Origin of the sequence: Sporosarcina quadrami (genome assembly GCF_014836615.1) — a bacterium.
Taxonomy (GTDB): Bacteria; Bacillota; Bacilli; order Bacillales_A; family Planococcaceae; genus Sporosarcina; species Sporosarcina quadrami.
The window spans coordinates 1-57,671 of record NZ_JACSQN010000006.1 but is presented as its reverse complement, the minus strand read 5'-3'; the positions used below and the strand labels follow the sequence as shown (position 1 = coordinate 57,671).

Annotated in this window: 40 protein-coding genes; 32 read left to right on the top strand and 8 right to left on the bottom strand. The window is 40.3% G+C overall.

All coding sequences use genetic code 11. The features are described 5' to 3' along the window. Nucleotides 1-72: 72 nt before the first annotated feature. From H9649_RS08050 to rbsK, 7 genes are all read left to right on the top strand, one after another. Entirely contained in the window at nucleotides 73-975 is a 903-nt protein-coding gene (locus H9649_RS08050; protein ID WP_191694229.1) for an ABC transporter permease, read from the top strand. Between the two features lie 16 nt (nucleotides 976-991). After that, nucleotides 992-1,870, top strand: coding sequence for a carbohydrate ABC transporter permease (locus H9649_RS08045; RefSeq protein WP_191694228.1), 879 nt, complete (start codon nucleotides 992-994; stop codon nucleotides 1,868-1,870). Between the two features lie 37 nt (nucleotides 1,871-1,907). Continuing rightward, entirely contained in the window at nucleotides 1,908-3,380 is a 1,473-nt protein-coding gene (locus H9649_RS08040; RefSeq protein WP_191694227.1) for an extracellular solute-binding protein, read from the top strand. Between the two features lie 12 nt (nucleotides 3,381-3,392). Continuing rightward, the gene (locus tag H9649_RS08035; RefSeq protein WP_191694226.1) at nucleotides 3,393-4,544 is read left to right on the top strand and encodes an ADP-ribosylglycohydrolase family protein; all 1,152 of its coding nucleotides are present in this window, start codon (nucleotides 3,393-3,395) and stop codon (nucleotides 4,542-4,544) included. 19 nt (nucleotides 4,545-4,563) lie between these two features. Next, the gene (locus H9649_RS08030) at nucleotides 4,564-6,663 is read left to right on the top strand and encodes an ADP-ribosylglycohydrolase family protein (RefSeq protein WP_191694225.1); all 2,100 of its coding nucleotides are present in this window, start codon (nucleotides 4,564-4,566) and stop codon (nucleotides 6,661-6,663) included. A gap of 103 nt (nucleotides 6,664-6,766) precedes the next feature. Next, a complete protein-coding gene (locus tag H9649_RS08025) occupies nucleotides 6,767-7,522 on the top strand; it encodes a Cof-type HAD-IIB family hydrolase (protein ID WP_191694224.1) in 756 nt (251 codons plus the stop codon). Nucleotides 7,523-7,737: 215 nt separating this feature from the next. Then, nucleotides 7,738-8,616, top strand: coding sequence for a ribokinase (gene rbsK, locus H9649_RS08020; RefSeq protein WP_191694223.1), 879 nt, complete (start codon nucleotides 7,738-7,740; stop codon nucleotides 8,614-8,616). A 328-nt stretch (nucleotides 8,617-8,944) separates the two neighbouring features. Here rbsK and H9649_RS08015 read toward each other — a convergent pair whose 3' ends face one another. From H9649_RS08015 to H9649_RS08005, 3 genes are all read right to left on the bottom strand, one after another. After that, nucleotides 8,945-9,769 carry a hypothetical protein gene (locus H9649_RS08015; RefSeq protein ID WP_191694222.1) on the bottom strand — a complete coding sequence of 275 codons (825 nt, stop codon included), beginning with the start codon at nucleotides 9,767-9,769 and terminating at the stop codon, nucleotides 8,945-8,947. A gap of 278 nt (nucleotides 9,770-10,047) precedes the next feature. Next, nucleotides 10,048-10,467 carry a hypothetical protein gene (locus H9649_RS08010; protein ID WP_191694221.1) on the bottom strand — a complete coding sequence of 140 codons (420 nt, stop codon included), beginning with the start codon at nucleotides 10,465-10,467 and terminating at the stop codon, nucleotides 10,048-10,050. Nucleotides 10,468-10,514: 47 nt separating this feature from the next. Further along, entirely contained in the window at nucleotides 10,515-12,257 is a 1,743-nt protein-coding gene (locus H9649_RS08005) for an ABC transporter ATP-binding protein (RefSeq protein ID WP_191694220.1), read from the bottom strand. A gap of 162 nt (nucleotides 12,258-12,419) precedes the next feature. Between H9649_RS08005 and H9649_RS08000 the strand changes: the two genes are divergently transcribed. From H9649_RS08000 to H9649_RS07960, 9 genes are all read left to right on the top strand, one after another. Next, nucleotides 12,420-13,820, top strand: a complete 1,401-nt coding sequence (locus tag H9649_RS08000; protein WP_191694378.1) for an ABC transporter permease — start codon at nucleotides 12,420-12,422, stop codon at nucleotides 13,818-13,820. Nucleotides 13,821-13,833: 13 nt separating this feature from the next. Continuing rightward, nucleotides 13,834-15,336 (top strand): ABC transporter permease, encoded by a 1,503-nt coding sequence (locus H9649_RS07995; RefSeq protein WP_191694219.1) that lies wholly within the window; start codon nucleotides 13,834-13,836, stop codon nucleotides 15,334-15,336. Between the two features lie 25 nt (nucleotides 15,337-15,361). After that, entirely contained in the window at nucleotides 15,362-17,179 is a 1,818-nt protein-coding gene (locus tag H9649_RS07990) for an ABC transporter substrate-binding protein (RefSeq protein WP_191694218.1), read from the top strand. A gap of 283 nt (nucleotides 17,180-17,462) precedes the next feature. Then, complete coding sequence (locus H9649_RS07985; protein ID WP_191694217.1) at nucleotides 17,463-18,653, top strand: M20 family metallopeptidase; 1,191 nt, start codon at nucleotides 17,463-17,465, stop codon at nucleotides 18,651-18,653. Nucleotides 18,654-18,667: 14 nt separating this feature from the next. After that, the gene (locus tag H9649_RS07980) at nucleotides 18,668-20,221 is read left to right on the top strand and encodes an ABC transporter substrate-binding protein (RefSeq protein WP_191694216.1); all 1,554 of its coding nucleotides are present in this window, start codon (nucleotides 18,668-18,670) and stop codon (nucleotides 20,219-20,221) included. A 69-nt stretch (nucleotides 20,222-20,290) separates the two neighbouring features. Further along, nucleotides 20,291-21,208, top strand: coding sequence for an ABC transporter permease (locus tag H9649_RS07975; protein WP_191694215.1), 918 nt, complete (start codon nucleotides 20,291-20,293; stop codon nucleotides 21,206-21,208). Nucleotides 21,209-21,224: 16 nt separating this feature from the next. After that, a complete protein-coding gene (locus tag H9649_RS07970; protein ID WP_191694214.1) occupies nucleotides 21,225-22,160 on the top strand; it encodes an ABC transporter permease in 936 nt (311 codons plus the stop codon). Between the two features lie 17 nt (nucleotides 22,161-22,177). After that, complete coding sequence (locus tag H9649_RS07965) at nucleotides 22,178-23,158, top strand: ABC transporter ATP-binding protein (RefSeq protein WP_191694213.1); 981 nt, start codon at nucleotides 22,178-22,180, stop codon at nucleotides 23,156-23,158. Nucleotides 23,159-23,164: 6 nt separating this feature from the next. After that, on the top strand, nucleotides 23,165-24,172 hold the full coding sequence (locus tag H9649_RS07960; RefSeq protein WP_191694212.1) for an ABC transporter ATP-binding protein: 1,008 nt from the start codon (nucleotides 23,165-23,167) through the stop codon (nucleotides 24,170-24,172). Here H9649_RS07960 and H9649_RS07955 read toward each other — a convergent pair. Beyond that, a complete protein-coding gene (locus H9649_RS07955) occupies nucleotides 24,163-25,059 on the bottom strand; it encodes a LysR family transcriptional regulator (protein WP_191694211.1) in 897 nt (298 codons plus the stop codon). The genes H9649_RS07960 and H9649_RS07955 overlap by 10 nt on opposite strands. Before the next feature lie 393 nt (nucleotides 25,060-25,452). Between H9649_RS07955 and H9649_RS07950 the strand changes: the two genes are divergently transcribed. Then, nucleotides 25,453-28,920: a right-handed parallel beta-helix repeat-containing protein gene (locus tag H9649_RS07950; protein ID WP_191694210.1), complete on the top strand. Its 3,468-nt coding sequence runs from the start codon at nucleotides 25,453-25,455 to the stop codon at nucleotides 28,918-28,920. A 182-nt stretch (nucleotides 28,921-29,102) separates the two neighbouring features. Continuing rightward, complete coding sequence (locus tag H9649_RS17835) at nucleotides 29,103-30,956, top strand: tetratricopeptide repeat protein (protein ID WP_225229751.1); 1,854 nt, start codon at nucleotides 29,103-29,105, stop codon at nucleotides 30,954-30,956. A gap of 175 nt (nucleotides 30,957-31,131) precedes the next feature. Here H9649_RS17835 and H9649_RS07940 read toward each other — a convergent pair whose 3' ends face one another. Further along, nucleotides 31,132-32,019, bottom strand: coding sequence for a hypothetical protein (locus tag H9649_RS07940; protein WP_225229750.1), 888 nt, complete (start codon nucleotides 32,017-32,019; stop codon nucleotides 31,132-31,134). A 223-nt stretch (nucleotides 32,020-32,242) separates the two neighbouring features. Then, a complete protein-coding gene (locus tag H9649_RS07935; protein ID WP_318241664.1) occupies nucleotides 32,243-37,852 on the bottom strand; it encodes an S-layer homology domain-containing protein in 5,610 nt (1,869 codons plus the stop codon). A 514-nt stretch (nucleotides 37,853-38,366) separates the two neighbouring features. Here H9649_RS07935 and H9649_RS07930 point away from each other — a divergent pair. Genes H9649_RS07930 through H9649_RS07915 form a run of 4 tightly spaced genes read left to right on the top strand, consistent with a single transcriptional unit; the run spans nucleotide 38,367 to nucleotide 42,036 of the window. Beyond that, nucleotides 38,367-39,716, top strand: coding sequence for an MFS transporter (locus tag H9649_RS07930; protein WP_191694209.1), 1,350 nt, complete (start codon nucleotides 38,367-38,369; stop codon nucleotides 39,714-39,716). Between the two features lie 14 nt (nucleotides 39,717-39,730). Further along, nucleotides 39,731-40,498, top strand: coding sequence for a sugar phosphate isomerase/epimerase family protein (locus H9649_RS07925; protein ID WP_191694208.1), 768 nt, complete (start codon nucleotides 39,731-39,733; stop codon nucleotides 40,496-40,498). A gap of 43 nt (nucleotides 40,499-40,541) precedes the next feature. Next, nucleotides 40,542-41,243, top strand: a complete 702-nt coding sequence (locus H9649_RS07920) for an MgtC/SapB family protein (protein WP_191694207.1) — start codon at nucleotides 40,542-40,544, stop codon at nucleotides 41,241-41,243. 16 nt (nucleotides 41,244-41,259) lie between these two features. After that, a complete protein-coding gene (locus H9649_RS07915) occupies nucleotides 41,260-42,036 on the top strand; it encodes an HAD-IIA family hydrolase (RefSeq protein ID WP_191694206.1) in 777 nt (258 codons plus the stop codon). Here the strand turns inward: H9649_RS07915 and H9649_RS07910 are convergent. Continuing rightward, the gene (locus H9649_RS07910; protein ID WP_191694205.1) at nucleotides 42,031-42,594 is read right to left on the bottom strand and encodes a glycerol-3-phosphate responsive antiterminator; all 564 of its coding nucleotides are present in this window, start codon (nucleotides 42,592-42,594) and stop codon (nucleotides 42,031-42,033) included. The two genes, H9649_RS07915 and H9649_RS07910, sit on opposite strands and share 6 nt — an antisense overlap. 162 nt (nucleotides 42,595-42,756) lie before the next feature. Here H9649_RS07910 and H9649_RS07905 point away from each other — a divergent pair, with 162 nt between their 5' ends. The 8 genes from H9649_RS07905 to H9649_RS07870 all read left to right on the top strand — a co-directional run bounded on the left by H9649_RS07905 (nucleotide 42,757) and on the right by H9649_RS07870 (nucleotide 53,361). After that, on the top strand, nucleotides 42,757-44,433 hold the full coding sequence (locus tag H9649_RS07905) for a glycerol-3-phosphate dehydrogenase/oxidase (RefSeq protein ID WP_191694204.1): 1,677 nt from the start codon (nucleotides 42,757-42,759) through the stop codon (nucleotides 44,431-44,433). Nucleotides 44,434-44,893: 460 nt separating this feature from the next. Continuing rightward, nucleotides 44,894-45,817 carry a glycoside hydrolase family 16 protein gene (locus H9649_RS07900; protein WP_191694203.1) on the top strand — a complete coding sequence of 308 codons (924 nt, stop codon included), beginning with the start codon at nucleotides 44,894-44,896 and terminating at the stop codon, nucleotides 45,815-45,817. 17 nt (nucleotides 45,818-45,834) lie between these two features. After that, a complete protein-coding gene (locus H9649_RS07895; protein WP_191694202.1) occupies nucleotides 45,835-47,211 on the top strand; it encodes a glycosyltransferase in 1,377 nt (458 codons plus the stop codon). A 1-nt stretch (nucleotide 47,212) separates the two neighbouring features. Then, nucleotides 47,213-48,145, top strand: a complete 933-nt coding sequence (locus H9649_RS07890; RefSeq protein ID WP_191694201.1) for a polysaccharide deacetylase family protein — start codon at nucleotides 47,213-47,215, stop codon at nucleotides 48,143-48,145. A gap of 238 nt (nucleotides 48,146-48,383) precedes the next feature. Further along, nucleotides 48,384-49,742 (top strand): MATE family efflux transporter, encoded by a 1,359-nt coding sequence (locus H9649_RS07885; RefSeq protein WP_191694200.1) that lies wholly within the window; start codon nucleotides 48,384-48,386, stop codon nucleotides 49,740-49,742. A gap of 250 nt (nucleotides 49,743-49,992) precedes the next feature. Beyond that, nucleotides 49,993-50,529 carry a hypothetical protein gene (locus H9649_RS07880; protein ID WP_191694199.1) on the top strand — a complete coding sequence of 179 codons (537 nt, stop codon included), beginning with the start codon at nucleotides 49,993-49,995 and terminating at the stop codon, nucleotides 50,527-50,529. 340 nt (nucleotides 50,530-50,869) lie between these two features. After that, complete coding sequence (locus H9649_RS07875) at nucleotides 50,870-52,279, top strand: alanine/glycine:cation symporter family protein (protein WP_191694198.1); 1,410 nt, start codon at nucleotides 50,870-50,872, stop codon at nucleotides 52,277-52,279. 20 nt (nucleotides 52,280-52,299) lie between these two features. After that, nucleotides 52,300-53,361 carry an alanine/ornithine racemase family PLP-dependent enzyme gene (locus tag H9649_RS07870; RefSeq protein WP_191694197.1) on the top strand — a complete coding sequence of 354 codons (1,062 nt, stop codon included), beginning with the start codon at nucleotides 52,300-52,302 and terminating at the stop codon, nucleotides 53,359-53,361. A 154-nt stretch (nucleotides 53,362-53,515) separates the two neighbouring features. Here H9649_RS07870 and H9649_RS07865 read toward each other — a convergent pair whose 3' ends face one another. Further along, entirely contained in the window at nucleotides 53,516-54,259 is a 744-nt protein-coding gene (locus H9649_RS07865; protein WP_191694196.1) for an SH3 domain-containing protein, read from the bottom strand. Between the two features lie 332 nt (nucleotides 54,260-54,591). On the opposite strand from H9649_RS07865, the gene H9649_RS07860 reads away from it, so the two are divergent. Beyond that, entirely contained in the window at nucleotides 54,592-56,004 is a 1,413-nt protein-coding gene (locus tag H9649_RS07860; protein WP_191694195.1) for an FAD-binding oxidoreductase, read from the top strand. Then, complete coding sequence (locus H9649_RS07855; protein ID WP_191694194.1) at nucleotides 55,997-57,310, top strand: (Fe-S)-binding protein; 1,314 nt, start codon at nucleotides 55,997-55,999, stop codon at nucleotides 57,308-57,310. The genes H9649_RS07860 and H9649_RS07855 overlap by 8 nt, the downstream gene beginning before the upstream one ends. The last annotated feature ends 361 nt before the right edge of the window (nucleotides 57,311-57,671 follow it).

The window sequence follows — 57,671 nt, the reverse complement described above, 5'->3', positions numbered from 1 at the left end:
TAGAATAAAAAAGTAAACAAATAGGGTTTCTTAGATTAATAAGATATCCAAGGATTGAAAGTAGGATGATCAATGAAGATAAAGAAATTAATAAAAAGAATCCGTGAAGATTGGGTTTTGTATCTGATGCTTTTACCCGGAATTACATATTTCATAGTATTTCACATAGTCCCTATTTTAGGTATGAAACTAGCTTTTCAAGATTATCGCATAATTGGCGACAATGAATGGGTTGGCTTAAAACATTTTAAAGTCTTAATGGATTCATCCGCTTTTTATGACGTGTTAAAAAACACAATCATTATAAGCACTATGAAAATAATTTTCATTTTCCCTATACCTATTATTCTTTCACTATTAATTAGCGAAGTCAGATCAGGTCGTTTTAGAAAATATGTGCAAGCTGTATCCTATTTACCTCATTTCTTATCATGGGTTGTAATTGCGGGTGTTTGGATTAGTTTTTTACATCCAGCGGATGGTGGTTTTAATGTGATCAGAAACTTCTTCCAGCTACCATCAATTGATTTCATGACGAGTAAAGAACATATTCGATGGGTCTTGGTTTTCTCAGAGATGTGGCGTAGTGCCGGTTGGGATTCAATATTATATATAGCAGCCATTATGAAAATCAGCCCTTCTTTGTATGAGGCAGCGAAAATAGACGGGGCATCTAGCTTTCAACAAATGAGATACATTACACTTCCCGCATTACTCAGTACTGTCATAACGATATTTATCTTAAACTTAGGTTTCTTTATGAATGCAGGTTTTGATCAGGTGTTTAATATGAGCAATGATTCCGTTAACAGTGTTATTGATATTTTAGATACGTACGTATACAGAATAGGGATTCTAAACGGTCAATATGCTTACGCTACAGCCGCGAGCTTATTCAAAGGAGTAGTAGGTATTGTATTGATTTTAGGGACACATTATTTATCAAAAAAATATACTGGAAAAGGTGTCTGGTAGTCTTGGAGGAATTTAGATGAAAAAAATACCTTGGTCTAAGATCATAATCTATGGCTTATTACTTTTTCTGGCAGTCTCAGTATTAATCCCACTACTTAATTTACTGGCAATGTCTTTATCGGATCCTAAACGTGTTGGTGAATTATCAGGTTTGGGTATTTTACCAAAAGGCTTCTCACTCATTAACTATGAAATATTATTGTCTCATCCATTGATTTTGAAAAGTATCGGGAACTCTCTATTCATTACGATAGTGGGAACAACTCTCAATTTAATGTTAACCACTATGACAGCGTATGTATTGGCAAAAACGGAGTTTGTAGGTAAGAAAGTTGTTATCTTCTTTCTAATTGTCATTATGGTCGTCGATCCGTCTATGATAACTGAATATCTATTAGTAAAAAACCTAGGTTTATTAGACTCCTATACATCACTAATTTTATATCGGGCAATAAGTGTTTATTACTTATTTATATTAATGCGGTTTTTCAATGAAGTCCCTGACAGCATTATAGAAGCAGCGAGAATAGATGGGGCTGGTCATTTCAAAATATTCACAAAGATAATGCTTCCATTATCGAAACCTGCAATTGCAACTTTTGCTTTGTTTTATGGTATTTACCACTGGAACGAATACTTTAGAGCGACGATTTATTTAACAGATCCAAACAAATGGCCGCTTCAAGTCGTTCTAAGACAATTTGTAATCAATCAGGACAATACCACTTTACTTAGCGGATTAAGTTCGGAGTCTTATGACGTGGTAGCAAGTCTGGATCTCCCCTCACTTCAAGCGGGAACGATTATTATCTCAATCATTCCTTTGTTATTAGTGTATCCATTAATTCTTAAGCATTTCACAAAGGGGGCCTTAGAAGGAGGAGTTAAAGATTAAGAGAAAAATAAGAAAGACAAAAAAGGGAGGAACAAAGATGAAGAAAGTACTTTTAACGTTTGTGATGATATTAATGGTTGGAGTGTTAGCAGCTTGTAGTGATGGAGAAAAGAATCCAAAAGAAGCAACAACTAAAGAAGGAGAAGCCGCTGGTGATTCAGGAGCACAAACAATTAAAGTCGTTTTTAAAGACGATGGGCCATCAAACCCAGTAGCCGTATCCTATTATGAAAAATTATCAGAAGGTTTAAAAAAAGATTTGGATTTAGATGTGAAATTTGATCTTGTTGAGGTTGCTCAAGGCGACTATGCAGAAAAGTTGAATTTGCTTCTGTATAGCGGTGAAATTCCCGATTTAATATATTTCCAAGGGGCCGATAAACAAATAGCTGATCAAGGACTTTTAGAAGATCTGACTCCTTATATTGAAGATTCAAAGTATATTAAGTCTATTATGAATCCGTATAACGAAGCTAGGTTAAGAAATTATCCTTATTTGTTATGGATTAAACCACTTGATAATAGGGTTCCTGTAGTGAGAAAAGACTGGTTCGATCAAGCGAGTAGTTCAGCTACATTAATGGAGAATCCTACAGTGGACAATTATAAAGCGTTTTTCAAAGAAATAGTGCAAATAGGAGACACTAAAAATGCAGTAACTGTGGCGGGAGATATCAGAGAGCTGGATTATACATTTGATATGGCTTTTGGGATCAATAAAACATGGTTGGATTCTGAAAAAGGTTTTGAACACTATAAAGTTTCATCTCAAACAAAGGACAAATTAGAATTTTACCGTCAACTATATGAAGAGGGATTATTAGATCCACAATACTTAACAAAAAAACATGATACTAAACAAGAGGTTTTTTATAATGGAGAAACGGCAGTTATCCCTGGAACAAATGGCAAGGTCATTGATATTTATAACGATAGAATGAGAGTCTTAAATGGAGAGGAATCACAGTTGCAAGTTTTGCCTCCAGCAAAGGGAGAGTATCAAGGATTTGGCGCAACAGATATTTCGAAAGAGTCTAGAGGTCTTGCCATTTCTTCACAGTCTAAAAATAAGGATTTAGTTTTCCAAGTGCTTGATTATTTAGCAAGTCCAGAAGGTCAAAAGTTGGATAGACTTGGATTTGAAGGCGAGCACTACAATGTAGTCGATGGAAAAGTTGAACTAACAGAAAAGTATTATGGAGATTGGTATGCACGTTATTGGGAACCTAATAATGTAGAGTTTGAAGTAGCAGAAAGCACACCACTTTTAGGAGACGCGGCAGAAAAATCACTTCTAAGCGTTGCCGATTACTATAGTGAAGATAATTCTTTTGTCTTACCGGAAGAATATGTGGCTCAGTGGGATGCAATGGAGAACCTATACAAAGAGTATTCAGCGGATATTATTACAGGAAAGAAGCCATTAGAAGCATTTGATGATTACGTAAAAAAATGGTACGCAGCAGGTGGGGAATCACTGACTAAGTATGCAAATGATAATTTAAAGTAAGGTGGGAACTTCATGATTGATTTTCAAGATCGCGTCAAAGGGGTATTAATCTCGACAGCACTAGGTGATGCCTTGGGAGCTCCAGTAGAAAAACTAAGTTATGAGGAAATAAAAAAACAATATGGCAGGGTGAATTCTCTTCATACGAAATGGTATAAGGAAGACTTAAGTATAGATGAAAGCCTGGGCAAAAGAAGAGGGAATGGAATTGTTACCGATGATACTTTGATGACTTTGGCATTATGTAATGTGTATGAAATTGAGAAGAGACACTTAGATGCTTACGATATGGCAAATGAGTTTGCTAAAGAAATTGCATTTAGAAAAGTATATATACCTGAATTTGATAGGGATACTATATTAATAGAACGATTATTTTATCCAGAGAAACATATATTTTTAAGAAACGTGTTAGCGAATTGTGATCCAAGAGAAGGTGGATACGGCAATATGATAAACTGTGGGGCGGCTATGTATATCGCCCCTATAGGAATAGTGAATGCAGGGAATCCGAAAGGTGCATATGATGAAGCAATATCTTTTGCGATGGCTCATCAGGCTAGTTATGGATTAGAAGCAGCTGGAGTTCTAGCTGCTTGTGTGTCCAAAGCTTTTGAAGAAAATATTACAATAGCAGATATAGTTGAAACTGCAATCCATTACGCCAAAGATGGAACTAAAATTGCTATACAGGAAATAACAGACTTGGCTCAAAAGTTTAAAGATGAAAATGCAACGCTAGATGATGTGGTCGATGGTTTTCATGAATGTCTGGAAAAATTCTCTCCAATGAAAAATGATGTGCATAGGAAAATAGAAAAGCTAGGAATACCCACCAATCATTATACGCCTAGTAGGGTTTGGTCTATTGAAGAACTCCCCATAGCGTTAGGTTTTATAGTGTATAACGATGGAGAATATTATAAATCAATATATGATGGTATTAATTCAGGACGCGATACTGATTCAATTGGCGTTATGATAGGAGTTATTTTAGGGGCAATGAATGGGACTTCTGTTATTGACGTTGAAGATATTAATACTTTAGAGGGGATAAATAAATTAGATTTTAATCAACTTGCAAATTCTTTTAGTTCAGTTGCAAAACAAATAATAGCTAGGGATATTGCTGTTTTTGAAGAAATGAAGAAAATACTTGAGTAGTTTGAATGGAGGTTATCTAGTGATACCCAGCAATTATTTAGAGAAAGTTTATGCTGGATTTCTTGGCATGAATGCTGGTATTAGATTAGGAGCACCAGTTGAACCGACAGAATGGACTCCTGAAATTATTAAGGACGTTTACGGTGATATTAAAGGTTATTTAAAAGAGTACAGAACATTTTCTGCTGATGACGATGCAAATGGTCCGGTGTTTTTTATTAGGTCGTTAATTGATGAAAAAAGAAAAGATCGGTTTACAGCAAATGATGTAGCAAATGCTTGGTTAAATTATTCTCGTGAGGGAATTGGAATGTTTTGGTGGGGTGGGGAAGGGATTAGCACAGAACATACAGCTTATTTGAATTTAGAAAAAGGAATCCCCGCTCCGCTATCTGGCTCCGCTGAAACGAATGGTCTGATAATGTCTGAACAGATTGGAGGGCAAATTTTTATCGATACTTGGGGAATGTTATTTCCAAACAACCCAGGTAAAGCGGCAGATTATGCTGAAATAGCTGCAAGTGTTTCGCATGATAAGAATGGATTGTATGGAGCAAGATTTATGGCTGCGTGTATAGCTAGCGCTTTTTCAGCTGCAAATATAGATTCTGTAATTGAAGAAGGATTAAAAACCATACCGACTGATTCAACCTACGCGACCATTGTTAAAAAAGTACAGGAGTTCCATGAAAGACATCCAGATGATTTCTGGAAATGTAGGAATTACTTAGAGGAAGAATGGGGATATGATAAATATACCGGAGTATGTCATATCATTCCAAACGCTGGTGTATGCGTATTAGCTCTCCTTTATGGTGACGGCAATTTAGCTCGTACAATTGAAATTGCAACAATGTGTGGCTGGGATACAGATTGTAATGCAGGAAATGTAGGTTCTATAGTTGGTGTTCTTGCAGGTATAAATGAAATACCTGAAAACTATCGACAACCTATCAATGATTTTATTGCAACATCAAGTGTTTCTGGTTATTTGAATATTTTAGACATACCTACCTTCGTGAAGTCTTTAGCATTATTAGCCTATGAATTGGCGGAAGAAGTAGCGCCTACATCATTAGTGGATAGTTATAAGGAAGAAGAAGTTTATTTTGATTTTAATCTGCCAGGGTCCACACATGGATTTAAGACTGATTTTCCATTTAAGACCTTTCTAAAACATAATCAGAGACAAGGTTACACCAATTCTGGTGTACTGGAAATATTTCTCGATCGAATGATTGAGGGTGAAAGAAGTCGAGTATTTTATAAAACATTTTATAGAAGAGAAGACTTTAATGATGAAAAGTATAAACCTACGTTTGCTCCTAAGGCATACAGTGGGCAAAAGGTGTCAATGAAAATATTGACGGAACGATTGCGCGGTAACGAATTTTATCTTACACCATATGTACGTAGTACATACAATAAAGAATTAATTGAATTGAACAAGATAGTCCTCTTAGATAATGAGTGGCAAACCATTGAATTTACTATACCTGAGACGGATGGAACATTTGTAGATGAAGTGGGTATTATAATTGAAAGTCCTTCGACGCTAACAAATAGAGCATTTGGTAAAATTTATTTAGACGAATTTCATATATACGGTTCATCTAACTATTCAATCGATTTTTCCAAACAATCAATCGAATTTTTAAGTGTTACTCCTTTTGCTCATCACCGGGGGAATTGGCAATTGAAAGACGATGCTATGATTGTAGAAAGCGAAACGGATTGTTCATCATTTACCGGACATTATTACACGCGTGACGGTAGTATTAACGCTACAATCACTCCACTCTCAGGATGTCATCATGCAATAATTTTCCGTGCTGAGGGTATCAAAAGATATTATCAGGTCGGATTTTACGGAAATGGTAATGTAGCTCTTCATCTACAGGATTTTGGACTGTCGTTATTGACGAGTAACAATTTTGATTGGGTCTATGGGAGAGACTACAATTTTGAAGTACTAGTCAGAGGGAACAATATACGATTTTTAATAGACGGTAAAGAAATTATTAACTTCAATGATTCTAGATATACACATGGTATGTTTGGTTTTTCCATGGCTGAAAGAGGTTCATGCTCAATTAAAGATATTAAGGTGAAAACCTGAAGTCTTATTACTGATTAGCTTTTGTGTAATTGAATTCAAAGATATAAGGATTATTGTAGGACTATAAAAAGTCGTAAGCATCCTGTGATAGGAGTTTGATAATATGGCGAATTACCGCTTGTTAGCTTTAGACCTGGACGGAACGCTATTGACGAAGAATGGTCAAATTACTAATAAATCTAAATTAGCTATATCTCGTGCAGTAGAAGCTGGTGTTGTTGTCATTCTTGCAACCGGACGTGGATTACATCAAGAAATTGATGTATTTTGTAAAGACTTGGGGCTTTGTACACCAATGGTATTAGCTAATGGAGGAGAAATTTGGACAGAGCCTGGGACTGTTTTGGAAAGGCATTATATAACCAAAGAAGATATCCGAATGTTGCACGGCATTTCTATGGAAGCCAAAGCTAATTTTGGAGGTTACAGTGCAGGTCATTCAATAGAAGAGAAGGACTTTTGGACGAAAGAAATGTTTGACTATGATTGGATGACTTTCAGTATACGTCATGAAAATCCACATACTCTTAATCAATTGAAAAAGAAAGTGGAACAATCAACGACATTGGAAGTGATCAATTCAACTTCCAGGAGTATAGATTTTTCATTAAAGGGAATTTCCAAAGAATCCGGAGTGAAAAAGATTTGTGAGCATTTAAGTATAGACATGGATTCTGTTATGGCTATAGGTGACAACCTTAATGATCTCTTTCTTATTCAATCTGCTGGATTAGGAATAGCGATGGGAAATGCCAATAATATGTTAAAAGAAGTGGCAGATGTAATAACATCATCGAATGAGGAAGAAGGAGTTTCAAAGGCAATTAACCGTTATTTATTTGGCGATGAACAAGAATAATTAATATCGATTTACACTTTATAGTCTGAAATTTAGACATAACCTTCTTAAGTATAGAATGTTGAGAATTTCAATATATAGCGGTTACTTTTTCAAAACCTAACATCTAAGAAGAAAACATTTTACATTTAGTACCTATTATGCTTGTAGTTAAACAATAACTCCAAAAACGCCATGTCGATGACATCTACGAATGTTTTGAAAGGTTGAGTGGAATGGTTAAAATAACGGTAATTGGAAGTTCGTCAATTGATTTAGTTGTTAAGGCGCATAAGAGGCCATCTCAAGGTGAAACAATTCTTGGAGAGTCATTTAAGACAGTGCCAGGAGGTAAAGGGGCTAACCAGGCGGTTGCAGCTGCTAGACTAGGTGCAGAAGTGTATATGGTTGGATGTGTCGGAGATGATGCATTTGGAGAAAGTATACTTGAAAATTTCAAAAAAAATGATGTGAATACCTCTTACATGGAAATGATAAAGAATATAGAAAGTGGAACGGCCCATATTACGCTTGCTGACGGGGATAACAGCATTATTGTGATAAAAGGTGCCAATGATTATGTTACACCAAATTCTATTAAAAAGGCGTTAGATATAATACAAGAATCAGATATTGTCCTTATTCAGCAGGAAATACCTCCAGAAACAGTTAAGTATGTATGTGAAGTGTGTTGTCAATTTGGTGTTCCACTCATATTAAATCCTGCTCCTGCTCGGAAAATCTGTAAGGAAATCATTGAAAAAGCAAGCTACATCACGCCTAATGAGTTAGAAACTTCAATTCTCTTTGAGGAAATAGATTTGCATGCTGTTTTACTTGCGTATCCAAATAAGCTGTTCATTACAGAAGGAGAAAAAGGAGTTCGTTTCCATGATGGGGAGAGGGAAATTGTCGTACCTACATTTAATGTGACAGCTATTGATACGACCGGTGCAGGTGACACTTTTAATGCTGCATTTGCAGTAGCATTAGCTGAAAATAAGACGTATGAGGAAAGCGTGCGCTTTGCCAATCGGGCTGCTTCACTATCGGTAACAAAGTTTGGTGCACAAGGAGGTATGCCGACAAGGAGAGAAGTGGAGGATAGTATGTAGCTAACGAAGTTCGTTTTACGTGCCAGTCACTCATTGAATTCTGAATTTTTCTAGTGCCAGACATATTATTTATAGATAAATTAGCCGAACTGCTTAAGTTAGATGCAGTTCGGCTATTTTTATGAGGTTTTATTGGAAGTTATGGACTTTTACGGTGAGTTATGAGGTTTTATCGAGAGTTATGGACTTTTAAAAGAAATTATGGACTTTTGCGTGGGGATGCGGGATTATCATGTGGTTTTGGTGTGATTGTGACGCGATTAACTAAAAAAGAATTGAAAAAGACAGCCGTATGGGACTGTCTTTTTTGGTGTGTGATATCTCGCCGTCAAAATGTGCTGTAAGAAGCGATGAATACGTTGCTGCCTTTGCCGTTGGAACGTTTGTTATAGATAGGTTCTTCGGATTCATTGTATCGATCGGCGATGATTCTTATTGTGTAGTTTCCTTTCGGTAATGAGTCGGTGTTTTTGAATTTCTGGACGATCTTTTCAAATTGGGCGTTTGTCAGTTCGCCGTCGTATTGCAAGTATAACCAGATGACGGGTTTTTGGGGGTCTTCGGTTGGCTGCTCAAATTGTTGTAGCCATTGGTTCGCTTGTTTTTCTGATGGGTTCGCTAATTTGTCTTCGCCGTATAGTTGTAGTAATTCATGAAGCTTGTCTTTCTTATAGTCCACTCCGTTAAAGCCGATTTTCTCTTCTCCTTCTTCCCATGAAAGTCCTGGTTCTTTGGAGCTCACTGCTTCGATGGTCGGGATGATTGATTGATGGGCGGCTTGCTTCAGACGCTCGATGAGGACGGTGCCGATTGGCAAGATGCCGTATTTGTCATCTAGACCTAAACGATCAACGCCAATCAATTTTCGAGGGGTGGCGGTTACGTCGACGTTGACATATGCCCGTCCGGCGTAGGTTGGTTCATGCGACGTTTTGTAGTCTACGACGATGACACTTGGGTCGGTTTGCTTTCCGATATGTTCATAGTCGATTTGGTGTATGGAGACGGTCAATCCTTCTTGTTCCATCGCGTCCATGACCAGTTCCTTGACAGCCGCTTTCGTTGACGCTTGTTCGATGAATTCTTTCGCTTCTTTGTTTGCGCATCCTGCGAGGAGAAGGATGGTTATACATATACTTAGTATTTTTTTCATTTGTTCCTCCTGAGTGCCGGTATCTTAAAATAGGTACCTGTGCATGGTTGAATTCAGACAATACACTACAAATGAATAAACATGAAAATGTAGAGTTGATGAACCGTGTTTTATGAATATTATACGCATAAACATTCAAAATGTCTGAATTAACATGAATGTTTCTTGCACAGGTACCAAAACGGGGCGAGGGTACCAACACGGGTTGTACTTGATATTATATCGTACAACAAAAGCAGCCTCCTATAATAGGAAGCTGCCTGTGGTTGTCGTATAGTTTACATGAGTTTGACGCTGATTTCTTTTGATGGCGATTGTTCAATCGTCCAATTTCTTGATAATAATTGATTCAGCACGTGTAACTGGTGTTCTTCCATTTCTAAATGCTCGATGCCTTTGTCTGTTAACGTATAATCCCTGTCAGCGATTTTATCGAATTTTAATTCCAACAGACCTTTAAGGCCACCCATTGTAACGAATTTCACTTCATATCCGTCTGTCAAAATGGATGTGAAAGCCGACTTGTCCTGCTCGTATAATGTAAGCAAGTCATTGTAATCATAATTCGCGTTGATGTTTTTCAACGCGTCGAGATTTTTTTGTTCCAGATCCATTATCAGTTGCTCATTTGACATCCCTTTACTTCGAAGTGTTTCAATTACATAAGCATCCATTAATGTGATTTTGTTCGTTTCCATTCTTTCTCCTCCGAATCGTTCAAGTTCTATGTATTTTATAGAAGCGTTTATAAGTTCACCGGCATTGCTACCCAATGACCTTTTGTCACTTCGACAAACTCTGATTGTTGCAATTGGTATTTATCGACTTCCGTCTGTTCGTCCATCATGACCCGTTTTTTCTTTGCTTCCACTTTCGGATCCGGGATAGGAATTGCAGCTAATAATGATTTTGTATAGGGATGTAGTGGGTTTGTGTACAGTTCTTCGCTTTCTGCAAGTTCGACAATTTTGCCGGCATACATAACTGCTACCCGGTCACTAATATGTTTTACCATCGATAAATCATGTGCGATGAATAAATAGGTCAAGCCGAGGCGGTGTTGCAGGTCCTCAAGCAAATCAACAATTTGCGACTGGATCGAAACGTCGAGTGCAGATAACGGTTCATCACAAACGATGAATTTCGGTTCCACTGCAAGCGCACGTGCAATCCCGATTCGTTGACGTTGACCACCTGAAAACTCGTGCGGATACCGCATTGCATGAGAAGGGAGGAGACCGACCATTTCCAACAGTTCTTCAACTCTCTGTTTCCGATGTGCTTTACTTGTGCTAAGTCCATGCACGTCCAATGCCTGTCCGATAATATCCATCACTTTAAAACGAGGGTTCAGTGATGAATAGGGATCTTGGAAAATGAGCTGCATGTGGCGTCTCATTGTTTTCATTTCACTTTTGGATAATCGGTTGATCGCCATTCCTTGATACAGTACATCACCATCCGTAGGTTCGTTCAAACGTAAAATCGCTCTACCTGTCGTCGATTTGCCTGACCCTGATTCCCCTACAAGTCCAAGTGTTTCACCGGGTTGAATGTGGAAGCTGATATTATCGACGGCTTTCAACGTCTTCCCTTTGCCTAAATCGAAATGTTGTTGAAGTGATTTGACTTCAATGAGCGGCTTGTTATCGACCGTCTCCGGAATGACAAGCGACGGACGCTTCGGTTTCTTTTTTTCATTCAATTTAGGAAGTGAGTTTAATAGTTTTAATGTGTACGGATGCTTTGGATTAGCGAAGATCTCTTCCGTTGTTCCTGTTTCCACTATTTCCCCGTTTTTCATCACGACTACGCGATCGCACATTCCAGCAACGACACCTAAGTCATGCGTGATCAAAATGATCGACGTTTCAAAACGCTGTTGCATATCTTTCATCAAATTCAAAATCTGAGCTTGTATTGTTACGTCCAACGCAGTAGTCGGCTCATCCGCTATTAACAATGTTGGGCGGCAAGCGAGCGCAATCGCAATCATCACACGTTGGAGCATACCTCCAGAAAATTCATGAGGAAATTGATTGTAACGTGTTTCGACGTCGCGTATACCTACAAGCTTCAATATTTCTAGAACTTGTATTTTTGCATCTTTTTTTGATAACTTTTGGTGTTTAATGAGACTTTCGGCAATCTGTTTACCGATTCGTATTGTTGGATTAAGGGATGTCATAGGATCTTGGAAGATCATACTTATATCTCGACCACGTATACTTTCCATTTCTTTTTCTGTTTTAGAAGCTAAATCCTCACCTAAAAACGTGATTTCACCATTCTTCATGTGGGAAGGCGGGGAAGGTAAAATCCGCATAATGCTTCGGGCGGTTACGCTTTTTCCGCTTCCAGATTCGCCTACAATACCTAACGTTTCACCTTTTCTCACTTCAAAACTGACGCCACGAACTGCATCGAATTCTTCGTCTCTAGATTGAAAAGAGACTTGAAGATCCTTCACTGTTAAAATTTTTTCCAATTTCCCCCACCGCCGATTAATTAAATTTAAATAGCATTTTTCAAAAAATACTACTTGTCACTAACTTCAGATTATACTATGATGTGTATTATTAATCAATGAGAAAGAAGGTGCCATGCTGGTTTGAACACATCTACCGAACGTGGGAATGAATTGTTATGCATGATTAGAGATTCCTATGAAAAAATGCATCAACGGAATTCCTATAATTGGATAATGATATTATTGGGATTTCCTGTGCACTTGTTCCTGTTTATCTATTTTGTATGGAAAAAACGTGATCGTACGTATGCATCTTTAATCGAGGAAGTTAAAGAGTCTCTGATTGCGGAAGGGTACAAGGAGAAGTTGATGCTTGAATTCAAGGATCAGTTAATCCGGAAGTATGCATTCTTTGGTCAACAAGTTAGTGAAGCTGACTTGACAAAGCAAGCAGAAACATTAACGGAGGAACGCTTTCATAAAACCGTGGAAGCAAGGGCGAATGAGGCACTATTGCAAAAAGGGAAAACGAAATTGACGTATTCGAATTTCTTTAGTTCGTTGATTACAAAACCGCTTTTCTTCTTCGTCACATTAATACCAGGATTGCTAATGTACTTTTTCATCATTTTGTATAGTAATCCATTTGTGAAATATGTTTTTGAAAGACTACTTATAACGGTGTTTGTTGTCATCGGAGTTGTTATTTTAGTATTCTCCATTTTATACATATCGCCATTTGAACCCGCTGCCAACATTATAGGGGAAACAGCAACAGCTGAACAGATTGCAGCATTCAATCATTTACATGGTTTAGATTTGCCGTATCTCTCGCAATTGTGGAATGCCATAACAGGGATTTTGACATTCGATTTAGGAGCATCTTATGCGGGGAATGAGGATGTTATCGCAAGTATTATGAAGAAGTTCCCAATCACTTTGACGATTGCATTGCTATCTCTTGTCATGGCTGTAGTCATCGCTGTTCCAATTGGAATCATCTCTTCAACGAGACCAAATTCATTTTTTGATTATACATTCATGTTTATTGCGCTGCTTGGACTATCAGTTCCAAACTTCTGGCAAGGTTTAATCTTCATATTGAATTTCTCTATTAAATTGCAATGGCTTCCTGCTACGTATAGTCCGCAAAACTGGCTATCCGTTATTATGCCAGTAATTGTTTTAGGAACAGCACTTACCGCATCCGTCAGTAGAATGACTCGTTCATCAATGCTTGAAGTCATTAATGAGGATTACATTATTACCGCAAAAGCCAAAGGACTGAACAAACGCCAAGTATTGTGGAAGCACGCAGTCGGAAACGCTATGATTCCTATCGTCACCGTTATTGGTTTACTTTTCGGAGGAATGCTTGGTGGAGCTGCGGTAACGGAGAAGGTATTCAATATTAGCGGCATTGGTAGCTATATAGTAGACAAACAGTTCATCCCTGATATTCCAAGTATTCTTGGAGGGGTTGTCTATATAGCGATTACCATTTCACTCATCAATGTCATTATTGATATTTTATACGCTTATCTTGACCCGAGAATCCGTTCGAAGATTAAACAATACTAAAGTAGGTGTAATGATGAAGACGCAGAAGGATATTGAAAAAAAGAAAGTTTTGAAACTATCGCCTGAGTACACACAATCGAGCTTTACTTGGATAACGTCTTTAACACTTACAATGATTTTCTTGTTGAATTGTTATGACTTTACTACCCAAGCAATTAAACCCTTTGTATTTAGTGCGTTTCTAGCATACGCAGTATTTACACTAATACAGGTAATCATTACGTTAATGATTCGAAGGGATTTATTAACGACAGGGGCTGTTCGGAAATCGACAAGGAGATTGGGATTTGTCCAGCTGCTGAGCATTTTCACAGGGAATGTCTTTGTCGTTTCATTCGCCTTCAGCTTAATGAAAGAGCGGAAGACGCCTGAGTATACGTTTGCGGTCTATATGGTGCTGACACAGTTTTTCATCATCTCCATATCCGCTCTGAACTTGTTCAAGCCGTATGTGTCCGATACTTTTTTAATCGCTATGATAATCTTAGTTACGATTATGGTCTTCCAAATCGTTGCGACAATATTGGTGGCAAAGTACGTTACCCATAACCGTACGGAACGATGGATGACGTGGATTGCAATTCCACTTCTTCTAACAGCGGTAACAGGGAACTTCTTTGCACTACTTCTTGGATACGGGTTGTTAATGAAAGGACGCAGTACGGATCAATCGAGGATCGATAAATGGGACACGATGTGGGGGAAAATCACGCGAAATACCACATCGATTCTCGGATTGTTCTTTATCATTTTCATGTTTTCCATTTCGGTGTGCAGTATTTTTACTTTCGACTATAGTCTGGCTATCGAAAACAATTATGGTGCACTTCTTCTCGAACCAAGCATTATGTATCCAATGGGAACAGATGACTTCGGTAGAGATTTATTTTCAAGAATTGTATTTGGAGCTAGAATCTCTCTGATCGTCGGATTCGTCTCGACAATCGTTCCTGCTATTATCGGCGGAGCACTTGGCGCTTTCGCTGGTTATTATGGACACCGCACGGATAATATCGTCATGCGCTTACTTGATGTACTGTATGCAGTACCTGGAATTTTGTTAGCGATCGCAATCATTGCAGCATTTGGTGCGAATATTACAAACCTGATTATCGCGTTAAGTGTTGGATCAATTCCAACCTACGCCCGAACAATGAGAGCGAACGTGTTAATGGTTTCAAATTATCAATTCGTTGACTCTGCACGCGCCCTTGGATCTAGTGATTTCTCCATAATTTTTAGACAGGTTATACCTAACTCACTTGCTCCGATGATTGTGAAAGCAACTTTGACAATCGGTAGTGCCGTTATCGCAACAAGCAGTTTAAGTTATCTCGGTCTTGGTGTAGAACCTCATATTCCGGAATGGGGAAATATATTAAAGCTCGGCAGTACGTATCTTGAAACAAATTCTTATTTAGCCATTTACCCCGGACTTGCGATTATTGCACTCGTGCTATCATTCAACTTTTTAGGTGACGGGTTACGCGATGCAATGGATCCAAAACTAGACTAAAAAAATTAAACGTTGGAGGGATTTTATGTTGAAGAAAATTTTCTTGCCTGTTTTACTTGTATTTGTTCTTGTAATTTCAGGTTGTGTAAAGACAAAATCAGAAGTTGAAGAAGGCACGAAGCCAGGTAATGATGGCAAGGGCGATCAATCGAAAGTGACGATTGAACTTCTCGGAATGAGCACTAATGAGTCCGACTTGAACATCGTACGTGATCAGCTAGTTAAAAACGGCTTTGATGTAAAGTTGAATATGCAGCCGGATTACGGTAGTTTCAAATCACAGCAAGACGCAGGCAATTATGATATTGCGATGACAGGATGGACAACTGTTACAGGGAACCCTGATTATGCAGTTCGTTCATTGTTTAAAACGGGTGGGGATTACAGTGTCATTTCTGATCCAGAACTCGACAAACTGATTGATCAAGCAGGTACTGAAACACCAGAAGAATACGAAGCTACATACAAGGCGTTTGAAGAACATTTAGTGTTTAATAAAGCGTATATCGTACCTTTGTATAGTTCTTATAAAACACAAGCGGTCAATAAAGATGTATTAAATCTCGATTCAGTTCGTTTATCTAAATCCCGCTCCCTTCCATGGGAATATATCGAGTTCAATTATACGTCTAAAAATGCGACAGATCCTTTAGTATTGTCACAATCAGCATCAACGTTAACGTCTCTTGACCCGATCAAAGGGAATGACGGATCCATTAATATTATCAATACAAATATGAACGTTCGTCTAGTGAATCTGACAGATGATGACCAAATCACTTCTGAAGGCTCCTTATCACTTAATCACAGTATCGCTGAAGGTAATTCAGAGTATTACTTCCTACTTCGCGACGATATTAATTTTGCAAAAGTAGAAGGCAAAAACGCTGTCGATTCAGGTGAGCGTGTAGGGTCAGACGATGTCATCTTCACACTCAACCGTGCTAAAGACAAAGACTCTGTTCCTGATCACCGCACATACACGCTTCACGAACATATTAAAAATGCAGAAGTCGTAACAGATCTGGCTTCACTTGAAACAATTAAACAATCCGGCAGTGATGCGACAGTAAAAGAGATGCTTGAGGAAGGCTTGGATACTAAAATCAGTGCACTTGTGGATGATAAAACAGATGCAAATAATAAAGAAGGTAAATACCAAGTAATCAAAGTAACGACAACAGAACCGTTCCCGCAAGTACTGAACTACTTGGCTCACCAATCTGCGGGTATCGTTTCCAAGAAACAAGTGGAAAGTATCAACACGTTTGACGTAGCTTCATTTGACGTTAACAAAGACATTCCGTATGGCGATCAAAACACAGTAACGGAAGGAAGTCAGTACAATAACACGCTTTACGCAAGCGGTCCGTACATTCTAACTTCTAAAAATGATTACGAAGCTGCCTTCAAGAAGAATCCTGGATATATGAAGGGTACTGAAAACGAACCTAAAATTTCAAACGTAACGATGCGTTTCATTAAAGATCCAGATAGCACACTTGCAGCACTAAGAAACAACGAAATCCACATGTTCTATGCTGTGCCTGAAACAAAATACGACATTATTGAAAACGACAGCAAATTGTCTCTTCAAAGTATGGAAAGTAATGCTGTGAGTTACTTGAGTTTCAACCCAGAAAATCGAGAAGTGTCAGAAAGCGAAGACTTAAGAAAAGCGATTCTCTATACAATCAACCAAGACGATTTCATCAGCTTCTACAAAGGCAATAAGCTCAAAGCTTTCTCAACCGTCAGTACATTAGTGAAAACTGGAAATGAACTGAATGCTGACTTGGCTAAAGCGAAAGAGTACTTGGCCAAATACAAAGAAACTAAATAAGCGTATTGAGTAGGGGGCCCGCGTGATGGGCCTCCTCTTTTTGTGGGTGACAGTCACTCATTGAATTCGGAATGTTTGAGTTGTTTGGGATTTGTTTGAGTGACTGGCACGCGTTGAATTCATGCGTAAGAATGCAGTGTTATCAAGCGCTATAAAATTTTTTTATTGGCTGTTTAAAAATCTTGTATTTCAAATACGATAAAAACTGCTGTAGGATTTATTTACAGAGTATTCGCTCCTCTATTGAAAGCGATTACAGCAAAGAAAGGCAGGAGAGCGATAAATGATTAGCAAGGAAGATTTATTTTATAAGATTGGCTCACTTGAACAAGAGTTAATAGAGTTAGGTGCATTTTTACATGCTAATCCTGAACTGGGGAATGAAGAGTTTCAAGCAGTGGATCGTATAACAACAATCTTACAGAATAACGGTTTTTTAGTTGAAAAGGGACTGGCTAGTTTAGAAACAGCCTTCCGTGCAACATACACAGTCGGAACAGGAGGACCTGTAATAGGCTTGTTATGCGAATATGATGCATTACAGGATTTAGGACATGGATGCGGTCATAATTTACAGTCTCCATCTGTACTTGGAGCGGCAATTGCTTTGTCACAACTTGAAGATTTACCGGCATGTACAATTGAAGTGTTGGGAACGCCAGCTGAAGAAACGACAAGTGGGAAAATTCCAATGGCGCAGCAAGGATACTTCGATCACTTGGATATTGCATTAATGATGCATGGTGGGGACCGGACGACTGTAGATGGACGCTCACTTGCCGTCGATAATTTCGAATTTGTATTTGAAGGCAAGGCTTCACACGCGGCGGTAGCTCCTGAAAAAGGAATCAGCGCTTTAGATGGTGTGTTAATGACTTTTAACGGTATGGAATACTTACGCGAGCATGTGCGTTCAGACGTTCGCATCCATGGTATTATTACAGACGGTGGAATAGCAGCGAATATAGTGCCGGAGCGGGCCGCTGCCAAGTTCTCGATTCGCGCTATCAATCGACCATACTTGGATACGGTTGTCGAACGAGCCTTGAACGTTGCAAGAGGTGCCGCACTAGCGACAGGGACGAAGGTTCATATCAATCCTATAAAATCGTTAGAGAGTAAATTGAACGTTCAAGCTTTGAATGATTTACTGTTAAACAACGCTGAATTGGTGAAGGCGAAAAATATTACACCACCTCGTGAGCAAACGGGTTCGACAGATTTTAGTATCGTTACACATCGGGTCCCGGGAGCCTGTATACGTGTGGCATTTGTTCCTCAAGGCACACCAAATCATACGAAAGAATGGGTAAAAGCTTCAAACAGTAAAGAAGGTAATGAAGCAATTATGACAGCTGCTAAGACGATGGGGGCTACTTGCATAGATGTACTTTCATCTCCAGAGTTATTGAAAGAGATAAAGGCGCAATTTAGTGCAGAAAAAGAAGTTCAAAATAACTTGGTTCTACAATAAAAGGGGGAAGAAATATGTCTAAGAAGATTTTCTATTTGATGATTGCAGCCTTAATGGTAGTCTTGTCGGCATGTACGACAACAAGCAGTCCTTCAGGTGAAGGCACTACGTCATCAACAGGCACTGAAGATAATAATGTATTAACAGTTTCACTAGGACCCGATATGCTTACATGGGATATCCATAATCATACGACTACTGCTACAGAGGCGATACACGTCAATGTGTTTGATTATTTGCTTATGCGGGATACGGACGGAGAAATCCAACCACATCTAGCGAAAGAATGGAAACAAATCGATGATACAACTTATGAATTCAAATTAACTGAAGGTGTAAAGTTCCATAACGGGGACGACTTAACAGCAGAAGATGTGAAATTTACTTTAGAGCGAGTTGCAACTGATGAAACATTAAAAAGCCACGGTGATTTCGATACGATTAAAGAAGTGAAGGTTATCGATCCGTTAACATTCCAAATCATTACACATGAGCCGGATCCGATGCTCATAAGCCGTATTTCAAGACAAGCATCTGGTATTCTTCCAAAGAAATATATTGAAGAAAAAGGGATGGATGAATTTCTGAAGTCACCGATCGGTTCGGGTCCTTATAAATTCAAAGAATGGAAAAAGGATAGCCAAATTACATTAGTGAAGAATGATGACTATTTCGGCAAGAAAGGGGAATGGGCTGAAGTTTTATTTAGAGCGATTCCTGAAGATTCTACACGTGTAGCTGAGCTGCTAACGGATAATGTCAATATCATTGCCAATGTTCCTCCGAGTGATTGGAAACGGATCAATGACTCTGACAATAGTGAAATTGCAAACGGACCGTCTAACCGTACGTATATGCTTTTCCTTCGTACACAAGAAGGTTGGCCGACGTCTGACGTGAAAGTGCGTCAAGCAATTGACTATGCGATTGACGACAAAGCGTTGGTTGAGAGTTTACTTGATGGCGGAGGGACACCGACTTTGACAAGAGTTAACCCTGGTAACGTCGGTTTTGAAGAGAGCTTGTACGATACGTACAATTATGATGTAGATAAGGCTAAAAAGTTGTTGGAAGAAGCGGGTTATAAAGATGGATTGAAAATTGAGTTAGCTGGTCCGACAGGCAGATATATTAAAGACCGTGAAGTCATGCAATTGATTGCGGGAATGCTTGAAGAAGCAGGTATCCATACAGAAATGAATTTATTGCAATGGAGTAGCTTTACAGAGTTGAGAGATCAGGAGAAGTTCAAAGAAGGTTATTTAATCGCTCTTGGATCATCATTCTTTGATGCGGGTCAAGCATTGGATTACTACGGAACAGAACGTTCTGCTACCATTAACGGCTACAGTAATAAGGAAATAGATAAGTTATTGCAAGAAGCGAATACATCACTGGATCCAGCTGTAAGAACAGCAAAGTACCAAGAAATTCAGAAAATCGCAAGTGTTGAAACACCAATTGTTCCATTATTCCAAGTTGACCAGTTCTTTGGTGTCAGTGATGGGATTCAATATACTCCACGGTTAGATGAATTGATTTACATTCCGGATGTTAACAAAAAATAAGTGTGAAGGAATTGGCAGCGGTTTGCTTACGATGCAAACCCTGCCGACCTTCCGTTAGGGGGAATCACAATGTGGAGATACTTTACTAGCAGGTTATTGCAAATTCCGATTGTACTTCTTATCATTTCCCTTATGATCTTCGTACTAGTTTATGTAGCGGGAGACCCAGTGGCAATGATGTTGCCAGCAGAAGCAACACAGAAAGAAATACAAACGTTACGTATCGCCTTAGGATTTGATCAACCATTTTACATACAATTTTGGAACTACATAACGGACTTAGTGCGAGGAGATTTCGGTGAGTCTTATAAGTATGGAGTTTCTGCAATAGGTTTAGTGTTAGAAAGACTACCTGCAACACTTGAATTGGCTACAGCTTCTATGATTATGGCTATCATAATTGCAGTGCCATTAGGGATCATTTCAGCTCTAAAGCCGAATGGTATTATTGATTTGTTTGCGACAGGCTTATCTGCACTTGGAAAAGCGATTCCGAATTTCTGGTTAGGAATTATGCTCATTTTAGTTTTTGCAGTTAACTTGAAAATGATGCCGGTTTCAGGAACAGGCAGTTGGAAACATATTATTTTGCCTGCGATAACATTAGGAACTGCCGTTTCAGCGGAGATTACTAGACTAGTTCGATCGAATATGTTGGAAATACTTCAGCAAGACTTTATTCGGACAGCAAGAAGTAAAGGGCAGAAGAAAAGTGTCATTATTTTCCGCCATGCGTTTAGAAATTCATTAGTACCTGTCATTACAATTACAATTTTGCAAATGGCAAGTTTAGTAGGTGGTTCATTAATTACAGAAATGATCTTCTCGTGGCCGGGTCTTGGTCAATTAATCATACAAGCTGTATATGATAAGGATTTGCCAATTATTCAAGCAGCTGTATTTGTAACTGCCGTCATGATTCTATTGTTGAATCTGGCTACTGATGTCCTCTATCGTTTCTTAGATCCGCGTATCAAATATAGCTAAGAAAGGATTTGACAGTATGAAATCAATCAGCGGTACTGAAGTCGCTAAGCTTCCTATTGATAAGAATGATAGAAGTATAAAAACGAAGAACAGATTCAAGATTTTTCTTACAAAGCTATCAAGAAGTAAAACAGGGTCTATCGGGTTATTAATTGTTTTAACGTTATTTGTCATGGCTATATTTGCACCTTGGATTGCGCCGTTCAATCCAGGGAAAATAGATACGACGCAAATGTTAGTACCTCCATTTTGGTCCGATGGCGGCAGTATGGCACATATATTAGGAACAGACAATTTAGGTAGAGATATTCTTAGTCGTATTATTTATGGGTCACGTATATCATTAGTTGTCGGAATATTATCTGTTCTCGTGGCGGGTGCAATTGGCGTCGTCTTCGGGCTGATTTCAGGCTACTACGGGGGAATGGTTGATAATATTATTATGCGTCTTGTCGATGCATTTTTATCTGTACCGACGATTCTCTTCTGTATCGTATTTCTGACTGTGCTAGATCCAGGAATCCCGACATTGGTCATTGTAATCGGTGTAACAAGCTGGGTGCTTTACGCAAGGATGATCCGAAGTGAAACACTTAGCTTGAGGGAACGGGAGTATGTGAAAGCGGCAAGAACAATGGGTGTATCGAATTTCCAAATTATTAAACGACATATACTTCCAAACGTCACCTCTTCCATTATTGTTATTTCTACCTTGAGCGTAGCAAGTACGATTATCACTGAGTCTTCCTTAAGTTTTTTAGGGTTAGGCATTCAACCGCCTATCGTCTCGTGGGGAATCATGTTAAGTGAAGGTAAGGAATATGTAGCAACAAGCTGGTGGTTAGCTACATTTCCCGGAGTGGCTATAACAGTTACGGTTTTAGGGATCATTTTCTTCGGAGAATGGTTACGTGATTTGCTCGATCCGCGATCACAAGGTACCAATTCGTAAAGAGAGGAGGCTTCTGCATGTCAACGTTATTAGAAGTTAATGATTTGAAAACGTATTTTTATACAACTAACGGAATTGTACCTTCAGTAGATGGGGTTTCATTCTCCCTCGAATCAGGGCAAACGACAGCGTTAGTAGGAGAGTCCGGCTGTGGAAAAAGTGTTACGTCATTTTCCATTATGCAACTGGTAAACGCACCAGGGAAAATTGTTGGTGGAGAAATCCTTTACAAAGGTGAGGATCTAACTAAGTTAAGTGATCGGGAGATGCGAAAAATTAGAGGCAATGAAATATCCATGATTTTTCAGGAGCCTCTTACGTCTTTAAATCCTATATTAAAGGTTGGGGAGCAATTAGACGAGATTCTCTTATTGCATCAAACAAAATCAAAAAAGGAAGCAAAAAATAGTAGCATCGACATGTTAAAAAAAGTCGGCATACCACGCGCGGAACATGTATACAATATGCACCCGCATGAACTGAGTGGAGGAATGCGGCAACGAGTTATGATTGCAATGGCTTTGTCGTGCAATCCAAGTTTGCTAATCGCGGATGAGCCGACTACAGCGCTTGACGTAACGATTCAAGCACAAATTTTAAGGTTAATGAAAAATCTTAAACTGGAATTTGAAACGTCTATTTTATTAATTACACATGACTTGGGTGTCGTGGCGGAATTGGCGGATAAGGTTATTGTGATGTACGCAGGACAAGTTGTAGAAGAGGCAGATGTGATGTCTTTATATGCTGATCCAAAACATCCATATACACAGGGGTTAATTCAGAGTACACCTAAGATTGATTCTGAGATGGATGTATTAACTTCTATTCAAGGAAATGTCCCTACTCCAAACAATAAACCGACTGGTTGTTATTTTCATCCTAGATGTCCATTCGCAATGGATGTGTGTAAAAGCAAAATGCCTGAGTTGACTATAAATGAGAAGACCGGAAATAAAGTTAGATGTTGGCTGAGCGCAGGCCATCAGGAAGGGTGAGTGGTGATGGTTAACAGTATACCGGTGAAAACTGAAGAAATCCTTACTGTAAAGAACTTGAAAAAGCACTTTGCCGTAAACCACCAGCTCTTTGCGAAGAAAAAGGAATTCTTAAAAGCAGTTGATGGAGTCGATTTAAGTGTATATAAAGGGGAGACATTAGGAATTGTCGGAGAGTCAGGGTGTGGAAAATCTACATTAGGGAATTTAATAATGGGGCTTTTACAACCGACAGAAGGCGAAGTCTACTTTAATGGTGTAGAGATTTCAAAGATGAAAGAAAAGGATTTGAAGAAATACCGAGTGGAGTATCAGATGATTTTCCAGGATCCTTTTTCCTCTTTGAATCCTAGAATGCGCGTTTTTGATTTGATAGCGGAGCCGTTAATTACCCATAAGAAGCTTTCCAGAAAAGAATTGGAAGGTGAAGTTCATCGTTTAATGGTGGACGTTGGGCTCGATCCTTCCTATACGTCTCGATTTCCACATGAGTTTAGCGGAGGCCAAAGACAACGTATAGGGATTGCTCGTGCGCTTGCGTTAAAACCGAAGCTTATAATTTGTGATGAGCCCGTTTCAGCATTGGATGTATCCATTCAAGCTCAAATATTGAATTTACTTAACGATTTACAACAGAAATATGATTTGACGTATATCTTCATCTCTCACGGCTTGCCAGCTTTGCGTCATATTAGTGACCGCATTGGTGTTATGTATTTAGGCAACATGGTGGAATTGACAACGAAAGATGAGCTCTTTAAGAAACCGATGCATCCATATACAAACGGATTGCTCGCGTCGTTACCTATTTCCGATCCGCGGTTACGAAATGCAAAAACGGCTGACGTTATATTGGAAGGCGATATGCCAAGTCCTGTGAATCCGCCAAGCGGTTGTAAATTCCACACGCGGTGTCCGTTTGCACAAGACAAATGCAAAGTCGATGTCCCTGATTTCGAAGAGAAAGAAGAAGGACACTTTGTTGCGTGCCATTTTCCATTGCATCAGGACTGATTGGAGTATTCATTAACGAAGTTAATAAATTGGCTTACTGTTAAAATTTCTACATTCGATTTTCTGTATATAAGCCAAGTTTTACGGTTCAAAGGTTTTCCCTTATCATTGATAAGATCATGTGTGAAGAAGCAATCATTTTTAGTCAAACAAGATTTAGGAATGATAGAATATCCTAAGTTTTTGTTCACCATTTCTTTACATGTCTCGACTTTATCTAGTTCCATCCGTACTAATGGAGGAACGGAAAAGCTGTCTTGCCACCAATTTTCAATCATTTGTGCAAGAGGATTTGTTGCTTTCTCCCCAAAGCCTTTCTTTTTATTGGGCTGATATGAGATGAGAGGCAGAAAAGGAATATCTTCTAGTTTAATCGGTTCTTTTGCGATAATCGTCAGCGGATCTTCTGCCAACAATATTTTTTCATCAAACCAATTGTAGTTCCCAGTGATAATTCCTATTTGTATTTCATTTTTATTAAGTAACTGTATAATTTCAGAACTCCAACCAGTCGTGACGTTGACTTGTATAGAATGAGATCGTTCTACAAACTGCTTAATAAGTGTCGGTAATTTATATAATGCAAAGTTACTAGAGACGCCAATTCGGATAGTTCCGGTTGCGTCTTTTTTTAATGTCTTCAAATTTTCTTCTAATTTGTTTAAATCGAGGAGCATTTTATTGGCGAAATCTACTAAGTATTCTCCTTCAGGAGTGAAAAAGAGTTTATTCCCTTCCCGAGTGTAAAGTTTAATTTGATGTTCTTCCTCTAGCTTTTGTAAGCGATAGGTAATGGCTGGTTGTGATGTGAAGAGCTTTTCAGCGGCTTTGGTAAGATTTTTTTCCTCGTAAACGGAAATAAGCATTAAACAATCTTGCTTTTGCATAAGAGACCTCCTCGGTTTTAATAAAAATAAGAAGCTTTATTGAAAGTAAATTGTATCTTTAAGTCGATTATAACAAGGAAGCAAAAAAAGTGCGATTTCATTGAGAGTGATTAGAAAAAGGTACCTAAAAAGGTACCTGTGCATGGTTGAATTCAGACAATACACTACAATTGAATAAACATGAAAATGTAAAGCTGATGTACCGTGTTTTATGAATATTATACGCATAAACATTCAAAGTGTCTGAATTAACATGAATGTTTCTTGCACAGGTACCGTCAAAGTTTGTACCGACACATTTTTTGCCCTGTCACATGACTTACTAGTATACTTAATGAATAGAAGCATTCGTTCGGCTTTAAATGAGAGTTTGTAAAGAAGGTGGGGAAATTCGTGGCAATTATACAAGTGTCTCAGCGTAATGCATCGAGTTATAAGACGATACAGGCGGCAGTGGAGGCGGCTCTGCCGGGTGATACGGTGGAAGTGGGTGCGGGAATTTTTGGTGAAGAAGTAACGATTAATAAGCAGCTTGTTCTTCGAAGTGCAGCAGGTGATGCTAGCTCAGTCCGTGTGACGGGGAGTGTTCGGATTGCGACGACTGATGAAGTGCGTATTGAGTTAATCAGTATTGTAGGTGGTACTGATCCGGTTAATTGTGGTGTACATGTTGAATCAGGCGATGTGACGTTGCACGATTGTGTTTTCAGTGAGGTTCAAGGTATTGCTATGCGTGTGGATGAGGCGGCAAAAGTATCTGTGGAGCATTCGGTTTTTCAGAAGAATTTGGAGGGGATTGACGTTGTCGGGCGTCTTGCTCTGTTTGAATGCATCGTGGAGGATACGATTCAGACTGCGCAAATTCGTGTGCGGGCAGGAGGCGAAGTTGCGCTTACGGATTGCGGTATTTTAAGTGGGCAAGAAGAAGGTCTTCATTTAAATGAAACAAGTCGCGCAACGATTACGAACAGTTCATTCATCGGGAATCGTGGTATTCAACTCCGTTTGGAACAGGACAGTACGATGGATGTGGAGAGTACGAATTTTTACGTAGGACATGCGCAAGGGATTTATGGCGACCAATCAAATGGTGTGTTAAAGAATTGTGTGTTTAAACATCAACGTCTTGAACATGTGGCAGTTATGAATGGCTCGCGTATTGAAGTCGAGGCGAGTATGTTTGAAAATGGTGAAGCTGAAGGGATGGTAGTTAGTCGATCAGCGGTTGAGTTAATGAGCTCTACTTTTAAGAACCAAGTCGGCGACCACATTACGTGTAATGAACAGAGCGACGTGTCGATTCGGAAAACGCAGATCCTATCGGGGAAAGCTCGCGGGATTGTGTCTGGAAATTCTATGTGTACGCTTGTCGAATGTGACGTGAAGTACAACGAGCTTACGCAACTGTCTGCGTTTCAACAAAGTGTGTTGACGATTGCGGATTGTGAAATTGAAAGTGGAAATAATAAAGGTGTTTACGCGACGGGTAGTCGAGTTGAGATAGCGGATTCTTTAATAAGCCATCATAGTGGTGTGCAGGTTTTTGCTTCTGAACAATCTGACGTGATTTTGTCGGCGACTGAAGTGAAGAGCGGCGATAGTGCAGGAATATCCGCAAAGGAATCGGAGTTGACGGCAGCGAATTGCATCATTTTCGGTCATAAGGGATCGAATGTGTTATTAAGTGCTGCGGCGAAGGCGGATATATCGGATTGTAAAATTTCTAGTGGTGATAAGAATGGTATACTGGCGGGTCCGGAAGTCGTTGTTTCATTGGAACGGACGATTGTGTTCAATCATAAGCGCCCCCAAGTACGGGCGACGGAATGTGCGGAAGTGTTTGTGACAGAGTGTGAAATTTACGATGGTCATTCGTCTGGCATCTTTTTGAGTGAAGTGGAGCGTTCGGAAGTGACTGAAACGCGTGTACACGGCCATCAGGACGACCAAGTTATTTTGCAAGATTGTTCGGATGCTTCGTTTACGTCTATGCAAGTGTTGAATGGGAAGAAGGCTGGATTGCGTCTGGAACGTTCTGTTCCGGTGCTTAAAGATTGTTTATTTAAAGAGAACGTGGTCGGTGATTTAGTTCGCTGGGATGATAGCGTTCCTGTGTTGAGTGGGACGGATTTGCAAGTACCACCGATTACGAGTAAGTTAGGCGGCAGTGGTGGAGGTAGTGAGTCTAAAGAGGATGGACTGACTACTGATTCGATTAGCGGATTGGAAGGGTTTATTGGACTGGAAGATGTGAAGAGCAAAATCCTGGAGTTTAAAAATTTAGCAGAAATAAATCAATTCAAACTAGAGCGCGGCATGAAAGTGAATGCGATGGTTGCGCCTCATATGGTGTTTCAAGGCAATCCGGGTACGGGAAAGACAACGGTCGCCCGGCTGATTGGTTGGATTTTCAAGGAACTCGGACTTTTGAAAACGGGACACGTGACGGAAGTGAAGCGGGAGGATCTCGTTGGCACACATGTCGGAGAATCTGAAGAACGAACGAAAGTGATTATTAAGGAAGCAATGGGCGGCGTGCTCTTTATAGATGAGGCGTATACACTTGTTGCCGGAGGGAATTCGAGTAAGGATTTCGGGAAGAAAGTCATTGAAACATTGCTGCCCGCGATGGAAAATGCACGCGGTGAATTCATTGTCATCGCTGCGGGTTATACCGATGATATGGAACGTTTTTTAGCGTCTAATCCGGGTTTGAAAGACCGTTTTACGGAGAAGATTACGTTTCAAGATTATACGCCCGATGAGTTGATGGAAATTTTCTTAGCTCAGTGTGAAGGGAGTTATGCGGTGACAGATGCCGCGAAGCAAGCGATTTATGAGGAGTTCGTGGAACGTTATCGTATGCGCGATGAGACGTTTAGTAACGCGCGAATGGTGCGTATCCTTTATGAACAAATCGGACTTGCGCAATCGATGCGCATTGCGATATTGCCACGTGATAAGTGGACGGAAGCGGTTTTGACAACGTTTGAAGAGCAAGATGTTGTACAAGCGGTATCAGAGCGTGAAGAGAAGGCGTTCGAAGTGCCGATTGATGAAGTGTTGTTGGCTCAGAAACGTGCGGAACTGGATCAGTTTATCGGCCTGGAAACGGTCAAGACTGAGATTGATGAAATGATTGAATTGATGAGGTATTACAGGCGCGAAAATCAATCTGTGGATAAATTGATGAATCACACGTTGTTGATTGGTAAGCCGGGGACCGGTAAAACGGAAGTCGGTCGTGTGCTTGCAGGTATTTATCAAGCGCTCGGATTGTTGACGCGAGGCGATTTGATTGAAGTGGACCGCAGTGACTTAGTAGGTAGTCATATTGGTGAGACTGAGAAGCTGACAGCGGCGCAGATTGAACGGTCGATTGGAAGTGCGTTGTTCATTGATGAAGCGTATACACTTGCGAGTGGTGGAGAGAATGACTTTGGGAAGAAAGCTGTGGAAGTGTTGCTGAAGAAAATGTCCGATCGCCAAGGCGAGTTTTTAGTGATCGCTGCGGGGTACGAAGAGGAAATGAATCGTTTCTTGGACAGCAACGCAGGCCTTCGCCGCCGTTTCGGGCTGACGCTCCATTTTGAGGATTATACACCAGAGGAACTGATGGAAATTACGGCGTTATATATAAAAGGTTATAGTATGACGGATGAAGCGAAGCGTGCGTTGGTGCTGCATTATGAAGACGTTTACGCGCATCGGGATAGTAGCTTTGGAAATGCTGGTTTTGCGAAGAAAATCGCGCTAGAAATGACGCGCAAGGTTGATTATCGAATGGCTGTGGCAAGTAATAAGCGGGAGACGGGTGCGTCGTTGGTAAAAGAGATTACACTGGATGATTTGGTGTTTTAGGTATTTTAGGTACCTGTGCATGACACTATTCAGTTTATTCACTACAATTGTATAATAAAAGCTATGGAAAGCTGTTGTGGAAGCTTTTTATGTTAGTGTGTTAGAGTAATTATACTTAACGTTGAATTGTCATAAATGTGTGGTGCACAGGTACCTAACGAGTTTGAAAAGGAGTGGAATGTATGGTTGGAAGGAATGATCCGTGTCCATGTGGCAGCGGGAAGAAATATAAAAAGTGTTGTGAACAGGAACAAACACCTTCAAGTGAGCAGCTTGTTTCTGAAGAAGCGGAACGCGTGCTAGAAGGTTATTTCGAGTCCGTCTTTCAGGCTCCGGGAGTAATCAGTGACTTTGAGAAACAAAAGTGGCGCTGGATGAAAGTGCTCAGTGGTGTGGACAAGCCGGAAAACTGGGAAGATACGTTTGGCGAAGTATATTTATTTGTGGAACGTGCGGATTTATGGAGACGCCATGTGATGAAATGGCTTAATGGACCAACCCGTTCGGCACTCAGGGTAGTATTGGAAAGCTGGCTGGAGCCGATCTTTGTTCTTGCAAAGATAACGGCTATAGGCGATGAAATTGTGACAGTGGAACAGGTTGTAGAAAATCAGGTTTATGAATTCCCTAAGCTCCCCGACATGAATTTGCTTGTCGGTGGTGTCATTTTCGGTATGGCCTTACCGAACTCGCAATTGACGGAAAGAGCAATTGACTTCATCAGCGGGTTCGATTTTGTGCGGAATGATAATGGCCAGTTATTGAAGGAAATTGAGCAACTGGCAGACGCTAGCGGTTTATCGGATAGTCATCAGTTCTATGTCCGTCATGCCGCGGAACTTTATAAGATGATAATGACTTGGGTTCATATGCCGATAACTTCGAATTTAACTGAGGGACAGCAGAAAGCATTGAATTTTTTATTAAAAGAGATTAAAAGCTATAGCGATGATGAATTAGGTCGTGAGTTGGCGGAAGGGCTGTTTACAGGTTATTATCTTGCGAAAAAACCGAACGTCCGTAAACATGAAGGCGTGGCGGCCGCGGTTTTCTTAGTAATATATGAATTATCGCTTATTCCGAATGCTCACTTTACACAAGGGGATATCGCCAAACGATTTGGAGTTTCTGTGTCATCCATGACAAAACATTTGGATCCGCTTTACGCTATTTTAGAGGAAGTAGAACAGACATCTCAGCAAGATTCTCCAACGTTATCTTATTACGTTGGTACATTGCCACGCATGACAGAACGACCGAACTGGGAAATGTTCTGTATGTCAGAGCGAATGTCATTTGATACGTTGGAACAGGCGCAGCAGTTTTTCAGTGGGCAAGTGAATAAGCCGTTTACGCCTGAAACAATAGAAGAGAAGGCACAGGCGATTTGCTATGATGCTTATGAAGTGAAAGATGATTTTGACCGAATGCAGCAACTGGCGAAAGATGCATTGAAGCTAGACGCAGAGAGCGTGGATGCGGAGTTGTTGCTGGCGCATGCAGAAAGGTCATATGAACGGGCAGAACATCATTTGAAAGAGGCTATCCGAAAAGGGGAAAAAACATTCGATAGATCTCCGGATAATACGTGGTATCTTGTTACGAACCGTCCATATTTGCGAGCTCTTTTAGCGTATGGCGTTTCTTTATATGAAGAGGAAAGATATGAAGAAGCGTTAACCTATTTCCGGTTATTGCTGGAATTGAATCCTGATGATAACCAAGGAGTGCGCCATTTAGCAATTGCTACACAGTTGAAGAACGGTCAATTGGATCAAGCGAAGCGATTATTGGATGACCACAAGCCAACGGAAACCGATGCAGCCTATGCGTTTTTACTGTGGAAATATGAATGGTTGCGGGCGAATTCAGAAAGCACGCCAAAAATTGAACAGCTGTATCAAGCGGCACTGACTGAAAATCCTTTTGTTGAAGTTATGCAGAAAGAGGAAATGCCTACACTGCCCTACCCGCGTAATATGAATGTCGAAGCAGGAAGCATTGAAGAAGCGATGTATATTTGGTCACTTTTGTAAATTTAGTTACAAGTATTTCTAGGTGCCTGTGCAAGACTCAATTCAGTATATTCACTACAATTGCATGAAAAAAGAAAGGGAAGTCTTTGATAGAGGCTTTCCTTTCTTGTCATTTATAGTAATTATGCGTGAGGGCGAATAGTCATAAATGTGTGGTGCACAGGTACCTGCCAGTTCAGTTTGGTGGGAATTCGGTTGCGAGCGTTCCGACAATCGCTCCAATCGTCTGTCCTTTAAATGCATCTGGAATGGATTCGCCTATCGGATTTACGTAATAATAAGAATTCGTAGTTTTGTCATAAGTGAAACCCATGCTTGATAGCTTTTCTATTAAGGAATCAGGGAGGTAAGTGGACCCTGTAATTTCGACATAATAATCTGTTGGTGCAACAAACACTTCCACGTCATCCCGACTGGACGTCAGGATGATCAGATCCAAATCGCTTTTTACAATCCATTGCCCTTTCGAATTGATTGAAAGCCGAGCGTGCTCTAGACTAGAAATCCCATCAAGATTCACACCGTAGATGTGATTAATGAGAACACGGAGGTCCTTACCTGAAAGTTTGTGCTCATACATTTTGCTGTAGCTGTCCATTACATCATTTTTAGACATATTCATAATGTCCGTGTCGCGATTTGTATCATTCTTATCAAGTTTTAAGTAGAGGCGTAAAGTCTCCATGACAGCGGGGTCATATGCCGATACTGTAGTGCCGATATCCTCTTTTGAAATCAAATGTAAATCTATCCCGAAAATTTCCTTCACTGCTTTTCGAACTTCATTACCTTTCACTTTCTTTCCTAGTGTGGCTAGGTACTTGTCCATAACATCCACTTTTTTCATGTTGCTAATGACGTCATCTTTTGCCGTTGAATGCTTGTCCACTCCTAAGCTGGCACGCAGTACCTTCATAACTTTGTCGGAATATTTCTTCGTTTGCTGATCTGTTTTTGTGTTCGAAACCCCTGACGCTTCAATCGTATGTACAAAGCTAATGAGAAGTCCTGCTGTTAGCGCTAATGTTGTGATGAGCTTAGCAGCCGTGAATCTTTTCTTCATGTTCATTCCTCCAAAACAATAGTTTTCTATTAGTATAGCATTTTTTAAAAAAGGTACCTGTGTAAGACGCAATTCAGTCAATTCGATACAATTGCATATAAAAAGAAAGGAAAGCCTTTGATAGGGGCTTTCCTTTCTTGCTTTTCCTAGTAATTATACATAGTGGTGAATAGTCATAAATGTGTTGTGCACAGGTACCTAACCGAGGTACACACCCGATTCTTTAATCTTTTTTCACTTCTAACAAGCGCCAAAGGATGACGGCTGTTTCGCCGCGGGTTATTGTGCGTTTTGGTTGGAATGTGCCATCGGCGAGGCCGTTCATTAAACCTGCTGCCGATACTTTAGCTACTGCATTTTTCGCATACCCACTTATCCTTTTATCATCTTTGAAATCTTTTTTGGACTTGTCGTCTTGTACAATTTCCGGGTTTTTCGCTTCTAAGGCGCGGACTAGCATGGTTGCCATTTGCTGGCGTGTGATCATTGCGTCCGGGTCGAACTTTCCGTTTGGTTTCCCGTGAACGATTCCCGCGCGTCGAGCAGCTTCAATGTGCTGGGCTGCCTGGTTTTTTGAAGCGGTGACATCTGCAAAGTCTCCTTTGACGTCTTCAAGCGGTAACTGAAATACAGTGGAGAGCCACACTGTAAATTCCGCTCTAGTCAGCTTGGCACTTGGTGCAAACTTTTTGTCGGTTTTTTCATCGATCACAAGGCGGGAATAAAGAGAATGGATCTCGTATTTTGCCCAATGCTTGCTTGTGTCTTTGAAGTTTGGCTGCTTGCTCATGACGGTTACACGGGTTGCTTCGGTGGAAGGGAAGGTCCAATAACCGTCCTTTTGATAGCCACCTGCATAAATCCATGCGTCATTTACAAAAGCGGCACCTGTTGTGTTCCCTTTATCGATGGGTTTATTCAACTTCAGCTGAATGGCTAATGGTATTGTCATCGGCTTTCCATCCATCTTCACATGGACATCTACTGCATCTGCATATTGAACTGTTTGGTTATCAACAATTTTTTCCGTAGCAAGTGCAATTTGTACATTCATGACGTTTCCTTTCATTGAAGCGAAAACGTTAGTCGGCATGGTTACGGAATGTCCCGATTTTGTTTGGAACACGATAGGTTTCTTCAAATCTTTCAGAGCTTTGAGTACATCTTCTTTTAAAATCCACTCGATATCGCCGTCTTGCTCCGCTTGCAAAGTTATTTGTTTTGCATTTTGATTGATCATATCGAGTGACACGTGAACAGGTTTATTTTCTGTAGTTTGATCTTCCTGTTTATTGTCGTTTGGCTTAGTTGGCACTTCTTCTTTGTCTGATGGTGCCGGTTTTCCAGGGACATAAGGAATTTCCGGAATACTAGGATTTCCATTGTCACTTGGCTGATCATCCGATGGTATTTCTTCCTCTACAGGTGGATTAGGTTCGATTGGTGTATCGGGATTGCCATTCCGTTTTCCAGTAACGAACGTCCAGACTGCAGATCGGACTTGTCCGCCAAAGTCATCTGACACTTTCACATACCAGCCATGCTTCTTCTCTGGTGTGAGGTCGTTCCATGTTGTTTCTGCAATTCCGGCATGTGCCACATCTTTCTGTTTGCCTAGTTTGTTATCGGTAAAAATCTCAGCTTCGAAGAAATCTGTCGCCACAAGTTTTTCTTGCGGTTTTAGATCCAAATCAATCTTAAACTCATCTTTCCCTGGGTATTCTTCTGAACTGTAGTAATTGTACTTATCCAAATACGGTGAATACGTTTGGACATGGATTTTATTTTCGATCGGATTTACTTTCAAAAGACGCATGAAACCTTGGCCGCCTTCAGGTCCGCCTTGGTAGTCTGCAAGCATTTGGTAGACATTGCGGTCAGGTATTCCGTCTCCGTCATCATCAATCGGATCGACTAGCAGTTCACTATCGTGGTAATGCCCACTAAGGACTGCTACGACGTTCGGATTTTGAAGGATGACTTCATTGTAAATCTTATCTCCGATCGGACTGCGGTTTCCGGAAACAAGTAAGTACTCATGGAAAGATAGGAATGCCATGCGATTAGGATTTTCCGCTAATACTTTATTCAACCATGCAATGCCCTCGTCATCGACACCCCAGCCCATATAGAGCATGATGTAGTCATTTCCGTTTACGCTAATTAAATCATAGTGACCACGGTTGTTTTTGTATGATTCCCCGTAATAGGGCTGGTCTTTGTAGCGTTGCTCGCCAAAGTATTCCCCGTACTTAACATAGTCACCTGTTTTATGGCCAACGTCATGGTTCCCAGCAAGTACGCCATAAGGAACATTAGCATCTTCTAGCGTTTTCATATATTCGTCTGCGCGGTTCCATTGGATTTCCTGATCTACTTTGTCGACGAGGTCTCCTGTATGGAAAACATATTTAATATTCAAATCTTCTTTTTTCTCCACAATCCATTTCGTCATGCGGTCATAAATATAAGGATAGCTTTCCGAATAATATTGGGTGTCCGACATCCAGATGAAAGAATAGTCAAACTCTGGAGAAGTGGAAATTTCGTCTTGAATCATCACGTGGACTTTGCCATCTGTAATGTACGTATGACCTTTTACGGTTCCTGTCAATTTGAAATTCTGATTGTCCTTTGCGATCTTCCAATCTCGAAGTTCCCATTTGTTTATTTCGTTGTTCCATGTATACATGGACACTTTTCTCCCAATCAAAGACTTACCTTCCCAGTTCAAGACGATTTCATCGGTTTCATCGATCGCTTCGCCGACTTCCACTTCAAACCGCTGATAAGGGAACTGGTCTGTAGAGGATGTCTCATGATAGATTCCGTCCACTTTGGCCATTGTCTCTTTTTGTAATACAGCTGTTTCACCGGCAGGTATCATTTCATTTGGTGGTTCAACATCAGTGCTGTTTTCAAAAATCTTCACTTGTTCATCTGCAGCATTTATTTCATGACCTTCAAAGAATAGTACATCCATTGGATCTTCAGTAGGATCCGTTACACGAACTTGCAAAGATACACTGGATGGGTCAATATTCATGGTGCCGTCTTTAGGAGTAATGGCTACAGGTTCGTTTGGACTTTCATCTGTGACTGTGAAGTTCACTGTTTTGATCGTTTCATTTCCAGCCTTATCAGTTGCTATGAAAGTTGCTTTATGTGCGCCTGGTGAAAGAATTGCTGATGTTGTTGCATAAGGCAAAACGATTTCTTCTCCATCTAGTTGTGCATGTACAGAAGCGACGCCGGAGTATTCATCAGCGACTGCTGCATCAATAAGAATTTCACCTTTATACTCTTTCCCATCTTCGATTGACGGAGAAATTGTCGGTGCTTCGTTATCCACTGTAACGTCAATCTGCGTAGAATCTTGTCCTCTAGCTTCGATAATATGTTTTCCGTTAGCGACTTTTGTCGTATCCCATTTATAGGCTTTCGCTTTAAATTGTTCTTCAGGTACGCTGAAGGCGAATTCGAAAAACTCTGTAGCGCTCGCTCCGTCACCGACAAGGAGTTCCTTCTCTGGATTTGCATATTGTGGATCGTAGAGTGTCGTTCCGTCTTCCAAAACTAGTCTGACGTTTTTGATTTGGAAATCATCCCGGTTCTCTTCGGATTCCTGATCAAATGGTGAGACCTTTGTGCCTGAACGGATGGCAATTGTTGTCGCCTCCTTAGCAGTGAAATACTTCGGCTCAATCGGGATTGTCATTGTTTCATAGGTGTTTATCGTATCATCGAATATATGAATGATTTCATCACCGATGGTAACGCCATTTTTAAAATACAAGTTCACTTTTTTAACATCGAATGCGAAATAAGCTTGTCCAGAAAGTGATGGAGCTGTTAGTTTGGTTACGTCTTCATTATCAATCCATAGGGAAGAGTCGGAACCGAGTGTTTTAATAAGGGCCGTTCGTTTTAAGAGGGCACCTTGAGAAATATTTAGACCGTTTTGCTCAGTTTTTTCAGTTTTGATGTTAACAGAGGCAATCTCTGTTTTGGTTATTGATCGTCCATCCGACATTTCCAAGTAATAATTAACCGATTCATTGCCAATTAGTTCTGGAGAATAGATGACATGTGAATAGATGCCGTTACTGCTACGCGTTAAATAGATAGAACGATAGTCGGGTTCGGTAGTTGTTTTATAATAAAGTCGCACGGTTTTTACCGAAGGCCCGCTCATACTGAATTTCAAATTCAAATTCTGCTTATCATCGATGTCATCCATTGACGTTTGATCTTCGACGATCGGTGCTTCTGTTGTGTGCGGCAATTGTACTTTCACAGCGGGAACTTGAATGGATTGAACAGATCCAGGGGTAGCTGCTTCAATTCCAGGACTATATTTCACCATTGTTTTATTCCCAGCTTCGTTAGGGAACTTATAGAAGATGCCTTTGTCGGGCTTCGTATCGTCGACGTCAGGCTCGTCAAAATAGTAGGCGACGGAGATATCCTCTCCAGTATTTGTTGAAATGCTGACGCCCCGCGTACTGCTATTTGCCATGCCGCCATTATGGATTTTGACGATATTGACGTTTTCGACAAGGTTCACTCCGTAATTTGCGTTGAAATCGGCAACTGTTTTATCGCCGTTCGCACTGTTGATGACCCAGAAAACCATCGTCTCCCCTGATGGAATGATCAAATCTTGGACAGTATGACGCCAGATCAAATCTCCCCCCGGCCCTTCTGCAGGATATCGGTAGCGGATTGTATAGTCATTCAAGTTAATGTCTTCCGTCGAGTTATTATAGATTTCTATGAACTCATAACCATCAAGCTTGCCGACATTTGTGCTGTCTGGAACAAGTTCAGTGACAAGTAGATATGGGACTTGCTGTGCGTCGAAATCGGATTCTGGTGCAGATCCTGATTCAGTCAATTGGAGTTGATAGTCTTCTGTTGTTGTAACGTTTTGTCCGTCAGAGGCTTCAATCCGGTACGCAAAATGAGAAGAGATTAATTCCTCTGGACGAATTTCAATCGAATACATGCCGTCAGCTTGTTCCGTTAACTCTTTTTGGATCCATGGGCCTTCGATAGTAGTTTGATAAGATATACCGACATATTGAACGTGGCGATCATCTGTTACTTGTGCCTGAATGAACAATGGCTGATCACTTGCAGCATCTGTAATCGGTTCATGTGAAATGACAGGCGACTCCGTATCTTGTTCCACGGGCTTGCTCGGCACTTGTTCAGGGAGAATTGTGCCTGGTGTCGGCTCTGTGTTCTCTGGATAAGCGACCATGACGGAGCCATCTAAAGATGGTTTGTAAGTAATGCTTTTATGTTCAATGACTTGCTCTGGTGTATAGTCCACTTTCGAATAAACCATGCCTGACGTGCTGGCAACAGACAAAGAGCGGGCTTTTGTATTACTCATGCCATCCGACTCGATGTACGACAAATGGCTGTCTGGAAGTTGTGTTCCATATATTTGATTAAAATCCTCCCATGTCAAATCCGAATTAGCGGCATTTTTTACCCAAACGACCATCGTCTCACCGGGCAGAATCACTTTGTCCTCCACGAAGTTCCAGTCAACGGATTTGCCGTCGGGATAACCATAGATGAGCTTGAGATCTTGTAATGGAAGGGGTACTGTAAGATTGTTATAAAGCTCAATGTACTCACATGCATCAGAGTTTCCGACATTCAAGCTATTCGGCATTATTTCTGTAATGAGAACCGGAACGTCCCATCCAGTTTGCATTGAAGAATATTCAATAGGGCTATCCGCTTTGACGACAGCATGTATAATTCCGGACAATACAAGACTTCCCGCCAAAGCAATCGACAGCATAGGCTTTTTCACAACAACATCTCCTCTTTTTCTAGTAATCAACAAATCTTATTGTAGAGTTAGAATGTCAAGAGAGTGTTGAGGGATTGTAAAAGATCAGTAAATAAAGGTACCTGTGCAAGACGCAATTCAGTAAATTCACTACAATTGCATGATTATGAGACACGGATGTTGGTTTGTCGAGGTTTGTTATATATGTCCGTATAATCATACAAATTGGTTGAATTGTCGTGAATGTTTCTTGCACAGGTACCTAAAAAAGGTACCGTAAAAAATGATTGACGGAAAATAGTGAACTTTGTTATGATATTGTCAATCCCGTTGCAAGAGTGAAAATAGTAGATTACCGGGTAGAGACTATGAGAACCCGGCAAAGCCATTTGTGCAGCCTTTTAAGGCATGCATGTTATTAGGCTTTGCCGGGTTTTTGTGTTGCTTAAAAGGGGGCGAGTGGAAAGTCATAGAGGTGTAGAAGGGGAATTTTATAGGATTACATAATAAAAACTTTAAGAAAAGGGGTTTATGTATGGCATTTGATTATTTGGATACACCTGCGGATCCGAAGAAACTTGATAAATTTCAACGGAAAGTGAAGATTGTATCAGCTGGTGGAACGTTCCTGGATGGATTTGATTTGACGATTATTGCTGTAGCGATGCCATTAATTTTGAAACAGTGGAGCATTATGCCTTGGGAACAAAGTCTTCTCACAGCATCTGCGATTATCGGCTCGTTTATAGGAGCTGCATGGCTAGGTCGGTTAACAGATACATTTGGTCGGAAAGCGATGATTACCATTGATTTGTTAGCCTTTGTTTTATTTGCTGTTTTGACAGCGGTTGCACCGAATGTCCTATGGCTAATTGTTTTCAGGTTTTTACTCGGTATTGGAATCGGGGCTGATTATCCGATTTCCGCCACACTCGTTTCTGAATTTAGTTCCACCAAGAATAGGGGAAAGCAAGGGACCTTCCTTGCAGCTATGTGGTTTGTCGGTGCAGTTGTCGCCTACATGAGTGGAATACTATTTGCACCATTAGGTGATCATGCATGGCGTTATATGTTCTTACTAGGAGCTATTTTTGCTGTAATTATTTTCATCTTCCGAATTGGTCTGCCAGAATCACCTCGCTGGCTTGTTTCAAAAGGGCGTGAAGATGAAGCTGAAAAAGTTGTTTTCAATATTACTGGAAGTAAAGTGAAATTAGAGCCGGAACCGAAGTCTAAGAAGGTTCCGTTAAGCATGTTGTTCTCTAAGAAGTTGATTAAGCGTACGATTTTTGTTTCAGGTTTCTGGTTCTGTTATTCGACTTCCTATTACGGGATTTCGATGTATACACCAACAATCCTCTCTTCGTTCACGCAAGGAGATCTTCACAAAACCTATGTTGCTTCTTCGATAGTCAGTGTATTAGGTTTAGTCGGAGCAATCATTGGGATGAATCTCGTTGAGCGATGGGGACGTCGTCCGTTACTCATTACATCATTTGCTGGGTTGACGGCAGGGCTTGTAGTTCTAACATTCAATCCGCATCCAACACTTGTGTTTTTAGTCGTTCTTTTCAGTGTTTCAGTCTTGTTTGCTAACATGGGCGGAGGCATTTTAAACTTTGTTTATCCTACAGAGTTATTCCCTACAAGCCTGCGAGCAGGGGCATCTGGTTTTGCGACGTCTGTTAGTCGAATCGGCTCCATCTTAGGCGTGCTCGTGTTCCCGAATGTCGTCGCTATATGGGGGAATTCTGCAGCACTAGGCGTCTTTGCAGGTGTAGCATTAATCGGACTAATCATCACTTACACACTTGCGCCAGAAACAAAAGGCATGAAGTTGGAAGACATTAATGCCGAGTTTGAAACGGCTGGAACGATAAAATAAAGGAGGAGTTGTAGATGGAAAAGTGGTTAAGTTTATGGTCGGCAGGCCAGAAGAAGACAGTTGAAGATATGACGGCGATTCGAGAAGCGGGTTTTGACGGGGTTGAAATATGGGCGGAACATCTCACTGCTGAAAATGATATGGAACTTGCAAAAGCAGCTGGTTTGAAAATCGGTTTGCACCTTCCTTTCCATGATTTAAATCTGGCTACGCCTTTTGAAGAAGTTGAAAGCCTGATTTTCAAAATCAATGAGCAATGGCTCAAGAAGCTTCAAGAATACGGTGGCGGGCATGCTGTCATTCATGGTGGCATGGCTTGGGCTTCTGAAGGGCATTTGGAAGCGAAGGAAGTCGTCATCGATCGACTGAGCCGAATGCAGAAAATGGCTGAGGAGCTAAGCTGCACGCTATTATTTGAAAATCAGATTCCGGATAAGTTGAACTATACACATATCTATCCATCATCTGTAGATGAATGGTTGGAAATGCTGGACGAGAGTGGCACAGCCGCTTGTCTTGACACAGGGCATTTGGCGGTCCTTGGGGCGTCTTTAGAAGAAACCATTTCCCGTCTGGGTAATAGACTTGCTTCTGTCCACTTCTCTGATAATGATGCAGAAGGCGATTTACACCAATTGCCTGGGGATGGGGTTACTGGAACTAGTACGGCGAAGTTGGTGGACTTGTTACAGGAACATGACTATAACGGACCTATTGTATTTGAAATCAATCCGTATCTTTATAGTTTGCAAGATATCATCGAACACCCATCAGCAAAATAATCAAATAAACGTTGTTGCCGCGTAAGAGGAATGGGGGAGGCTAATGGAGTGGTTGCAATTAGTAGATGTTGATTTGATTACTAAACTTGGCATATCTGCTGTTCTTGGTCTGGTCATCGGATTAGAGAGAGAATTAAAGCGGAAGCCACTGGGACTGAAAACGAGTCTTGTCATTTCAATAATCAGCTGCTTGCTGACAATCGTATCTGTAGAGTCTGCCTATACATTCCCCGGGAGTGATGACGTAAGAATACAAATGGATCCTCTCAGACTTGCGGCGCAAATTGTTTCGGGCATTGGATTTCTCGGCGCAGGTGTTATTCTGCGCCGAGGCAATGAACGGATATCCGGTTTGACAACAGCGGCATTAATATGGGGGGCAGCCGGAATTGGTATAGCCGTTGGAGCGGGTTTCTATGTGGAAGCGACATTTGGTGTCCTTCTTCTGCTTATAAGCGTTGAACTACTTCCATATATGGTCAGTCGGTTCGGCCCTAAACGATTGAAAAAAAGGGATTTGACTCTGAGGATTACTGTGAATCAGCCTGAGAGTATGGAGATGGTGATAGGAGAGCTAATTAAACAGCGTTTCACCATTTCTCAAACAAGAATAAAAGACTTGCAAGTAGAAGAGCAACAGCTTTTAGAAATTAAGACGAAGGTGAATATAAAACATTCATTGCCACAAATTTACTTCATAATTAAAAATATTGAGCATGTTCAAAACGTGGAAATAATTAGTTGATAGCGAGGGGAGCAAGTTGAGAAGAGGTTATATTTTTGACTTGGATGGAACAATTTACTTGGATGATGATTTTATCCCAGGGGTTCCGGAAGCAATTCAGTCTTTGAAAACACGAGGAGACAAAGTAGTCTTCTTGACGAATAAATCTATTGCGCGCAGAAAAGATTATGTAACAAAGCTAAATGGCATGGGCATTGAAGTGGAATTAAATGAAGTAATAAATTCCAATTATATTACTGCCCTTTATTTAAAGAACGATATGGTTCCCGGTGATGCAGCTTATGTCATTGGTGAAGAACCGTTAGTTGACGAGCTTCTAGAAGCAGGCATTGAATTAGTAGAGGATGCAACAGGTGCGACACATGTCGTCGTAGGATGGGATCGGCAGTTTACCTATGAGAAGTTGAATCATGCTTTTCAAGCGTGGCGGAACGGAGCGGAAATAATTGCGACGAATCCAGATCGAACATGTCCCATACAAGGTGGGGAAATACCTGATTGCGGTGCGATGATCGGTGCTTTAGAAGGAGCGACTGGTGAGCCCGTGAAACAAATAACGGGCAAACCATCTTCTCTAATGTCGGAATACGTATTAAGTAACGTGTTGAAAATGGAGGCGGACCAATGTTATATGGTCGGCGACAGGTTGGAAACGGATATCCGAATGGCGAACGAAGCGGGCATACACTCAGTATTGGTGATGACGGGCATTACTACTGACGCCATGCTGGAAACTGCTACAGATCGTCCTTCATTTGTCTTGGAAAGTGTAAGAGATATCGCTTCTTTATAAATCGAAATTCCACATGTGCGGTTTGCCTGAAGAGACTGCTAGTGCACCGGCTTCAAGGGCAGCATGTACTTCTGAAATATCGTTAATGAGCCCACCCGCAATAATTGGGTAGTCAAGCTCCCGAGATAGTTGGTCAATCACTTTAGGAATAATACCGGGCATGATTTCCACTGCATCTGGCTTGCAAGATTTGACCATTTCGATGCCTTTATTAATAGCAGCCCAGTCTAACAGAAAAATCCGCTGGATCGTGTTAAGACCGACCTCTTTTGCCATTTTAACAATATGGCTTTTCGTTGTAATGATGCCTGTAGGATTCCAAAATTCAGCGACATAGTTCAATGCATTTTTGGAATTGGATAGTCCGTCAATAAAGTCGAGATGGAGAAAGACATGCTTGTCCGCAGCTCGAAGTTGGTGTATATAATCAGTGATTGTCATAAGGTTTCCAGTCAATAGAAAAACGATATTCGCATTAGAAGTTAGAGCGGCTTGAAGGTCCTCTTCATTTTTTACAGAGGCTATAATTTGAGATTCAACCATATCGACTAGCTTCATCTTGATTCATCCTTTCTGGTAAACGACATAATTCCATAGTACCACAAAGAAAGTAGAAAATTATAGAGTTAATAAGGTCAGAGATCAAAGAGACGACCATTGCAATCCCTGTAAAGATACAGGGTTATTGTGATGGTCATTTTTTATGGAGGAGTGTATCGAATGAAATTTTTTTCAAATAAAAATCGACAAGTATCGTTAAATGAGTTGGATGAAAAGCAATATGATGTAGTGATAATTGGCGGTGGAATTACGGGTGTCGGGATTGCACTTGATTGTGTAACGAGAGGGTTGTCATGTGTTCTTGTTGAGATGCAAGATTTCGCGGCTGGTACATCGAGTCGTTCTACGAAGCTTGTGCATGGAGGATTACGCTATTTAAAGCAATTTGAAGTTGGGATGGTTGCGGAAGTAGGGAAAGAAAGGGAAGTCGTTTATCGGAATGCACCGCATGTGACACACCCGGAATGGATGCTGTTGCCGATTTATAAGAAAGGCACATTCGGTAAATACTCCACTTCTGTTGGGTTGAAAGTATATGACTTTTTGGCTGGTGTTAAAAAGAAGGAACGCCGTAAAATGCTTAATTATAATGAAACGTTGAAGAAAGAGCCTTTATTAAAGCAGGAAAACCTTTTAGGTAGTGGCTATTACGTTGAATATCGAACGGACGATGCTCGTCTTACTATTGAAGTGGCGAAGAAGGCTGCAGAGTTAGGAGCGGATCTTATTAACTATGCAAAAGCAGAGTCGTTTGCATATGACACTAATGGATTGGTGAATGGAGTATCGATTCAAGATATGTTGACAGGGGAAAGTCACTTCATTACAGGGAAAAAGATTGTCAATGCTACGGGTCCTTGGGTGGAGGATGTCATTGGAATGGATCGGAAAATAGAAGGGAAGAGCTTGTTTCATTCAAAAGGCACTCATATCGTTATCGATAGTAGCAGATTCCCTTTGCGACAAGCGGTTTACTTTGATACGCCTGATGGTCGAATGGTCTTTGCTATTCCGCGTAATGGAAAGACGTACGTGGGTACGACTGATACTGAATATAAGGGGGACCTGCAACATCCAACCGCTACGGAGGAAGATAGGAAATATATTCTCGATTGTATTCACTTCATGTTCCCTGGGGTTCGTGTTGGATTAGAAGATATCGAGTCTTCATGGGCAGGTGTTCGTCCGCTAATTCGTCAGGAGGGAAAAGGGCCATCTGAAATATCAAGGAAAGATGAGATTTGGACGTCTTCTACCGGTTTAATTACAATTGCGGGGGGCAAATTAACGGGTTATCGAAAAATGGCTGAAACAGTGACGGATTTGCTTTGCGAGCAGTTGAAGAAAGTGGGTGTCGCGTGCAAACCTTCTATTACAAAAGAATTAAGGTTATCTGGTGGCGATTTCAAAGATCCTCTAGATTACGAGCAGTTTATTGAGAGCGAATCACAGATATTAACGAATTTAGGCGTTGCCATTGAAGATGCAAAGAGTATAGCAAGCTCATACGGGACAAATACCCGAATTATTGCTTCAATGTATGATCGATTGCTTCCGGATAGTTCACTACCATTATCCATAAAGCTGTTGCTGCATTACGGAATGGAACATGAAATGACAATGACACCATCTGATTTCTTCATTAGACGAACAGGGAATGTGTTCTTTAATATAGACTGGGTTGAAAAATGGAAGGACCAAGTGATTGCCTATATGGCTGCCAACATGGGATGGAGTGACGAAGATATAAATACCCACAAAGCCGCGCTTCACGATGAAATTCAGAATAGTTTGGGTACCTGTGTGAAGAAAGATTCTGATAATACACTACACTAAAATGAATGATGATGTATGGAAAATGTGCGGTTAAATTGTAGCATTATGTCAAGGAAACTAAAGCTGTATTAAAAGAAAAATGCTGCAGGGAAAGTATTATAAATGAATAAAGGTATTAGAGAGAATCGACTGCGTATGTGACTTGCAGATCGGTTCTTTTTTTATGGACTTTTTTAGAGATTTATGGAGTTTTGGAAAGCGGAATGGATTTTTGGATGAAGGTATGAGGTTTACATGTTAAAGATAAGTTTTTGAAGGCAATAAATTAAAGCGAAATGTTTTCGTCAAACTCGGAGCTCTCGCAAGACCCGGCATCATCAACGATTGCTGATTCATTTTTTTATTTTAGTAGAGTCTAATAAACATGCATAGTTAGGGACTTTATGCCATAAAGTAAAAAAAGAAAAATAGTAACTGCCTGGCTTTTACAAAATGGATGACAGAGCAGAGAGGTGTTTATATGCATATTTTCTTTGTGGTTACAAAGTGGGTTAAGGTTTGGTTCTTAACAATTCTTATTGCAGCTGCTTTTATTGTCTATTTAAACTTTAAAAATTCTCCGCTTCCATCGACGGATAACTCTAGTAGGTTTTCGGAAGAGTCACATGCAGAGGTGGTCACTTCATTTTTTGAAAACGTGCCAACAAAAGGTGAGTGTGAAACTGATATTCCCATTTTAAATGACGATCAATGGCTGCTTGTTTGGCATGACGAGTTTACTAATGACTGTATCGACAATTCAAAATGGAATTTAGAGAACTGGGATGCTGAGAAAAACAATGAGCTTCAATATTACATACCAGAAAATGTTGTCGTAGAAGAAGGAAGAATGCGATTGATCAGCAAGAAAGAATGGTTAGGTGATAGTGAGTATACTTCAGGCGCGGTGCATACGAAGGGAAAGTTCAATATGCTATACGGCAAAATCGAAATGCGGGCTAAACTGCCAATTGGCAAAGGTGTTTTCCCGGCGTTTTGGTTGATGGCCGACAAAGAGGATACTTGGCTTCCTGAAATAGACATAATGGAAATGTTAGGACATAAGCCTGATGAAATATGGATGGTTGTTCATTGGTTGAATGAGAATGGAAGATTGATGAGTGATTTTGATTTTTTTAAAGGTCCTGATTTTTCCGCTGACTATCATACTTTTGGAATGGAATGGACTCCTAATTCCATTACATGGTTCATAGATGGCGAAGTTCGATTCACTTCAAATGTCCATGTTCCTAAAGAGCCCATGTATATTTACGTGAATACGGCGATTGGAGGAAACTGGCCGGGGTCACCGGATTGGACAACCACGTTTCCCACTACCTTTGACATAGATTATATCCGTGTTTTTTCCTATAAAGAAAATTCATTATATGATAAGGCGTTTTGATTGAGGAGGGATGCATTTTGTTAGTTACAATTACTCTTGTTTTTTTCTGTCTGTTTATAGTCTTTCAGGTTTTGTATATATTTGTCCCCCTTTATAGCAGCAGGAAGAAAGAAAAAACTTATCCGTCAGTTGAAAAAGGAATTAGTGTTTTAATACCGGCTTATAATGAGAATCTGGTGATAGAAAACTGTATTTCAGGCCTCTTCCAAGTGTCTTACGGTCATATGGAAATTATTTTTATTAACGATGGTTCTACTGATCTTACCTTGAAAACGCTTCAGAAACTATTACTCTTAAATATAACGGAAAAAGTCAAAACGGATACGTTATCACACGAGAAAGTACGCAAGGTTTATCGCTCCGCAATCTATCCGAATATTTATGTACTTGACAAAGCTAATGGCGGTAAAGCGGATGCGTTGAATGCAGGAATCTGCTATGCTTCTCACGATATTATCATTACTTTGGATGCTGATAGTGTGTTGGATTCTCAATCGCTAACTGAAATTAACCGTACATTTGAAGATGACACGATTGTAGCTGCCGGAGGGTTGGTTCATGTCTTGCAGGGGTATCATCATAACGGAAACTCGTTTAACCCTTCGTTCCATGCGTCTAATCTAATTCGATTTCAAGTCGTTCGATATCTGACTGGCTTCTATATGAATAAAACGACACAATCTACTCTTAATGCCATGACAGTCATTGCGGGAGCTTTTGGGGCTTTTCGTAAAGACGTGTTGTTTCAAGCTGGAGGGTACCGAAAAACGGTTGGAGAAGATATGGATATTACTTTACGTATACAGGAACTGATAGGTACCATTTTGAAAGGGAAACGCATCGCTTTCATTCCCGAGGCTATTTGTTATACCGAATGTCCAGCCTCTTTAAAGAGTTTGTATAATCAGCGAATCCGCTGGCAAAAAGCATTTATCGACTGCATAATAACTTTCCGAAAGTCTTTGTTTAGAAAAATGAACTTCCGAGTATCTCTATTTTTGCTATTTGATTCATTGATACTTGGTACACTTTCCGCTTATCCCGTTTTATTTATCCCGCTTATCCTCCTATTCACACCCAATCATCTGAAACTGTTCCTGTTACTATTTTCTATTTCTTTTAGCATTGCAATACTGCTTCATATTGCCACGTTGCTTGTTTCCCGCAGATTTGCCCACCACTATCGATTTAGAGAATACTTAACAATCATTTCTTTCCTCCCACTTGAAGTTCTACTCTATCGCTTAACGGAAGTAGTGTTTGTCACATTTGGCACGATTCTCTACTTTTTTAACAAAGATGAATGGAGTCGTTCGGATCGTATTGGAAAACCTATTTTGCTAAATAGACATATGACAATAGATTTAAATGACAAAAGAGAGGTGAAATCCTGAATTGAAAAGATACTTGTCAGTTAATCTGCTTTTCACTTTTTGTTTTCTCCTTATCATGACACCATTGTTTTATTCGCTATTCAACTATATTAGTCATAATCTTGTTTCGGCAATGCCATCGAAAAGCGTCGTCACTCCTTTGCACATGCCTTTGATTAGCGTTGACCGTGATTTTTCTGAAGGAGAATATGCTGGCCAAGTAGCTGTGCTCATGTACCATCAAATTCTCCCGGAAGAAGTACTTCAGGATATCCATTACAATAAATTGCATGAACTATCCCGCACTATTGTTACTGTAGAGCAGTTCACAGAGCAAATGACTTACTTAAAGATTAATGATTATACAGTTCTGTCTCTTACAGAGTTTCATCAATTCATGACAAAGAACAAGAAAGTGCCTGCAAAAAGTGTATTGATCACTTTTGATGACGGTATGAAAAACGTTTTTGAATTTGCGTATCCAGTATTAAAAAAGCATGGATTTTATGCAGTTCAATTCATTATCCCAAGCACAATCACTGAAAAAACAGTTCCTTTTGACGCCTCTATAGTGCAACATGCAAGTCTGGATGAGCTAGTTAGGGCAGCTGATGTATTTGATTATGGCAATCACACGTTATCATTTCATGAGATGACAGCAGATGGTACAGCTTATTTGTTATCAAAAAAGCGTGAAAACGTGAAAGAAGACATTGAAAGTGCCAACAAATGGATCGGCCATTCACTTGCCTTTGCCGCACCCTTTGGCGAGTACGATGAATCCACGTTGGAGATTCTTGCCGAACTGAACACAGGCATGGCTTTTACTATTGAAGCAGGTTTTGCTTCACCATCAAATTCAATCTATGAAATTCCTAGAATGGGCATTTATCCTGAACACACTTTAGATACATTCTCCAATATAATTGATACCCATGGAGTAATGAATAAGTAGAGTCGAGAAAATTTTTTAGGTACCTGTGCAAGGAAGGATTCGGACAATACACTACAATTGCATAAATTGTAGTAGGGAATGTTATTTTTAATGGAGGATGTGTTATTGAGTATGTATGACTATACGAAGTCTTGAATTGTCATAAATGTGTCGTGCACAGGTACCTAATTGTCTATTCCATTTTGATTGATAATCACGTAGACTAAATTTCATACATTATGGAAAAGAAGGTTAGACAGTGCAAAAAGAGAAGACAAATTATCAAGATCAATCATTGTTCAGTATTACGTGGCCACTCTTAATTGAGATTTCTTTGCATATGAGTGTGGGAATTATTGCTACTCTCGTGTTAAGTGGGTATTCAGATAAAGCGGTTGCGGGTGTTGGTGCTGCGAATCAGATTGTTAATGTTTTTATTATTATTTTTAATGTGACTGTTATTGGGGCAATGATTTTAATTGGACAGAAGTTAGGCGGCAGCCAGTTGGATCGTGCCCGGCAACTTGCCCGCTCTGCTGTAGGTATTAACATGTGGGTTGGCGTTGTGATGACTGTCGTTGTTGTGTTGTTCGGAGATGTGTTTTTACGTTTTTACGGATTAAGCGGCGAAGTGTACGATTTTGCGCTTACATTCCTGACGATTACCGGTTTTTCATTTATCCTTGAAGCTGTCTCTCTTGCTTTAAGTGCTATTTTACGAAGTTATGGCCATACAAAAGAAGCGATGTACATGACGCTTATGATGAATGTGATTAGTGCTACGGGTTATTTTATTGCGATTAAAGGTTTGTTCGGTCTACCTGTGACAGGCGTCGTTGGTGTATCGTATTCCATTATTATTGCGAGGCTTTTCTTGATTATTGCACTGTTTTACTTTGTTTATAAAATATTGGATATGAAGTTTTCTGTGAGAGATGCTTTTTCTCTTCATAAAACCGATGTTAAGGAAATTTTTCATATCGGGATTCCGTCTGCAGGGGAAAATATTTCGTATCAGCTATCACAAATTGTTATTACGAGTTTTGTAGCTATGATTGGTGACGAAGCATTGGCGGCTCGTGTGTATATTCTTAATCTGTCTATGCTCTGTTTTTTATTCACAATGGCAATTGCGCAAGGGACTCAGATATTAATTGCGCGTTATATTGGAGCGCAAGATTATGATAGAACGTTGAAGAGGGGATTGAAGACGTTAAGGATATCCATGCTTGTTTCACTAGCTGTGTCACTTGCGATAGCGCTAACAGGAGAACCGGTATTGGCGGCGTTTACTTCAGAAGCCGGCATCATTGCGATTGGACTTCCTGTTCTTTGGGCAATTGTTTTTATTGAGCCAGGACGAGCGATGAATATTGTGTTAATGGGATCGTTGAAATCTGTTGGCGACGTCCGTTTTCCAGTTATAATAGGCGTGATTTGCATGTGGGGCGTAGCAGTTGTGTTCAGTTACGTCTTTGGGATTGTTCTTGGTTTTGGATTGCTTGGGATTTGGATAGCTCAAGGGTGTGATGAGTGGATCCGTGGACTATTTGCGTTGAGACGGTGGTTATCGAAGCCTTGGATGAAGTCATCGACGCGCGATGCTCAAAGTCTATAGACAATGTTTGAAAATACATTGTAAAACATATAGTACTTATAAATGACCGGAACTTAGTAATATCAAGTTCTCGGTCTTTTTTTATTTTGCAAAGCAAATGCATTAATAGATACGCTGCACACTTTGCATACTAGAGTAAACAGTGTCGTCGTTACTTTGTCAGGTTTTTCTATAGAACCTATTACGTTTGTACAAGTGGCACCATATTATTTGAATATAGTAAGAAAGAGTGAAAGAGGAGGTGAATTAAATGAACTATCATTCTAGACATATCCAAGCAATTCCAGTGAGCGCAACTAATTCTTGTTCTAATCCATGCATAATGTGCCCGCCAGGACAGCAAGGCCCGGCAGGTCCACCGGGTCCAGCGGGTGGAGTCCTAGGTGCTGCATATATTTACGACACAACTCAGCAGAGATTGGAACAAGGAGATGCTGTCACTTTTAACATGAATGGTAACATCACGCCTGCGGGATTTGTAACACATGTGGCTGGCTCAGCACAAATCACAATAACACAAACTGGCACGTATTTAATCACTTATGAAGTAAACCCACAACAAGGAACATCTGCATTTGCGCTGTTCAATGGCGCCACGCAAATTGGAGGGACATCCTATGGGTCGACGTCAGGAGGCCAACCGTATGTAGGACAGCAAATAGTTACATTGACTGCAGGATCTGTACTAACAGTAAGAAATCTTGATGGAGTGACGACATTGAATAATGTAATCCCTCCTACAATTCCAGTAAATAGTGCATCAATCGTTATTGTTAGATTGGTGTAACCAACTTGAAGGTACCTGTGCAAGACTCTATTCTGAAAATACACTACAATTGTATAAATAATCAATAACAAGCCAGTTATCATAATGATAACTGGTTTTTTGTTGTATAAATGTACAATATTTATGAATTGTCATAGTTGTGTCTTGCACAGGTACCTAAATTCTCATAATATATTAGTATAATTTGCTAACTGGTTTTTTTGAAATTTTTTATTGATATTTTGAAAAAATGATATAAAATAAGTAACTATGGAAATAGTACGAGGCACTTCCTAAATGAAAACGGATTCATGTGTGAGTACTAGAAGTATTCTGATTAAAGAAAAGGAAGTGTGTTAAAATGTATGATATTTATGAAAATTTTATTGGTAGTTTCAGTACGTGGTTGTATAGCTATATTTTAATTATTTTACTGATTGGTGCTGGTCTGTATTTTACAATCCGTACGAAGTTTGTCCAGTTCCGTTTTTTCAAGGAATCGATAAAGCTTGTGTCAGAACCGAAAGAGGATAAAAATTCAATTTCTGCGTTTGAAGCATTGATGGTGTCTACGGCATCACGTGTTGGAGTTGGGAATATCGCTGGTGTTTCGACTGCCATCGTTTTGGGTGGCGCAGGTTCGGTTTTTTGGATGTGGATGATCGCTATTATCGGTGCAGCCTCGGCATTTATTGAAAGTACGCTTGCTCAAATTTATAAAGTTCGAGATACAGATGGTAGCTCTTACGGGGGTCCGGCTTATTATATTCAAGCAGCGTTGAAGAGTCGGTTTTTAGGTGTTGTGTTTGCCGTTGCGTTAATTTTGACGTATATGGGTGGATTCAACATGGTAGCGGCTTTTAATATTACGTCTGCTTTTGAAGGTTTTGGTTTTTATAATTCGTACACGCCCTATATTGTGGGTGGAGTTTTAGCACTACTGACGGGCCTTAGTATTTTTAAAGGCGGTAAAGCGCTAAGTAAAATTACAAGTATTATTGTTCCGGTTATGGCTATTTCTTATATTATTGTGGCGCTTGTTATTGTGGTCACACATTTGAATCTTGTGCCAGGTATGTTTGTTTCCATTTTTGAGCAAGCATTTGATTTTAAATCCGCGTTTGGTGGATTTGCAGGATCAGCTATTATGTTTGGTATTAAACGCGGTCTTTATTCCAACGAAGCGGGTGTAGGTTCTGCACCGAATGCTGCCGCGTCTGCGAGTGTTTCGCATCCCGTAAAGCAGGGGCTTGTGCAGATGCTTTCCGTGTTCATCGACACGTTGCTAATTTGTACTGCAACCGCTTTTATGCTGTTAAGCTCAGGTATTACGCCAACTGAAGAGTTAAAAGGAGTCCCATTTGCACAAGCAGCAGTTTCTACGATATTCGGTGATTTCGGTATTTGGTTCATCACATTTGCATTGTTCTGCTTTGCATTCACTTCAATAATCGGGAACTTTTTCTATGCAGAGGCAAACCTGAAATATTTGAATAAAAAATCTGTTGGTACAATAGGTCTTGTTTTATTCAGATTAGCTGCCGTTGTTATCGTATTCTTTGGTGCACAACTAGACTTCTCAATTGCTTGGGATACAGCAGATGTGTTGATGGGAATAATGGCGTTAATTAACATTCCAATCATCTTATTGCTTGGGCGCACGGCGTTCAGATGTTTGGATGATTATACGAAACAGAGAAAAGAAGGGAAAAATCCAGTTTTCAAAGCTAAGTCAATAGGGTTGAAAGAAAAGACAGATTTCTGGAATTAATTCCGATTAGAGGGTTTTAAATGTATCCAATTGTTTATGTAAATAAAGAGCATTTGCTCGAAAATGTCCGTTCCGTTACCGCACTTTGCGCGACCCAAAATATTGAAGTAACAGGCGTTACAAAGGTTTTTGCCGGAGACCCTGAAATTGCACGTATCTATGTAGAAGGCGGAATTAGGCGGCTTGGTGATTCTCGCGTGGAAAACTTGAAACAGTTACAAGGGCTGGATGCAGAAAAATGGCTCATACGCCCACCGATGATAGATGAAATCGAAGCACTAGTTGCATACGCGGACGCGTCATTGAATTCGGAACTTGAGACGATACAAGCGATTAATGATGCTGCGCTTAAGGCGGAAAAGGTTCACAACGTCATATTGATGGTGGATTTAGGTGATATTCGTGAAGGTTTTATTGACCATGACGAGCTAGTATCGGTGGCAATTGAAACTGAGAAAATGCGCGGTGTCCATCTTTACGGTATAGGCGTAAACTTAACTTGTTTTTCATTTGTTCAATCGGATAAAGAGAAGATGAGCGTGCTATCTGAACTTGCAGAAGTCATTAGCAATAAGATCGGTAGGAAATTGGACATTGTCAGTGGAGGAAATTCTGCAACATTGGATTTAATGCTGAAGGACGGAATACCTGGCGAGGTTACTAATCTCCGTTTGGGCGAGTCTTTGCTGTTCGGAAAGGAAAGAGCGCATTTTACGTTTTTACCCGATACCCATCAAGACGTATTCACGCTTGCATGCCAAATCGTAGAAGTGAAAGAAAAACCATCAGTTCCATGGGGAGAAATTGGAGTCGATTCCTATGGAAATTCGCCAACATTCATCGATAGAGGTATTCGTAAAAAAGCGATTTGCGCCATCGGAAAACAAGATTTTGACGTAGAAACATCCACAGCAATCGACCAGGATTTAATCGTACTAGGTGCCAGTTCCGATCATCTCATGTTAGACGTGACAGACTGCGAAAAAGCCTATAAAGTCGGAGATATCATCGAATTCCAACTTGGCTATTTCTCAACGATGAGAGCCTACACATCAAAATATGTCACAAAGAAATACTTTTGAGGTACCTGTGCATGACGCAATTCAGACAATACACTACAATTGCATAAAAAAATTAGAAAAGCCACTCATGACGTTAGTCAAGTGGCTTTTCTTTGTATTTATATAGGTTTTGTTGAATTGTCATAAATGGGTGTTGCACAGGTACGCACACAATTCAATTTATTACTTTCACAGATTCCAATTCGGTAATGACTTTACCATCGGCTGCTGTGCTTTTTATGATGCCGATTCCTTTTGCAATATACTCACGAGAACCATCTGGGAATCGTAGGATAACGACATTCTTGAAACTTCCGGCTTTCACTTTAATCGTTTTCGTTGTACTTTCTACTAGAACTACCGTGTCCTCGTAGTGATCGCTTTGTGTAAAATAGGTACCTTGCTTTAAAGGATAGGGAGAGTTTACAAAGATGAAATCTGAGTTTGAGACGCCCATTAGCATTCCTTCTTCACTTTCGATGTACGTGAAATTGGCATAGTACGGATATAAATCGCTCTTTTTATTGTATAAATACGTGAACTCTTCATCTTTTTCTACAAAGAATGTCTCTCTATCCTTCGTCAAGAAAGAAGGGGAGTACGTAAGTTTTAACCCATCGATAGGTGCTAGGCCACGCGTAACTGTTGTTGGTGTTGCTGTTGTTTTTTTAGGACTCAATGCTGAAGTATACACATATCCGGTAGCTTGTCCAGCTTTCACGTGCGAAAATCCATTGGAAGATGAGAGGACCGTTACTGAAGAATGGTTTTTAATCGTGCCTACTTTTTGGGCATGTGCATCTGGAGTTTCGCGAAGAAAAATATCACTCTTCGCATTTACATACATGTCCACAGTTTTTGTAGCGGTAACTTGTTTTGAAGGTAATACATAGAGCGAACAGAGTAACAGAAACGTCATTGCGACTACTAGTTTTTTTATTGTAATCACCCCTGATAAGTAGTTACGTACACTGGAGTGTATGTCCAACAAGGTGGCTTTAGAAGTCAATTTGGTATTTTTTGAGGTACCTGTGCAGAGCACTATTCAGTGTATTCACTACAATTGTATAAATTTTTAGTGGTAATTCAATTGTGTAGATGATTGATTAGATTAAAACTGCATTTATATTACTTTTCTTGAATTGTCATAAATGTTTCTTGCACAGGTACCGACAAAATTGTTTTCGGGTCTATCTATGTAGAATTTTGACGGCTATAATAAGACTAATCTGAAAAGGTGGGGGATTATGGATGGATGAACATGTAAAAGAACAATTGATAGCTGTGACTGGCATTGATTTTGCGAAGACTACGACAGCTCAAAAGTTATCATATTCGTACGATGCGACAGCTGGATTCCAGGCGATGCCGGATTTAATTTTATCGCCGGCTTCTATTAATGAGGTGCAAGCGATTGTGAAAATATGCGGAGAACATCGTGTTCCGATTGTATCGAGGGGATCGGGGACTAATTTAGCTGCGGGGACGACGCCGACTTCAGGAGGGGTTGTTCTTTTATTTAACCGAATGAGCGATATTGTCGAGTTGGATGAGGAAAATCTGACGATGACTGTTCAACCGGGTGTGATTACACAGGAAATTAATGATCGTGCGTTGGAAGTCGGTTTGTTTTATCCACCTGATCCTAGTTCGATGAAAATATCGACAATCGGTGGCAATGTTGCGGAAAACTCTGGTGGTCTGCGGGGATTAAAATATGGGGTTACGCGTGATTATGTGAAAGGATTAAAGATTGTTTTGCCTTCAGGAGAGCTTTTATCAACAGGAGGGAAATTGACGAAAGATGTGGCGGGGTATGACTTGACGAGTTTGTATGTCGGTTCGGAAGGGACACTTGGCGTTATCGTGGAGATTACGCTCGGACTTCTTCCTGCACCAAAAACGAAGCAGACGATGCTAGTTTTTTATGACAAATTAGCAGAAGCCGCAGAAACGGTATCGGCTATTATTGCGGCTAAAATAGTACCCGCCACTCTTGAGTTCATGGATAAAGGCACCATTGAAACGGTAGAGGATTATATGAACATCGGTCTTCCGAAAGACTGCGAAGCGATGTTGCTTATAGAACAGGACGGGGAGCCTGTTGTCGTTGCTGGAGATATGGAAAAAATCGGGATGCTGTGCAAGGAAAATGGGGCCGCCACAATCCAGTTTGCGCAATCCGTGGAAGAGGCTGAACGGCTAGGAACTGCGAGAAGGGTGGCCCTCTCAGCGCTCGCAAGAAAACGGCCGACAACTATTTTGGAAGATGCGACGGTTCCGCGGTCAGAAATTGCAAATATGGTAACGGCAATCCAAGGAATCGCGAAGAAATACGATTTGCTAATTTGTACATTTGGGCACGCCGGAGACGGAAATCTTCATCCAACGATACTGACGGATGTAAGGGATGCAGAAGAGATGGCACGTGTAGAACTTGCGTTTGAAGAGATTTTTCATTATGCAATTGAGTTAGGTGGAACGATTACAGGAGAGCATGGCGTAGGTGAAATGAAGTCCCCTTACTTGGAATGGCGTATTGGTGAAGCAGGTATCTCGACGATGAAGGCGATTAAATCAGCGATTGACCCGCTAAATATTATGAATCCTGGAAAGATGTTTGCGAAAGAAACAAAGAAAAGGATCGTTGTGAAAAATGGTTGAAAAGCAAGCAGAGAAGTTCAGACAGTCATTTGTTACTCACGTCAATGAAGATCGTTTAATGGATTGCATGCGTTGTGGATTTTGCTTGCCGGCATGTCCAACGTACATCGAATCGGGATATGATGAAACACAATCCCCACGAGGCAGAATCGCACTTATGAAGGCCGTACAGGATGGAATGGTAAAATGGGACAGTTCTATTGGAGAGGCATTCGATCTTTGTCTCGGCTGTCGTGCATGCGAGCCGGCATGTCCAGCGGGTGTTCAATATGGGACTTTAATTGAAGAAACGAGAGATGCGGTTAATTTTGCAAAAGATCAATCGTGGAAAGAGAAAGTTGTTCGCAAAGTCGCTTTTGACCATTTGTTTGCTAATCAAAAGAAAATGAAAACGGCAGTTAAGTTAGTAACATTTTATCAAAAATCCGGTTTGCAAAAAGCTGCAAGGAAAATAGGTTTTTTCGACTTATTCCCTTCCATTAAAACGATGGAAAAAACGTTACCACACCTCCCGAAAAGTAGGGCGGAATACATCAGGCATGGGCCAGCTAAAGCGAAAGTTGCGTTCTTTACAGGGTGTCTAATGGATACGATGTTCAATGAGACAAATCGGAATACGATTGAATTGCTAGAGCGTCTTGGTTGTGAAGTCATAGCACCAAAAAATCAGCAATGCTGCGGAGCACTTCAAGGACATAGCGGGGAAATGGATAGAGCGAAACGTAATGCAATATCGAATTTAGTCGCTTTTGACAGGATGGAAGTGGACTATGTTGTAAATAACGCTGGAGGATGTGGAGCCTTCCTATCGGAGTATGACCGGCTATTTGAAGTGGATAATGAACTTCACCGAAAGGCAAAGGAATTTGTCGCTAAACAAATTGATATTTCGTCTTTATTATTTAAAATGGGCATTATCGATGAATTGGAGAAGCTACCTTCACAAGAATCGTCAAAAATTATTACATACCAAGACTCCTGTCATTTGCGCAACGTCAACGGAGTCATCCACGAGCCACGTGCTATCTTACAGTCTATCAAAGGAAGTACTTTTAAGGAGATGAAAGGTGCTGACCTCTGCTGTGGTTCTGCAGGTATCTATAATTTACTCCAACCGAAGATGGCTAATAAAATTCTCGATTCCAAAATGAATGAAGTGCAAAAGACGAAAGCGGTAGTGATTATCACTACTAACCCTGGTTGCTTGCTGCAGATGAAAGCAGGAATTGAGCGAGAAAATCTATCGTCGACTGTGCGTGCTGTTCATCTAGTTGACTATGTGTATGAGCAGATTGTTAAAGTGTAATAAATTCCCAGGTACCTGTGTAAGGAACAATTCAGACAATACACTACAATTGCATAATAAAAAGCACGAAATCCAGCATTGACGTTAGTCTGCTGGATTTCCTTTGCATTTATATTACTTATGTTGAATTGTCATAAATGTGTCTTGCACAGGTACCGTCCACTAGCGTTGCATGGATTCCATAAAAGGTAATTAATTTAATTTTTTACCATCTCATTCACTATGGAAAAATTAAAAAAGGGAACAGGGATGTTAAGACGATCCGGTTCCCTTTTTTTTACATATATTTTACTTTGCTTGTTTTTTCACTTTGTTGATAAAATGTTCTCTATTAATTGGACTGACAATCGCAAAATCTTCT

Bases quoted from the DNA above. Each gene is read 5' to 3' on its own strand.
- H9649_RS07930 (WP_191694209.1), top strand. From the start codon at position 38,367: ATGGCATTTGATTATTTGGATACACCTGCGGATCCGAAGAAACTTGAT.
- H9649_RS07985 (WP_191694217.1), top strand. From the start codon at position 17,463: ATGATTAGCAAGGAAGATTTATTTTATAAGATTGGCTCACTTGAACAA.
- H9649_RS08000 (WP_191694378.1), top strand. From the start codon at position 12,420: ATGATTAGAGATTCCTATGAAAAAATGCATCAACGGAATTCCTATAAT.
- H9649_RS07940 (WP_225229750.1), bottom strand. From the start codon at position 32,019: ATGAAGAAAAGATTCACGGCTGCTAAGCTCATCACAACATTAGCGCTA.
- H9649_RS07990 (WP_191694218.1), top strand. From the start codon at position 15,362: ATGTTGAAGAAAATTTTCTTGCCTGTTTTACTTGTATTTGTTCTTGTA.
- H9649_RS07975 (WP_191694215.1), top strand. From the start codon at position 20,291: ATGTGGAGATACTTTACTAGCAGGTTATTGCAAATTCCGATTGTACTT.
- H9649_RS08015 (WP_191694222.1), bottom strand. From the start codon at position 9,769: ATGAAAAAAATACTAAGTATATGTATAACCATCCTTCTCCTCGCAGGA.
- H9649_RS07960 (WP_191694212.1), top strand. From the start codon at position 23,165: ATGGTTAACAGTATACCGGTGAAAACTGAAGAAATCCTTACTGTAAAG.
- H9649_RS07965 (WP_191694213.1), top strand. From the start codon at position 22,178: ATGTCAACGTTATTAGAAGTTAATGATTTGAAAACGTATTTTTATACA.
- H9649_RS07920 (WP_191694207.1), top strand. From the start codon at position 40,542: ATGGAGTGGTTGCAATTAGTAGATGTTGATTTGATTACTAAACTTGGC.
- H9649_RS07980 (WP_191694216.1), top strand. From the start codon at position 18,668: ATGTCTAAGAAGATTTTCTATTTGATGATTGCAGCCTTAATGGTAGTC.
- H9649_RS07995 (WP_191694219.1), top strand. From the start codon at position 13,834: ATGAAGACGCAGAAGGATATTGAAAAAAAGAAAGTTTTGAAACTATCG.
- H9649_RS07910 (WP_191694205.1), bottom strand. From the start codon at position 42,594: ATGAAGCTAGTCGATATGGTTGAATCTCAAATTATAGCCTCTGTAAAA.
- H9649_RS07955 (WP_191694211.1), bottom strand. From the start codon at position 25,059: ATGCAAAAGCAAGATTGTTTAATGCTTATTTCCGTTTACGAGGAAAAA.
- H9649_RS08045 (WP_191694228.1), top strand. From the start codon at position 992: ATGAAAAAAATACCTTGGTCTAAGATCATAATCTATGGCTTATTACTT.
- H9649_RS07855 (WP_191694194.1), top strand. From the start codon at position 55,997: ATGGTTGAAAAGCAAGCAGAGAAGTTCAGACAGTCATTTGTTACTCAC.
- H9649_RS08035 (WP_191694226.1), top strand. From the start codon at position 3,393: ATGATTGATTTTCAAGATCGCGTCAAAGGGGTATTAATCTCGACAGCA.
- rbsK (WP_191694223.1), top strand. From the start codon at position 7,738: ATGGTTAAAATAACGGTAATTGGAAGTTCGTCAATTGATTTAGTTGTT.
- H9649_RS08010 (WP_191694221.1), bottom strand. From the start codon at position 10,467: ATGGAAACGAACAAAATCACATTAATGGATGCTTATGTAATTGAAACA.
- H9649_RS17835 (WP_225229751.1), top strand. From the start codon at position 29,103: ATGGTTGGAAGGAATGATCCGTGTCCATGTGGCAGCGGGAAGAAATAT.
- H9649_RS07865 (WP_191694196.1), bottom strand. From the start codon at position 54,259: ATGACGTTTCTGTTACTCTGTTCGCTCTATGTATTACCTTCAAAACAA.
- H9649_RS08040 (WP_191694227.1), top strand. From the start codon at position 1,908: ATGAAGAAAGTACTTTTAACGTTTGTGATGATATTAATGGTTGGAGTG.
- H9649_RS07860 (WP_191694195.1), top strand. From the start codon at position 54,592: ATGGATGAACATGTAAAAGAACAATTGATAGCTGTGACTGGCATTGAT.
- H9649_RS07875 (WP_191694198.1), top strand. From the start codon at position 50,870: ATGTATGATATTTATGAAAATTTTATTGGTAGTTTCAGTACGTGGTTG.
- H9649_RS07925 (WP_191694208.1), top strand. From the start codon at position 39,731: ATGGAAAAGTGGTTAAGTTTATGGTCGGCAGGCCAGAAGAAGACAGTT.
- H9649_RS07900 (WP_191694203.1), top strand. From the start codon at position 44,894: ATGCATATTTTCTTTGTGGTTACAAAGTGGGTTAAGGTTTGGTTCTTA.
- H9649_RS07880 (WP_191694199.1), top strand. From the start codon at position 49,993: ATGAACTATCATTCTAGACATATCCAAGCAATTCCAGTGAGCGCAACT.
- H9649_RS07905 (WP_191694204.1), top strand. From the start codon at position 42,757: ATGAAATTTTTTTCAAATAAAAATCGACAAGTATCGTTAAATGAGTTG.
- H9649_RS08025 (WP_191694224.1), top strand. From the start codon at position 6,767: ATGGCGAATTACCGCTTGTTAGCTTTAGACCTGGACGGAACGCTATTG.
- H9649_RS08050 (WP_191694229.1), top strand. From the start codon at position 73: ATGAAGATAAAGAAATTAATAAAAAGAATCCGTGAAGATTGGGTTTTG.
- H9649_RS07870 (WP_191694197.1), top strand. From the start codon at position 52,300: ATGTATCCAATTGTTTATGTAAATAAAGAGCATTTGCTCGAAAATGTC.
- H9649_RS07970 (WP_191694214.1), top strand. From the start codon at position 21,225: ATGAAATCAATCAGCGGTACTGAAGTCGCTAAGCTTCCTATTGATAAG.